This window comes from Nocardioides salarius (genome assembly GCF_016907435.1).
GTDB classification, from domain to species: Bacteria; Actinomycetota; Actinomycetes; order Propionibacteriales; family Nocardioidaceae; genus Nocardioides; species Nocardioides salarius.
In genome coordinates this window covers 4,407,192-4,462,663 of sequence record NZ_JAFBBZ010000001.1, presented here as the reverse complement: position 1 = coordinate 4,462,663, position 55,472 = coordinate 4,407,192, and the positions used below count along the sequence as shown (strand labels likewise).

At 72.2% G+C, this 55,472-nt stretch carries 57 protein-coding genes (2 of these 57 cut by a window edge); 15 read left to right on the top strand and 42 right to left on the bottom strand.

Annotated elements, in window-relative coordinates; translation table 11 throughout:
* From JOE61_RS21375 to JOE61_RS21355, 5 genes are all read right to left on the bottom strand, one after another.
* A protein-coding gene (locus JOE61_RS21375) for a long-chain fatty acid--CoA ligase (RefSeq protein WP_193668879.1) crosses the window boundary here: on the bottom strand, positions 1 to 1,651 show its 5' portion. It extends 2 nt beyond the left edge of the window; 1,651 of the gene's 1,653 nt are visible here — the first part of the coding sequence; its start codon is at positions 1,649 to 1,651; its stop codon straddles the left edge of the window (only 1 of its three bases is visible, at position 1).
* A gap of 70 nt (positions 1,652 to 1,721) precedes the next feature.
* Entirely contained in the window at positions 1,722 to 3,482 is a 1,761-nt protein-coding gene (locus JOE61_RS21370; protein WP_307823151.1) for a Mur ligase family protein, read from the bottom strand.
* Between the two features lie 26 nt (positions 3,483 to 3,508).
* Entirely contained in the window at positions 3,509 to 4,279 is a 771-nt protein-coding gene (fabI, locus tag JOE61_RS21365; protein ID WP_193668880.1) for an enoyl-ACP reductase FabI, read from the bottom strand.
* Between the two features lie 51 nt (positions 4,280 to 4,330).
* Positions 4,331 to 5,089, bottom strand: coding sequence for a 3-oxoacyl-ACP reductase FabG (fabG, locus tag JOE61_RS21360; RefSeq protein ID WP_204797337.1), 759 nt, complete (start codon positions 5,087 to 5,089; stop codon positions 4,331 to 4,333).
* 74 nt (positions 5,090 to 5,163) lie between these two features.
* Positions 5,164 to 5,376, bottom strand: coding sequence for a dodecin (locus tag JOE61_RS21355; RefSeq protein ID WP_193668881.1), 213 nt, complete (start codon positions 5,374 to 5,376; stop codon positions 5,164 to 5,166).
* 36 nt (positions 5,377 to 5,412) lie between these two features.
* Between JOE61_RS21355 and JOE61_RS21350 the strand changes: the two genes are divergently transcribed.
* Both JOE61_RS21350 and JOE61_RS21345 read left to right on the top strand, forming a co-directional pair.
* Positions 5,413 to 5,748: a DUF3099 domain-containing protein gene (locus JOE61_RS21350; protein WP_193668882.1), complete on the top strand. Its 336-nt coding sequence runs from the start codon at positions 5,413 to 5,415 to the stop codon at positions 5,746 to 5,748.
* Positions 5,745 to 5,957 carry an acetone carboxylase gene (locus JOE61_RS21345; protein WP_193668883.1) on the top strand — a complete coding sequence of 71 codons (213 nt, stop codon included), beginning with the start codon at positions 5,745 to 5,747 and terminating at the stop codon, positions 5,955 to 5,957. The genes JOE61_RS21350 and JOE61_RS21345 overlap by 4 nt, the downstream gene beginning before the upstream one ends.
* A gap of 34 nt (positions 5,958 to 5,991) precedes the next feature.
* Here the strand turns inward: JOE61_RS21345 and moaA are convergent, their stop codons facing one another.
* Positions 5,992 to 6,990 carry a GTP 3',8-cyclase MoaA gene (moaA, locus tag JOE61_RS21340; RefSeq protein ID WP_227491663.1) on the bottom strand — a complete coding sequence of 333 codons (999 nt, stop codon included), beginning with the start codon at positions 6,988 to 6,990 and terminating at the stop codon, positions 5,992 to 5,994.
* A 70-nt stretch (positions 6,991 to 7,060) separates the two neighbouring features.
* Here moaA and JOE61_RS21335 point away from each other — a divergent pair, with 70 nt between their 5' ends.
* Entirely contained in the window at positions 7,061 to 7,879 is an 819-nt protein-coding gene (locus JOE61_RS21335; protein WP_193668885.1) for an SURF1 family cytochrome oxidase biogenesis protein, read from the top strand.
* Here JOE61_RS21335 and JOE61_RS21330 read toward each other — a convergent pair.
* From JOE61_RS21330 to abc-f, 3 genes are read right to left on the bottom strand one after another with little or no spacing between them, the layout of a single operon-like run.
* Positions 7,837 to 9,708: an ABC transporter ATP-binding protein gene (locus JOE61_RS21330; RefSeq protein ID WP_227491723.1), complete on the bottom strand. Its 1,872-nt coding sequence runs from the start codon at positions 9,706 to 9,708 to the stop codon at positions 7,837 to 7,839. The genes JOE61_RS21335 and JOE61_RS21330 overlap by 43 nt on opposite strands.
* 28 nt (positions 9,709 to 9,736) lie before the next feature.
* Positions 9,737 to 10,537, bottom strand: coding sequence for an enoyl-CoA hydratase/isomerase family protein (locus JOE61_RS21325; protein WP_193668886.1), 801 nt, complete (start codon positions 10,535 to 10,537; stop codon positions 9,737 to 9,739).
* 43 nt (positions 10,538 to 10,580) lie between these two features.
* A complete protein-coding gene (abc-f, locus tag JOE61_RS21320; RefSeq protein WP_193668887.1) occupies positions 10,581 to 12,179 on the bottom strand; it encodes a ribosomal protection-like ABC-F family protein in 1,599 nt (532 codons plus the stop codon).
* 79 nt (positions 12,180 to 12,258) lie between these two features.
* Between abc-f and ypfJ the strand changes: the two genes are divergently transcribed.
* Positions 12,259 to 13,218 (top strand): KPN_02809 family neutral zinc metallopeptidase, encoded by a 960-nt coding sequence (gene ypfJ / locus JOE61_RS21315; RefSeq protein ID WP_193668888.1) that lies wholly within the window; start codon positions 12,259 to 12,261, stop codon positions 13,216 to 13,218.
* A gap of 172 nt (positions 13,219 to 13,390) precedes the next feature.
* On the opposite strand, the gene JOE61_RS21310 is transcribed toward ypfJ, so the two are convergent.
* From JOE61_RS21310 to JOE61_RS21280, 7 genes are all read right to left on the bottom strand, one after another.
* Positions 13,391 to 14,308: a phosphotransferase gene (locus JOE61_RS21310; protein WP_307823150.1), complete on the bottom strand. Its 918-nt coding sequence runs from the start codon at positions 14,306 to 14,308 to the stop codon at positions 13,391 to 13,393.
* A 10-nt stretch (positions 14,309 to 14,318) separates the two neighbouring features.
* Positions 14,319 to 15,905 carry an ABC transporter permease gene (locus JOE61_RS21305; protein WP_193668889.1) on the bottom strand — a complete coding sequence of 529 codons (1,587 nt, stop codon included), beginning with the start codon at positions 15,903 to 15,905 and terminating at the stop codon, positions 14,319 to 14,321.
* Positions 15,902 to 16,792 carry an ABC transporter ATP-binding protein gene (locus tag JOE61_RS21300; protein ID WP_193668890.1) on the bottom strand — a complete coding sequence of 297 codons (891 nt, stop codon included), beginning with the start codon at positions 16,790 to 16,792 and terminating at the stop codon, positions 15,902 to 15,904. The genes JOE61_RS21305 and JOE61_RS21300 overlap by 4 nt, the downstream gene beginning before the upstream one ends.
* A gap of 55 nt (positions 16,793 to 16,847) precedes the next feature.
* Positions 16,848 to 17,462: an acVLRF1 family peptidyl-tRNA hydrolase gene (locus tag JOE61_RS21295; protein ID WP_193668891.1), complete on the bottom strand. Its 615-nt coding sequence runs from the start codon at positions 17,460 to 17,462 to the stop codon at positions 16,848 to 16,850.
* A 132-nt stretch (positions 17,463 to 17,594) separates the two neighbouring features.
* Entirely contained in the window at positions 17,595 to 19,031 is a 1,437-nt protein-coding gene (locus JOE61_RS21290; RefSeq protein ID WP_193668892.1) for a CotH kinase family protein, read from the bottom strand.
* Positions 19,028 to 19,882 (bottom strand): polyphosphate polymerase domain-containing protein, encoded by an 855-nt coding sequence (locus JOE61_RS21285; protein WP_193668893.1) that lies wholly within the window; start codon positions 19,880 to 19,882, stop codon positions 19,028 to 19,030. Before JOE61_RS21285 ends, JOE61_RS21290 begins: the two co-directional genes overlap by 4 nt.
* Complete coding sequence (locus JOE61_RS21280; protein ID WP_193668894.1) at positions 19,879 to 20,490, bottom strand: DUF4956 domain-containing protein; 612 nt, start codon at positions 20,488 to 20,490, stop codon at positions 19,879 to 19,881. The genes JOE61_RS21285 and JOE61_RS21280 overlap by 4 nt, the downstream gene beginning before the upstream one ends.
* Positions 20,491 to 20,700: 210 nt before the next feature.
* Here JOE61_RS21280 and JOE61_RS21275 point away from each other — a divergent pair, with 210 nt between their 5' ends.
* Complete coding sequence (locus JOE61_RS21275) at positions 20,701 to 21,378, top strand: 4a-hydroxytetrahydrobiopterin dehydratase (protein ID WP_193668895.1); 678 nt, start codon at positions 20,701 to 20,703, stop codon at positions 21,376 to 21,378.
* Positions 21,379 to 21,434: 56 nt separating this feature from the next.
* On the opposite strand, the gene JOE61_RS21270 is transcribed toward JOE61_RS21275, so the two are convergent.
* The 13 genes from JOE61_RS21270 to JOE61_RS21210 form a co-directional block, all read right to left on the bottom strand.
* A complete protein-coding gene (locus JOE61_RS21270; protein ID WP_193668896.1) occupies positions 21,435 to 21,869 on the bottom strand; it encodes a VOC family protein in 435 nt (144 codons plus the stop codon).
* Positions 21,870 to 21,873: 4 nt separating this feature from the next.
* Positions 21,874 to 22,257, bottom strand: coding sequence for a VOC family protein (locus JOE61_RS21265; protein WP_193668897.1), 384 nt, complete (start codon positions 22,255 to 22,257; stop codon positions 21,874 to 21,876).
* Between the two features lie 87 nt (positions 22,258 to 22,344).
* On the bottom strand, positions 22,345 to 22,872 hold the full coding sequence (locus JOE61_RS21260) for an ASCH domain-containing protein (protein ID WP_193668898.1): 528 nt from the start codon (positions 22,870 to 22,872) through the stop codon (positions 22,345 to 22,347).
* Positions 22,873 to 22,893: 21 nt separating this feature from the next.
* Positions 22,894 to 23,259: a metal-sulfur cluster assembly factor gene (locus JOE61_RS21255; protein ID WP_227491726.1), complete on the bottom strand. Its 366-nt coding sequence runs from the start codon at positions 23,257 to 23,259 to the stop codon at positions 22,894 to 22,896.
* Positions 23,260 to 23,308: 49 nt separating this feature from the next.
* Complete coding sequence (sufU, locus tag JOE61_RS21250; RefSeq protein WP_193668900.1) at positions 23,309 to 23,761, bottom strand: Fe-S cluster assembly sulfur transfer protein SufU; 453 nt, start codon at positions 23,759 to 23,761, stop codon at positions 23,309 to 23,311.
* 21 nt (positions 23,762 to 23,782) lie between these two features.
* The gene (locus tag JOE61_RS21245) at positions 23,783 to 25,048 is read right to left on the bottom strand and encodes a cysteine desulfurase (RefSeq protein WP_193668901.1); all 1,266 of its coding nucleotides are present in this window, start codon (positions 25,046 to 25,048) and stop codon (positions 23,783 to 23,785) included.
* 64 nt (positions 25,049 to 25,112) lie between these two features.
* Positions 25,113 to 25,871 (bottom strand): Fe-S cluster assembly ATPase SufC, encoded by a 759-nt coding sequence (gene sufC / locus JOE61_RS21240; protein WP_193668902.1) that lies wholly within the window; start codon positions 25,869 to 25,871, stop codon positions 25,113 to 25,115.
* A 32-nt stretch (positions 25,872 to 25,903) separates the two neighbouring features.
* On the bottom strand, positions 25,904 to 26,239 hold the full coding sequence (locus JOE61_RS21235; RefSeq protein WP_193668903.1) for a non-heme iron oxygenase ferredoxin subunit: 336 nt from the start codon (positions 26,237 to 26,239) through the stop codon (positions 25,904 to 25,906).
* Positions 26,236 to 27,429 (bottom strand): Fe-S cluster assembly protein SufD, encoded by a 1,194-nt coding sequence (gene sufD, locus JOE61_RS21230; protein WP_193668904.1) that lies wholly within the window; start codon positions 27,427 to 27,429, stop codon positions 26,236 to 26,238. Before sufD ends, JOE61_RS21235 begins: the two co-directional genes overlap by 4 nt.
* Positions 27,430 to 27,480: 51 nt before the next feature.
* The gene (gene sufB / locus JOE61_RS21225; protein ID WP_193668905.1) at positions 27,481 to 28,899 is read right to left on the bottom strand and encodes a Fe-S cluster assembly protein SufB; all 1,419 of its coding nucleotides are present in this window, start codon (positions 28,897 to 28,899) and stop codon (positions 27,481 to 27,483) included.
* The gene (locus JOE61_RS21220) at positions 28,896 to 29,621 is read right to left on the bottom strand and encodes a helix-turn-helix transcriptional regulator (protein ID WP_372440102.1); all 726 of its coding nucleotides are present in this window, start codon (positions 29,619 to 29,621) and stop codon (positions 28,896 to 28,898) included. Before JOE61_RS21220 ends, sufB begins: the two co-directional genes overlap by 4 nt.
* 57 nt (positions 29,622 to 29,678) lie before the next feature.
* Positions 29,679 to 30,077 (bottom strand): hypothetical protein, encoded by a 399-nt coding sequence (locus tag JOE61_RS21215; RefSeq protein ID WP_193668907.1) that lies wholly within the window; start codon positions 30,075 to 30,077, stop codon positions 29,679 to 29,681.
* Positions 30,070 to 30,438: a hypothetical protein gene (locus tag JOE61_RS21210; protein WP_193668908.1), complete on the bottom strand. Its 369-nt coding sequence runs from the start codon at positions 30,436 to 30,438 to the stop codon at positions 30,070 to 30,072. Before JOE61_RS21210 ends, JOE61_RS21215 begins: the two co-directional genes overlap by 8 nt.
* A 56-nt stretch (positions 30,439 to 30,494) precedes the next feature.
* Between JOE61_RS21210 and JOE61_RS21205 the strand changes: the two genes are divergently transcribed.
* Genes JOE61_RS21205 through JOE61_RS21195 form a run of 3 tightly spaced genes read left to right on the top strand, consistent with a single transcriptional unit; the run spans position 30,495 to position 33,111 of the window.
* Positions 30,495 to 31,460, top strand: a complete 966-nt coding sequence (locus JOE61_RS21205) for an ABC transporter ATP-binding protein (protein WP_443678578.1) — start codon at positions 30,495 to 30,497, stop codon at positions 31,458 to 31,460.
* Positions 31,457 to 32,242 (top strand): ABC transporter permease, encoded by a 786-nt coding sequence (locus JOE61_RS21200; RefSeq protein ID WP_193668909.1) that lies wholly within the window; start codon positions 31,457 to 31,459, stop codon positions 32,240 to 32,242. The genes JOE61_RS21205 and JOE61_RS21200 overlap by 4 nt, the downstream gene beginning before the upstream one ends.
* Before the next feature lie 14 nt (positions 32,243 to 32,256).
* Positions 32,257 to 33,111, top strand: coding sequence for a COX15/CtaA family protein (locus JOE61_RS21195; RefSeq protein WP_307823148.1), 855 nt, complete (start codon positions 32,257 to 32,259; stop codon positions 33,109 to 33,111).
* 428 nt (positions 33,112 to 33,539) lie between these two features.
* Here JOE61_RS21195 and JOE61_RS21190 read toward each other — a convergent pair whose 3' ends face one another.
* On the bottom strand, positions 33,540 to 34,469 hold the full coding sequence (locus JOE61_RS21190; RefSeq protein WP_193668950.1) for a heme o synthase: 930 nt from the start codon (positions 34,467 to 34,469) through the stop codon (positions 33,540 to 33,542).
* A 125-nt stretch (positions 34,470 to 34,594) separates the two neighbouring features.
* Between JOE61_RS21190 and tkt the strand changes: the two genes are divergently transcribed.
* The 5 genes from tkt to JOE61_RS21165 all read left to right on the top strand — a co-directional run bounded on the left by tkt (position 34,595) and on the right by JOE61_RS21165 (position 40,675).
* Positions 34,595 to 36,751: a transketolase gene (gene tkt, locus JOE61_RS21185; RefSeq protein ID WP_193668911.1), complete on the top strand. Its 2,157-nt coding sequence runs from the start codon at positions 34,595 to 34,597 to the stop codon at positions 36,749 to 36,751.
* A 52-nt stretch (positions 36,752 to 36,803) separates the two neighbouring features.
* On the top strand, positions 36,804 to 37,910 hold the full coding sequence (gene tal, locus JOE61_RS21180; RefSeq protein WP_193668912.1) for a transaldolase: 1,107 nt from the start codon (positions 36,804 to 36,806) through the stop codon (positions 37,908 to 37,910).
* Positions 37,907 to 39,583, top strand: a complete 1,677-nt coding sequence (pgi, locus tag JOE61_RS21175) for a glucose-6-phosphate isomerase (RefSeq protein ID WP_193668913.1) — start codon at positions 37,907 to 37,909, stop codon at positions 39,581 to 39,583. The genes tal and pgi overlap by 4 nt, the downstream gene beginning before the upstream one ends.
* Complete coding sequence (gene pgl, locus JOE61_RS21170; protein ID WP_193668914.1) at positions 39,580 to 40,314, top strand: 6-phosphogluconolactonase; 735 nt, start codon at positions 39,580 to 39,582, stop codon at positions 40,312 to 40,314. Before pgi ends, pgl begins: the two co-directional genes overlap by 4 nt.
* 97 nt (positions 40,315 to 40,411) lie before the next feature.
* A complete protein-coding gene (locus JOE61_RS21165) occupies positions 40,412 to 40,675 on the top strand; it encodes a hypothetical protein (RefSeq protein ID WP_193668915.1) in 264 nt (87 codons plus the stop codon).
* Here JOE61_RS21165 and JOE61_RS21160 read toward each other — a convergent pair.
* Positions 40,659 to 42,076, bottom strand: a protein-coding gene (locus JOE61_RS21160) for an IS3 family transposase (RefSeq protein WP_372440070.1) whose coding sequence is annotated in 2 segments (ribosomal slippage) — positions 40,659 to 41,836 and positions 41,836 to 42,076 — 1,419 coding nt in all. Because the reading frame shifts where the segments join, the coding sequence is not laid out codon by codon here. The two genes, JOE61_RS21165 and JOE61_RS21160, sit on opposite strands and share 17 nt — an antisense overlap.
* 86 nt (positions 42,077 to 42,162) lie before the next feature.
* Between JOE61_RS21160 and JOE61_RS21150 the strand changes: the two genes are divergently transcribed.
* Positions 42,163 to 42,906, top strand: a complete 744-nt coding sequence (locus JOE61_RS21150) for a putative endonuclease domain-containing protein (protein ID WP_193670674.1) — start codon at positions 42,163 to 42,165, stop codon at positions 42,904 to 42,906.
* A 76-nt stretch (positions 42,907 to 42,982) separates the two neighbouring features.
* Here JOE61_RS21150 and JOE61_RS21145 read toward each other — a convergent pair whose 3' ends face one another.
* The 11 genes from JOE61_RS21145 to uvrA form a co-directional block, all read right to left on the bottom strand.
* Positions 42,983 to 43,342: an RNA polymerase-binding protein RbpA gene (locus JOE61_RS21145; RefSeq protein ID WP_193670673.1), complete on the bottom strand. Its 360-nt coding sequence runs from the start codon at positions 43,340 to 43,342 to the stop codon at positions 42,983 to 42,985.
* Positions 43,343 to 43,380: 38 nt separating this feature from the next.
* Entirely contained in the window at positions 43,381 to 43,611 is a 231-nt protein-coding gene (gene secG, locus JOE61_RS21140; protein WP_179616650.1) for a preprotein translocase subunit SecG, read from the bottom strand.
* A gap of 31 nt (positions 43,612 to 43,642) precedes the next feature.
* Positions 43,643 to 44,452, bottom strand: coding sequence for a triose-phosphate isomerase (gene tpiA, locus JOE61_RS21135; RefSeq protein ID WP_204797336.1), 810 nt, complete (start codon positions 44,450 to 44,452; stop codon positions 43,643 to 43,645).
* A 4-nt stretch (positions 44,453 to 44,456) separates the two neighbouring features.
* The gene (locus tag JOE61_RS21130; protein WP_193670672.1) at positions 44,457 to 45,683 is read right to left on the bottom strand and encodes a phosphoglycerate kinase; all 1,227 of its coding nucleotides are present in this window, start codon (positions 45,681 to 45,683) and stop codon (positions 44,457 to 44,459) included.
* Between the two features lie 2 nt (positions 45,684 to 45,685).
* Positions 45,686 to 46,684: a type I glyceraldehyde-3-phosphate dehydrogenase gene (gap, locus tag JOE61_RS21125; RefSeq protein WP_193670671.1), complete on the bottom strand. Its 999-nt coding sequence runs from the start codon at positions 46,682 to 46,684 to the stop codon at positions 45,686 to 45,688.
* Positions 46,685 to 46,818: 134 nt separating this feature from the next.
* Positions 46,819 to 47,805, bottom strand: coding sequence for a DNA-binding protein WhiA (whiA, locus tag JOE61_RS21120; protein ID WP_193670670.1), 987 nt, complete (start codon positions 47,803 to 47,805; stop codon positions 46,819 to 46,821).
* A 19-nt stretch (positions 47,806 to 47,824) separates the two neighbouring features.
* Entirely contained in the window at positions 47,825 to 48,841 is a 1,017-nt protein-coding gene (locus JOE61_RS21115) for a gluconeogenesis factor YvcK family protein (protein ID WP_193670669.1), read from the bottom strand.
* Entirely contained in the window at positions 48,841 to 49,719 is an 879-nt protein-coding gene (gene rapZ, locus JOE61_RS21110; RefSeq protein ID WP_193670668.1) for an RNase adapter RapZ, read from the bottom strand. Before rapZ ends, JOE61_RS21115 begins: the two co-directional genes overlap by 1 nt.
* On the bottom strand, positions 49,716 to 51,728 hold the full coding sequence (uvrC, locus tag JOE61_RS21105; RefSeq protein ID WP_193670667.1) for an excinuclease ABC subunit UvrC: 2,013 nt from the start codon (positions 51,726 to 51,728) through the stop codon (positions 49,716 to 49,718). Before uvrC ends, rapZ begins: the two co-directional genes overlap by 4 nt.
* Before the next feature lie 43 nt (positions 51,729 to 51,771).
* Entirely contained in the window at positions 51,772 to 52,209 is a 438-nt protein-coding gene (locus JOE61_RS21100; RefSeq protein ID WP_193670666.1) for a Rieske (2Fe-2S) protein, read from the bottom strand.
* Between the two features lie 22 nt (positions 52,210 to 52,231).
* Positions 52,232 to 55,291: an excinuclease ABC subunit UvrA gene (gene uvrA, locus JOE61_RS21095; protein WP_193670665.1), complete on the bottom strand. Its 3,060-nt coding sequence runs from the start codon at positions 55,289 to 55,291 to the stop codon at positions 52,232 to 52,234.
* A 173-nt stretch (positions 55,292 to 55,464) separates the two neighbouring features.
* On the opposite strand from uvrA, the gene JOE61_RS21090 reads away from it, so the two are divergent.
* Positions 55,465 to 55,472, top strand: the 5' end (the start) of a protein-coding gene (locus JOE61_RS21090; protein ID WP_193670664.1) for an MBL fold metallo-hydrolase. 673 nt of this gene lie beyond the right edge of the window; 8 of the gene's 681 nt are visible here — the first part of the coding sequence; it begins with the start codon at positions 55,465 to 55,467; its stop codon lies off the right edge, out of view.

Below are 55,472 nucleotides of genomic sequence, written 5' to 3'. Positions count from 1 at the left end.
ACTGCTCGACGCGGAGCTCGCCGTCGGCGAAGCGGCGGCGCAGCACCTTCTTGTCGAACTTGCCCACCGAGGTGCGGGGCACCTCGTCGATGAAGGTCCACGCGTCGGGCAGCTGCCACTTGGCGAAGTCGCGGGCCAGGTGCTCGCGCAGCTCGTCGGCGGTGACGCTGGCCCCGTCGCGCACGACCACGGAGGCCAGCGGCCGCTCCTGCCACTTCTCGTCGGGGATGGCGACCACGGCCGCCTCCAGCACCGCGTCGTGCGACATCAGGGCGTTCTCGAGGTCGACCGACGAGATCCACTCCCCGCCCGACTTGATGACGTCCTTGGCGCGGTCGGTCAGCGAGATGTAGCCGAGCTCGTCGAGGTGGCCCACGTCGCCGGTGCGCAGCCAGCCGTCGTGGAACTTGGCCTGCGCCTCCTCGCGCTCGCTCTCCTCGGGACGGTAGTACGACGCGGTCACCCACGGTCCGCGCACCTCGAGCTCGCCGACGCTCGCGCCGTCGGCGGGCAGCACCGACTGGTCGTCGGCCACGATGCGCGCCGAGACGCCGCACAGCAGCCGGCCCTGGGTGCCCCGGTAGCGCCACTGCTCCTCCTCCGAGCAGCCCAGCGGCGGCAGCCCCAGCGACGCGACCGGCGAGGTCTCGGTCATCCCCCACGCCTGGCGCACCACGATGCCGTGGCGCTCCTGCAGCGCCTGCTGCAGCGAGACCGGGACGGCGGAGCCCCCGCACAGCACGAGCCGCAGCGAGTCGAGCCGGGTGCCCGGGTTCGCGTCGAGGTGCTGGAGCACGTCGTTCCACACCGTCGGCACCCCGCCCGAGAGGGTCGGGCGGCTCTCGGTCACGAAGCGCACCAGTGGCTCGGCCTGCAGCCAGCGGTCGGGCATGCACAGCGAGGCGCCGCTCATCATCGCCGAGTAGGGCAGGCCCCAGGCGTTGGCGTGGAACATCGGCACGATCGGCAGCACCCGGTCCTCGAAGGAGAGCCCGCCGGTGTTGCCGCCGCACACCGCCATCGAGTGCAGGTACGCCGAGCGGTGGCTGTAGACGACTCCCTTGGGGTTGCCGGTGGTGCCGGAGGTGTAGCACATGGCCGCCGCGTCGCGCTCGTCGATCTCGGGCCAGTCGAAGGTCGGCTCGGCGGCCGCGAGCAGCTCCTCGTAGAGGTGCACCTGCTTGCCGCTCGCGCGCAGCGCGTCGAGGTCGGCCGTGGCGGCCTCGGGGCCGGCGACCACGACGTGCTCGACCGTGGTCATCTCCTCCAGCCGGGGCGCCAGCAGCCCGACGAGCGAGTCGTCGACGATCACCACGTGGTCCTCGGCGTGGTTGGCGACGTAGACCAGCTGCTCGGGGAAGAGCCGGATGTTGAGGGTGTGGAGCACCGCGCCCATCGAGGGCACCGCGAGGTAGGCCTCGAGGTGCTCGACGTTGTTCCACTGGAAGGTCGCGACCCGCTGGTCGCCGTCGACGCCCAGGCCGCGCAGCGCCGAGGCCAGCCGGGAGGTGCGCTCGCCGAGCTCGGCGTAGGAGCGGGTGCGGCTGCCGTCGGCGGTCGCGGTGACGACCTCGCCGTCGGGGTGCACCGCGACGACGTGGCGGCGGATGGCGTCGATGGTCAGCTGGTCGTCCTGCATGGTGCTGCGCATGGCGGGCCTCCGAGAGGTCTACGGGTGGTGATCGGTGTGCTGTGCGTCACGATCCTGCCACCCGCTTGGCTCACCCCGCGCGTGCGGCCCGCACCTTGGCGGCCAGCACCTCCGCGCTGTCGGGCACGCCCCCGGCCTCGGCGATCCACTCGTAGACGCCCTCACGGTCGGCGTGGCACATCAGGCCGACGACCTCGCCGGGCAGCGCCTGGCCCACCAGCGCCGAGAGCACGCCCACCTCGGTGGGGTACGCCGGCACGGCGGTGACCCCGACCCGCTCGGCGCCGGCGCGCATCAGGCCCTCGAGCTCCTCGGCGGTGCGCCCGCGGAAGTACTTCTCCTTGTGCCCGATCGCCACGACGTCGGCGTCGCGCGCCGCGATCTCGCCGAGCTTCTCGATGAGCTCCTCGGAGCGGTCGCCGACGACGCCCAGGCCCAGCAGCACCCGGGCGCCCTCGGGGCGGACGCCGTGCATGATCTCGAACATCGCCTCGAGCCCGGCCTCGTTGTGGGCCAGGTCCATCACCACGGTGACCTCCCCGTCGGAGACCGGCACGGTGAAGCAGTTCATCCGGCCGGGGTTGTGCTCGGCGTCGGGCAGGAACGAGCGCAGCCCGGCCACCACGACGTCGCGCGGGATCCCCACGGCCAGCGCGGCGGACGCCGCGGCGAGGGCGTTCTCGACGTTGTAGTGGCTGAGCCCGGCCAGGGTCATCGGCACGTCGACCAGCTCGAGGAGCGGGTCGGGGTCGGCATCGGGCTCCAGCACGCACAGCCAGCCGTCGATGACCGTGGTGGCGCGCCCGCCGTCGCCGAGCACGTCGCGCACGGCCGGGGAGTCGGGGTCGCGGGAGAAGACCCAGACCTGCGACTTGACCACCCAGCGCATCGAGAGCACGCGCGGGTCGTCGGCGTTGAGCACCGCCCAGCCCTCGGGTGCGGTGATGCGCGGCACGACCGCCTTGACCTCGGCCAGCTGGTCGAGGGTGTCGATGCCGTGCAGGCCCAGGTGGTCGGCCGAGACGTTGGTAACCACGGAGACGTCGTTGTGGGTCAGACCAATGCCCTTGAGCAGGATCCCGCCGCGCGCGGTCTCGGTGACGGCGAGCTCGACGTCCTCGTGGGCCAGGACGCGACCGGCGCCGCTGGGGCCCGAGTAGTCGCCGGCCTCGACCAGCACGCCGTCGACGTACACGCCATCGGTGTTGGACCAGCCGACGACCTTGCCCCACTCGCGGCCGATGTGGGCGACCATCCGCGAGGTGGTGGTCTTGCCGTTGGTGCCGGTCACCGCGACCACGGGCACTCCCGGCTCCAGGGTCGTCGGTCCGTCGCCCGGCTCGCTGGTGGCCACCGTCTCGGCCGCGACCGAGACGGCGGCCGAGAGCCGGTCGGCGCTGACGCCGTCGTCGCCGGGCACCAGGGTGTCGAGCACCGAGGCCACCGCGCGACCCATCGCACGGGCGCGCTCGCGATGCGCCCACGGGTAGGCGACCACGACCTGGTGGGCGTCGTTGGTGGGACGCACCCGCACGGCCAGCGAGGAGGTGCCCGACTCCTGGGCCACGGCCCGCACCAGCCGCGCGACGGCGCGCAGGGCGAAGCGCTGGCGGAAGCCCGACTCCGGCTCGCCGGGGCGGGCACCCTCCAGGCCGATCCGCTCGGCGAGCACCAGCGCGACGTCGACCGGTGCGGTGGCCAGAGCCCCGATGTCGAGGGTCAGCTTCACCGCAGCCCTGGGGAAGTAGAGGTTGGGGCCCTCCAGCACGCGCAGCTCGACCAGAGCATGGGTGGTGGGGGCGACGTCCTGACCTGCTCCGGGTGCGCTCACCGGCGCGACGCTACCGGCTCGGGCGCTCAGGCGCCCATCGCGTGGAAGCCGCCGTCGACGTGGACGATCTCACCGGTGGTGGCGGGGAAGAAGTCCGAGAGCAGCGCGCAGACCGCCTTGGCCGTCGGGCCCTGGTCGGTGTTGTCCCAGCCCAGGGGGGAACGGGTCGCCCACATCGAGTCGAGCTCCTCGAAGCCCGGGATCGCCTTGGCCGCCAGCGTCTTCAGCGGCCCGGCGGAGACCAGGTTGACCCGGATGCCCTCGGGGCCCAGGTCGCGGGCCAGGTAGCGCGAGGTCGACTCCAGCGCCGCCTTGGCCACGCCCATCCAGTCGTAGGCGGGCCAGGCCACGGTGGCGTCGAAGGTCAGCCCGACCACCGAGCCTCCCTCGGTCATCAGCGGGCGGCAGGCGGTGGTCAGCGACTTCAACGAGTACGCCGAGACCTGCACGGCCTGGGCCACGTCGGGCCAGGGCCCCTCGAGGAACTTGCCGCCCAGCAGCGTCTCGGGGTTGCCGAACGCGATCGAGTGCACCACCCCGTCGAGCCCGTCGACGTGCTCACCGACCAGCTCGGGCAGTCGCGCCAGGTGCTCCTCGTCGGTGACGTCGAGCTCGATGACCGGCGGCTCCACCGGGAGCCGCTTCGCGATCCGCTTGGTGATGCCCAGCGCGCGCCCGAAGTTGGAGATCAGCACGGTGGCGCCCTGCTCCTGGGCGATCTTCGCGGTCGCGAAGCCGATGGAGGAGTCCATCGTCACCCCGGCCACCAGGATCCGCTTGCCGTCGAGAATGCCCATCGTCTGCTCCTTGCGTGACTTCAGTGAGGTGGGACCGGTGAGAGGTGGGTGTCAGTGGCCCATGCCGAGGCCGCCGTCGACAGGGATCACGGCCCCGGTGACGTACGCCGCCGCCGGACCGGCCAGCCAGGTCACGGTGCCGGCGACCTCCTCGGCGGCACCGAGACGCCCCAGCGGGATCCGCGCGGCGTACTCGGCCTGCTGCTCGGCCGGCAGGGAGGCGGTCATGTCGGTCTCGATGAACCCGGGGGCGACCACGTTGGTGGTGATCGAGCGCGACCCGAGCTCGCGCGCCAGCGACCGGGCGACGCCGATGAGCCCGGCCTTCGAGGCGGCGTAGTTGACCTGTCCCGGCGAGCCCAGCGTGGCCACGACCGAGGAGATCAGGATGATCCGGCCGCGGCGCAGCCGGAGCATGCCCTTGGCGGCGCGCTTGGCCAGCCGGAAGGAGCCGGTGAGGTTGGTGTCGATGACCGAGGTCCAGTCGTCCTCGCTCATCCGCAGCAGCAGCGTGTCGGAGGTGATGCCGGCGTTGGCGACCAGCACCTCGACCGGGCCGTGGGCGGCCTCCACCTCGGCGAACGCGGCGTCGACCGCGGCGGCGTCGGTGACGTCGCAGCGCACGTCGAGGGCACCCTCGGGGGCCCCACCGCTGCGGGTCGTGACGGCCACCTTGTCGCCCTGGGCGAGGAAGGCCTCCGCGATCGCGCGGCCGATGCCGCGGTTGCCCCCCGTGACCAGCACCGACCGGGGCTCGGAGGTCGGCTCGGACGACGGCTGGGACGGGGACGTCTGCGTGCTCTGGCTCACGCTCGACGACGCTAGTGATTACCCGCGCGTACCCGAAACCACCCGCGGGTCGTCACGTCGTCGACGCGCGTGGCTCAGTCGTCCTCGAGGCGGAAGCCGACCTTGAGCCCGACCTGGAAGTGCTCGACCGAGCCGTCCTTGACCTGGCCGCGCACCTGGGTGACCTCGAACCAGTCGAGGTGGCGCAGGGTGCGGGCGGCGCGCTCGACGCCGTTGCGGATGGCGGCGTCGATGCCCTCGGGCGAGGTGCCGACGATCTCGGAGATGCGGTAGGTGCGATTAGTCATACGTGGAGCCTAGACCTGCCGACGTAGGCTCGAGACATGGCCAGGCAGCGAGCACGCGACGACGAGGCGGTCCGCATCACCACGGCCGGCGTGAGCCACGAGGAGGACCTCCGCAAGCGCCAGAAGCGCTACCTGCTCTCGATGACGCTGCGCTCGGCCTGCTTCGTGGGCGCCGGCGTCGCGGGCCTGGCCGGCATCTCGTGGCTGTGGCCGATCCTCATCGTGGGCGCACTGGTGCTGCCCTACATCGCGGTCGTGCTGGCCAACGCCCAGGCGAGCCGCTCCGACGGGTTCCAGCTGCGCTCCGGCGCGTACGGCGCCCCCGAGCTGGAGGCCGCGGGCACGCACCGCGCCGGGCTGGGCGGGCGATGAGCGAGGTCGACAGCTGCTCCGCGAAGGGCTGCACCGCCCCGGCCGTGCACGCGCTGCTGTGGCGCAACCCCAAGATCCACACCCCCGAGCGGCGCAAGGCCTGGCTGGCCTGCCCCGAGCACCGTGAGTCGCTCGGCACCTTCCTGGGCTCGCGCGGCTTCCTGATCGAGGTCGTCGAGCACCAGCCGGGCGCCGACCACACGGTCTGACGCTCCGGCGGATCGGTCGGGCCGGCCGGCCGGCTCAGCCGCCGATGGCCGACATCGGACGGTCGGGCTGCAGGAACGTCGGGTCGTCGATGCCGTGCCCGGCGGCCTTGCCGCGCATCGCCACGACCCAGCGCTGGGCGAGCTCCTCGTCGCCGACGCCGTCGCGCAGCGCGGCGCGCAGGTCGGACTCGGAGCGCGCGAACAGGCAGTTGCGCACCTGGCCGTCGGCGGTCAGGCGCACCCGGTCGCAGTCGCCGCAGAAGGGACGGGTGACCGAGGCGATGACCCCGACCGTGCCCGGGCCGCCGTCGACGGTGAAGAGCTCGGCCGGAGCGCTGCCCCGGGGCTCCTCGGCGGGGGTCAGCGTGTGCACGGCCGACAGGCTCGCGAAGATCTCCTCGGCCGTGACCATCCCCTCGCGGCTCCAGCCGTGCTGGGCGTCGAGCGGCATCTGCTCGATGAAGCGCAGCTCGTAGCCGCGCTCGAGGCACCACGACAGCAGCTCGGGCGCCTGGTCGTCGTTCTCGCCGCGCAGCAGCACCGCGTTGACCTTGACCGGGCCGAGGCCGGCGGCCTGCGCGGCCTCGAGGCCCGCCACCACGTCGTGGAAGCGGTCGCGGCGGGTGATGCGGTGGAAGGTGTCGGCGCGCGCGGTGTCGAGGCTGACGTTGACGCGGTCGAGTCCGGCGTCCTTGAGGGCGGCGGCGTTGCGTGAGAGCCCCAGCGCGTTGGTGGTGACCGAGATGTCGAGGTGCTCACCCAGCTCGCGGGTGCGGCGCACGATGTCGACCAGGCCCCGGCGCACCAGCGGCTCGCCCCCGGTGAAGCGGACCTCCTCGATGCCCAGGCGCTCGACGCCGATCCGGATCAGGCGCACCACCTCGTCGTCGGTGAGCACGGAGTCGTCGGGCAGCCAGTCGAGACCCTCGGCGGGCATGCAGTAGCTGCAGCGCAGGTTGCAGCGGTCGGTCAGCGACACCCGCAGGTCGGTGGCCACCCGGCCGTACCGGTCCTCGAGAAGAAGTGGCGTCATGTGAGGAAGCATACGGGCGGGGCGGGCACCAGCACGGGGCTCGCCGCGCCCTGGCGGATAACCTCGAGGCGTGCGCTCGTTCAGGTTCATGCTCTCGCGTCGCTGGCTGCTCTTCGCGCTGGCCGTCGTCGTGCTCGCCGCCGGGTCGTGGTGGCTGGGGCAGTGGCAGTTCGACCGGCTCGAGCAGCGCAAGGCCGACAACGCCGTGGTGCGTGCCAACGAGGAGCAGGCGCCGGTGCCCGTCGAGCAGGTCCTCTCCCCCGGCGGCGACGTCGACGAGGACGACGAGTGGCGGGTCGTGACCGCCACCGGCACCTACTCCCCCGAGGACACCGTCATCGTGCGCTACCGCACCCGCGAGGGCGCCTCGGGCGTCGACGTGGTGGTGCCGCTGGTGACAGGCAGCGGCACGACGCTGCTGGTGGACCGCGGCTGGCTGGCCACCCGGGCCGCCGGCACCACCCGGCCCGACGACGTGCCCGAGCCGCCGGCCGGCGAGGTCGAGATCTCCGGGTGGGTGCGCGCCGACGGCAGCGGCGACTCCACCACCGTCAGCGACCTGTCGACCCGAGCGGTGAGCAGCGAGCGCATCGGCGAGGCGATCGACCGCGAGGTCTACGGCGGGTTCGTCGACCTGCGCTCGGAGGACCCGGAACCGGCCACCGCGCTCGAGCCGGTGGAGCTGCCCGAGCTCGACAACGGCCCGCACTTCTTCTACGGCCTGCAGTGGTGGTTCTTCGGCCTGCTGGCCGTCGGCGGCTTCCTCTACCTGGCCTGGGACGAGCGCCGTGGCCCCCGCCGGCGGCGTACGTCGTCGCGCGAGGACGCCGACGACGAGACGCCGGCTCAGCCCCGCGCGGACACGTCGTCGACGAACTGGGTGCGGTAGAGGTCGGCGTAGAGGCCGCCCTCGGCGAGCAGCTCGCTGTGCGTGCCGGACTGCACGATGCGCCCCTCGTCGAGGACCAGGATCTGGTCGGCGTTGCGCACCGTGCTCAGCCGGTGGGCGATGACCAGCGAGGTGCGGCCCTCGAGGGCGGCGTCGAGGGCCCGCTGCACGGCGGCCTCGGACTCGCTGTCGAGGTGGGCGGTGGCCTCGTCGAGCACCACGATGCCCGGCGACTTCAGCAGCAGCCGCGCGATCGCGAGACGCTGGCGCTCGCCGCCGGAGAGCCGGTAGCCGCGGTCGCCCACGACGGTGTCGAGGCCGTCGGGCAGGCGCCGCACCGTGTCGGCGATCTGGGCGGCCTCGAGGCTCGACCAGATGTCGCGGTCGTCGGCGGAGGGCCGGGCGTAGAGCATGTTGGCGCGGATGGTGTCGTGGAAGAGGTGCGCGTCCTGGGTCACGTAGCCCACGGCGTCCTCGAGGGACTGCAGGCTGACGTCGCGCACGTCGTGCCCGCCGACCCGCACGCTGCCGGAGGTGACGTCGTAGAGCCGGGCGACCAGGTGGGTCACGGTCGTCTTGCCGGCGCCGGAGGGGCCCACCAGGGCCACCATCCGGCCCACGTCGGCGGTGAACGAGACGTCGTGGAGCACGGGGACGCCGCCGCCGGTCTCGGGGCGCGCCACGCCCTCCAGCGAGGGCAGCGACAGGTCGTCGGCGCCGGGGTAGGCGAAGCCGACCCGGTCGAACTCCAGGCGGGCCGCGCTGCGCGGCAGCTCGACCGCGTCGTCGCGCTCGACGATCAGCGAGGGCAGGTCGAGCACCTCGAAGACCCGCTCGAAGCTGACCATCGCGGTCATCACGTCGATGCGCACGTTGGAGAGCCCCTGCAGGGGGCCGAGCAGCCGCAGCAGCAGCGTCGCGAGGGCGAGCAGGGTGCCGATGGTCAGCGCGTCGCTGACCACCAGCTGGCCGCCGACGCCGTAGACCAGTGCGGTGGCCAGGGCGGGGACGAGCACCATGGCGGCGCCGAAGATGCGGGTGATCAGGCTGATCCGCACCCCGAGGTCGCGCACCTTGGCGGCCTTGGTGGCGAAGAGGACGTCCTCGTCGTCGCGGCGCCCGAAGAGCTTGAGCAGCATCGCGCCGCCGACGTTGAAGCGCTCGGTCATGTTGTTGCCGAGGTCGGCGTTGCCGTCCATCTGCTCGCGCGTCAGCCCGGCCAGGCGGTTGCTGACGAACCGGGAGGCCAGGAAGAGCAGCGGGAAGAGCCCCACGCACAGCAGCGTCACCTGCCAGCTCAGGGCCAGCATGGTGATGCCGACGACGACCACCGCGATGGAGTTGGACACGGTGCTCGACAGGGTCGAGGTGAAGGCGCGCTGCGCGCCGATCACGTCGTTGTTGAGCCGGCTGACCAGCGCCCCTGTCTGGGTGCGGGTGAAGAAGGCCATCGACTGGCGCTGCACGTGGGCGAAGACCTGGGAGCGCAGGTCGTAGATGAGGCCCTCACCGATCCGGGAGGACAGCCAGCCGGCCAGCACGCTGAGCACCGCGTTGAAGACGGCGAACCCGGCCATCGCCAGGGCCAGCCAGGTGACCAGCCCCCGGTCGCCGGCCAGGATGCCGTTGTCGACGATCTGCTGGACCAGCAACGGGGTCACCACGACCAGCGAGGCGTCGATGACGGTCAGCACCAGGAAGACCGAGATCAGTGCCCGGTGGGGACGGGCGAAGCCGACCACCCGCCGCACGGTCTGGCGCGACAGCCGGTTGTTCACCACGCTGCGGTCCGAGCGCAGGTGGCGCCAGGCCATCCCGGCCCCCATCATCCCCGACACGTCGTGCTCCTCACTGCTGCTACTGCTCGTGGGTGGCGCCCGCGACCTCGCGGAAGCGGCGGCCCTGGGCCTCGCGCTCGAGGCGGCGCTGCTCGTCCAGCGGCTGTGCCGCCGCGCTCTGGAGCAGCGCCTTGGTCTCACGCACCGCCCCGGCCATCGGGGCGGTGAGGGACTCGACGAGGTGCGCGACGGTGGCAGCGAGCTGGTCGGTCGGGACCGCGGTCAGGGCGATGCCGATGCGCACCGCCTCCTCGGCGCCGACCATGCGTGCCGTGGCACAGATCTCCAGTGCCCTCGCGTAGCCAACCGCCTCGACCAGGGGTTTTGTTCCCGTGAGGTCGGCGACCAGGCCCAGGGCCGCCTCCTTCATGCACAGCTGGGCGTCGTCGGTCAGCACCCGCAGGTCGCAGGCCAGCGCCAGCTGGAAGCCGGCGCCCACCGCGTAGCCCTGGACCGCGGCGATCGAGACGAACGACGGGTCGCGCAGCCAGGTGAAGCCGCGCTGGTAGTCGTCGATCGTCGCCGACATCTCCTCCTCGCTGCGGCGCAGCAGGTCGGCCACGGACTCCACGCCCTCGGCGGAGGACGCCGGGTCGAGCATCGCCCGGTCGAGACCGGCGGAGAAGGTGGTGCCGGCGCCGCGCACGACGACCACCCGCACCTCGTCGTCGGCCACCAGGCGCTCGCCGACCGTGGCCAGGGCGCGCCACATCGCCGGGGTCTGGGCGTTGCGGACCTCGGGGCGGTCGAGGGTGACGGTGGCGACCGCGCCCTCGACGTGGACCTGCAGACCGACGGCGGCGAGCTCTTCGGGTGTCATGCCCGGAGTCTAGGAACCGGCACCGACACCGGACCCGGCGCCCTCAGGCCAGCGAGACCAGGTCGGCGTACCCCTCGTTCCAGAGGTCCTCGTCGCCGTCGGGCAGCAGCAGCACCCGGTCGGGCTCGAGGGCCAGGACGGCGCCCTCGTCGTGGGTGACCAGGATGATGGCGCCCTCGTAGGTGCGGATCGCGGCCAGCACCTCCTCGCGGGAGGCGGGGTCGAGGTTGTTGGTGGGCTCGTCGAGCAGCAGCACGTTGGCGCTGGAGACCACCAGGGAGGCCAGCGCCAGGCGGGTCTTCTCCCCACCGGAGAGCACCGCGGCGCTCTTGTGCGCGTCGTCGCCGGAGAAGAGGAAGGAGCCCAGCACCGAGCGGGCCTCGACGTCGGTCAGCTGCGGCGCCGCGGACTGCATGTTCTCCAGGACCGTGCGCGAGGTGTCGAGCGTCTCGTGCTCCTGGGCGTAGTAGCCCACCTTCAGCCCGTGGCCGGGGATGACCTCGCCGGTGTCGGGCTGGTCGACCCCGGCCAGGATCCGCAGCATGGTGGTCTTGCCGGCGCCGTTGAGACCCAGGATGACGACGCGCGAGCCCTTGTCGATGGCCAGGTCGACACCGGTGAACACCTCGAGGGAGCCGTAGGTCTTCGACAGCTCGCGGGCGGTGATCGGGGTCTTGCCGCAGGCGGCGGGGGCCGGGAACTTGATCCGGGCGACCTTGTCGACGGCCCGCTCGCCCTCGAGGCTGGACATCATCTTCTCGGCCCGCTTGAGCATCGACTGCGCCGCCTGCGCCTTCGAGGCCTTGGCGCGCATCTTGTTGGCCTGGTCGGTGAGCGTCTTGGCCTTGTTCTCGGCGTTCATCCGCTCGCGCCGACGACGCACCTCGTCGGTCTCGCGCTGGGTGAGGTAGTTCTTCCAGCTCATGTTGTAGATGTCCATGGCGGTGCGGTTGGCGTCGAGGTGCATCACCTTGTTGACGGTGGCCTCGAGGAGCTCGTTGTCGTGGCTGATCACGATGAACCCGCCCTTGTGGGCCTTGAGGAACTCCCGCAGCCACACGATCGAGTCGGCGTCGAGGTGGTTGGTCGGCTCGTCGAGGATCAGGATCTCGGCGCCGGAGAACAGGATGCGGGCCAGCTCGACCCGGCGGCGCTGGCCACCCGACAGCGTCTTGAGCGGCTGGCCGAGGAGCCGGTCGGCGATGCCGAGGCTGGCCGCGATGGTGGCCGCCTCGGACTCCGCGGCGTACCCGCCACCGGCGTGCATCTCGTCGTCGGCACGGCTGTAGCGGCGCATCGCCTTCTCGGCGACGGCCATGTCGTCGGAGCCCATCTGCTCCTCGGCCGCCCGCAGGCGACGCACGACGTCGTCGAGACCGCGGGCGGAGAGGATCCGGTCGCGGGCCAGGACCTCGGGGTCGCCGGTGCGCGGGTCCTGCGGCAGGTAGCCGATGTCACCGCTGCGGGTCACCGATCCGCCGGCGGGCAGCGCCTCGCCGGAGAGGATCTTGGTGAGGGTGGTCTTGCCGGCGCCGTTGCGACCGACCAGGCCGACCTTGTCGCCCGCGGCCACGCGGAAGCTCACGTCCTCCATCAGGAGACGCGCGCCGGCACGGACTTCGAGCTGATGAGCGGTGATCATAGGAGTCCAATCGTAGGAGTCGGTAGCCTCAGCCACCGATTCGCCGGCACCCGGCGCAGGCCGCCCCAGGAGGCACGACGTGAGGTTCAACCCCAAGGCCCACCTCGACACCCGGCGCACACGTGACGTGGGTCGCAGCAGCGGAGGGGGCCGCTCCCGTGGCGGCTTCCCGGGCTCCGGCAGCCGTGGCGGCTCCTCGCTGCCCGTCCCGGGTGGGGTCGTCGGCGGGGGTGGCGTGGTCGCGGCAGTCATCGTGGTCGGCATCTTCGTGGTCACCCAGCTGATGGGCGGCGGCTCCGGGCTCGACCTCGGCTCCGGGGGCAGCCTCGACGCGAGCCGCTTCGAGGACTCCGAGCGGTACGCCGCCTGCGAGACCGGCGAGGACGCCAACGAGTCGGTCGACTGCGCACGGGTCGCGGTCGAGAACAGCCTCTACGACTACTGGGGCGACACGCTCGCCGACGACTTCCGCCCCGCTGACTCGCTGGTGACCTTCTCCGGGCAGGTCGGCACCGGCTGCGGCGCGGCCAGCTCGGCCGTCGGCCCGTTCTACTGCCCCGCCGACGACACCATCTACCTCGACAGCGGCTTTTTCGACGAGGTGCTCGAGCGCCAGCTCGGTGGGCCCGACGGTGGGTTCGTGGAGGCCTACGTCCTGGCCCACGAGTACGGCCACCACGTCCAGAACGTGCTGGGCACGATGGGCCGGGTCCGCACCCAGCAGGGCGCCTCCTCCGACGCGGTGCGCCTGGAGCTGCAGGCCGACTGCTACGCCGGGATGTGGACGCGGGGCGCCACCGCGACCGAGGACTCCTCGGGCACCGCGCTCATCAGCGAGCTCACCGACGAGGACGTCCGGCTGGCGCTCGAGGCCGCGGCCAGCGTCGGCGACGACCGCATCCAGCAGCAGACCCGGGGCCAGGTCGACGAGGAGTCCTGGACCCACGGCTCCGCCGCGCAGCGCCAGCGCTGGTTCCGGGTCGGCCTCGACGGCGGCGACCTCACCGACTGCGACACCTTCGCGGCCGACAGCCTGTGACGTCGTAGGTCGAGCGGCGACGAGCGCCGTCGGCGGGCGCCGTTGGTCGAGCAGCGAGGAGCGCCAGCGACGAGCGACGCCGAGACCCCGTGACGACCGCGCCCGCCGTACGCCATGGACTCACCGGATTTCGAGACGGTTGCTGCGCAACCTCCTCAATCAACGGCGCCGGTCAGGCGTCGAGCAGCGCCTCGATCAGGGGGAACTGGCGCTGCAGGGCCCGCAGGTGCGGGGCGACGGCGGGGTGGCGGAACTTGCCGGCGAGCGCCCCCTCTCCCCTGGCCACCCGCGACAGCGCCCACTCGGCGCGGCTCAGCGCGGTGTAGACCGCGGTGACCCGGGCGCCCAGCGCGGCCTCCTCGGGCGTGGCCACGCCGTCGGGCAGCCCCAGCAGGTAGGCGTCGAGCAGCGGCTCGAAGTCCTCGCGCGCGGCCAGCAGGTAGTAGCCGAGGTCGGCGCCCACCGCGGCGGTGCCCAGGCACGACCAGTCGATGGCCACCACGTCGTCGCCCTCCCGCCCCGGCAGGTTGCCCGGTGTGGGGTCACCGTGCTGCAGCACCTGCGGCAGCGCGTCGCAGCGGTCGAGGAAGGTGTCGCGGCGCGTCCACAGGTGCTCGGCCACGTCGGCGACGGTGGTGCGGGACAGGGTCGGCCAGCCGCCCCGGTGCGCCGTACGCCGCAACCGGTCGCGCAGCTGGTCGCGGGCCAGCCAGGCGACGTCGGGCACCGGCGTGCCGGCGAAGCGGCCCAGGGCGTGCGCCGCGAAGAGCCCGTTGACGGCGGCGTCCTCGACCCAGTCCTCCGTCAAGGTGATGCCCTCGACGTCCTCCTGGGCCACCGAGCGCACCGGTGGCCTGAGCCCGCGGGTGCGCGCCAGGATGCCGGAGGTGACCACGTCGGCGGCGCGGCGCCAGTAGGCGAAGTGGTGGGGGTCGCCGAGCTCGGCGGGGTCGTGCTCACCGGGTGCGGCCAGGCGCTTCACGGCCACGGGCTGTGTACCGAGGCTGGTGCGCCACACGCCGATCGTGGACATGCCGGCCCCGCCGGGGAGCGGATGCCAGCCCGGGTCGGGCTGCCACGTCGGGGCCACGAGCCCGACGCTAGCCGATGTCGCGGCGCCGGAAGGCCAACTGGCCCGCCGCGCCGACGGCGAGTGCGACGCCCAGCAGCGCCGCCGACGCCGCCAGCGAGGCGTCCTCGGCCGGCACCAGGGGCAGGTGGTCGAAGGGCGAGAGCCAGCGCACCCACTGCGGCAGGTCGAGGAGGTCGCCGAAGAACATGACCACGACGGCCACGACCAGCGGCGCCCACGCGAGCGAGGCGAGCCGTGGAGCCAGCGCGTGGACCAGGCGCGCGACCGCCGCGAGCAGCAGCACCGCGGGCGCGTGCTGCAGCTGCGGCAGCACGAACGACACCGCCTGCACCGGGTCGGCGGTGACGAACGCGTACCCGGCGCCGATGCCCAGCCCCGCCACGACGAGCACCAGCAGCGTGGCGAGCACGGTGACGAGCGTCCAGGACAGCAGCCAGCGCCCGCGAGCCAGTGGTGCCGAGAGCACGAGCTCGGCCAGGCCCGACTCCTCCTCGCTGCGTGGCCGCAGCATCGACGAGGTCGCGAAGCCGGCGGTGAGCAGCGCGAGCATCAGCAGCATCGTGGCGAAGAACCCGTCGACGAGGTCGGGCACGCCCTGGGTCATCATCTCGAGCCCGAGGTCGGAGTCGCCGACCAGGTCCTCGACCTCCGTCCCCAGGGCGCCGTACGCGACGCCGGTCAGGAAGAGCCCGACGCTCCAGCCGATGATGCCGCCCCGCTGGAGCCGCCAGGCGAGGCCGACCGTCCCCGACAACGCCGACCCGGCCCGAGCGGGCCCGGGACGGCTGGCCACCAGACCGGCTCCGATGTCACGGCGTACGAGCAGGGCGCCGGCCAGCGCGAGGTTGGCCGCCCCAGCGGCGAGCAGCAGCAGCACCGGCCACCAGCGCAGCCCGGAGAAGGGGTGCATCGCCTGGTACCAGCCGATCGGCGAGAGCCAGGACAGCGCAGGCACCGAGACGTCGCCGACGGCCCGCAGTGCGTACGCCGCCGCGATCACCGCACCGGCGATCCCGCGGGCCGCGCGGGTGCTGGACACCAGCTGGGCGGCGACGAGGGTCGTGCCGGTGAAGCACAGGCCGCACAGCACCAGGCCGACGCCCAGCGCCGCCGAGTCGGCCACCTCGAGCGGGTAGGTGGCCAGCGAGAGGGTGACCAGCGCACCGGAGAAGACGGAGACGACGAGTGCGCTCAGCACGGCCGCGGCCGGGGGCGCGAAGCGGCCCACCACCGCTGAGCGGACCAGGTCGTCGCGTCCCGACTCCTCCTCGGCACGGGTGTGCCGGGTGACGACGACCATGACGACCAGGCCCAGGAGCACGGCGCCGAAGGCGCTGGCCTGCCAGGTGACCTGGCCCCCGACGGTGTCGAGCGAGCGGGCGGGGCCGGCCAGCGCGATCATCGCCTGGTTGCGCTCCATGGCCGCGGCCATCCGGGCCAGCTCGCCCTCACCGGGGTAGAGCCGGTCGATCGACCACGCCTGGGCCCAGTAGAGGACGGCGAGCGCCACCCCCCAGCCGAGCACCAGCCAGCGGTCGCCCTTCAATGCCTTGGCCCACAGGGTCAGGGTGCCGGTGAAGAGACCGCTGGTCACCGCCGCTCCCCGTAGTGACGCATGAAGAGCTGCTCGAGCGTCGGCGGCTGGGAGACCAGGCCCGTCACGCCGGCCTCGAGGAGGAGCCGCAGTGCGGGCTCGACGGCCTCGGGGTCGACCTCGAAGCTGACCTCGCCACCGTCGGAGCGCAGGTCGTGGACGCCGGCGAGGCCGTCGAGACCGGGGGCTGGTCCGCGCAGCTGGGCGGTGACGGCGGTGCGGCTGAGGTGGCGCATCTCGGCGAGGCTGCCGCTCTCGACGAGCCGGCCCTCGTTGATGATGCTCACGCGCTCGCACATCTGCTCCACCTCGCCGAGCACGTGGCTGGAGAGCAGCACGCTCCCCCCGCCCGCGCGGTAGGTGTTGACGCAGTCACGGAACTCGGCCTCCATCAGGGGGTCGAGCCCCGAGGTGGGCTCGTCGAGCAGCAGCAGCTCGACGTCGGCGGCCAGGGCGGCGACGAGCGCCACCTTCTGGCGGTTGCCCTTGCTGTAGCTGCGGCCCTTCTTGGTGGGGTCGAGGGCGAACCTCTCGACCAGCTCGTCGCGACGCGCGGGGTCGAGCCCCCCGCGCAGCCGGCCGAGGAGGTCGATGCACTCGCCGCCGGTGAGGTTGGCCCACAGGCTCACGTCGCCCGGCACGTAGGCCAGGCGGCGGTGCAGGTCGGCGGCCTGGCGCCACGGGTCGCCGCCGAGCAGCCGCACCGTGCCCGAGTCGGCGCGCAGCAGCCCGAGCAGCACCCGGATGGTGGTGGACTTGCCCGAGCCGTTGGGCCCCAGGAAGCCGTGCACCTCCCCCGCGCGCACCTGCAGGTCGAGCCCGTCGAGGGCCCGCACCCGCCCGAAGGTCTTGACCAGCTCGTGGACCTCGATGACGTCGGACGACACCTGTCCACCGTAGCCCCGTCCAGCCCCCGGCGCTGGCAGGCGAGCCAGTGGCGCCTCAGGCGTTGTGCACCTCGACGCGCAGCGACAGCGCGTCGGCGACGCCCTGCTCGAGCACGCCGCGGCGCGGGTCGGGCAGCGCCAGCCAGGGTTCGACGGTGCCCAGCCCCGCGAGACGCCGATCGGCGAGGACCTCGTCGACGGCGGTGCGGTCACCACCCACGACGACGGGCCCGGCGAGGCCGTCGAGGATGCGGGCGGCGTGGTCGGCGGCCGCCTCGTACGCCTGGCGGGCCTGGTTGTCGCGACGGCGGGCGAAGCGCTGCTGGCTCTGGCCGCCGGCCTTCGTGCGGCCCTGGACATGGCGCTGACCGGTCTTGGACGCCCCCATCGTGGCCCCGCTCATCCGCGCCACGGCGAAGCCGCCCTTGCGCACCAGCAGCACCCCCCAGTCGTCGGGCGCCGCGCTCGCGGCAGCGCCGGCCAGACCGGCCGCCTCCGCCGGACCGTCGTACGCCGCCCCGAGCGGCAGGCGGGCGGTGAACCGCGACCCGTCTGCGGCGGTCCCGCTCAGGACGCCGTCGACCACCGACAGGGCGGTGTCGCCGTGCCGGGTCTCGAAGTTGGCGACCCACCGCTCGACGCGGGCTGCGGGGACCAGGACGTCAGGCATGCGCCGACCGTACCTTCGCCACCGGCTCCGGCGACGAGGTCTGTCGAGGGGGGGCGCGCCGACGACCTGCCCCCGGAACCGTGGAGCCCCGGATGAACCTGGTTCGTCCGGGGCCCCACACTCTGCTGCGCTCTACGCCTGGCCGTCGAAGTAGGACGCGACCTGCTCGGCCTCCAGCTCGATCGTCGCTGCGTCGACCAGGTCGTCGGCCTGCTCACCCAGCACCGACACCCAGGCGTCGAGCACCTCCTGGGCCGTGCCGCTGTCGAACAGCTCGGCCTGCAGGTCCGCCACCGCGGCGTCGTACAGGTCGGCGAGCTCGGGGGTGGCGAGGAACCGCTCGGCCAGCACGTTGCCGCCCATGCCGCCCATGCCGCCCATGCCGCCCTGGCCGCCCTGGCCGCCCTGGCCGCCGCCGGGTACGCCGCCGGCCTCGGGCAGCTCGCCCTCGGCCGGGGGCTCCATGCCTTCGGGCGGCTCGGGGCGCTCCCCGTCCACCGGAGGCTCCATCCCAGCGGGAGGCTCCATGCCCTCGGGCCGCTCGCCCGGCGCTCCAGCTCCGCCTGGCACTCCTCCGCCACCCTGCCCGCCGCCGTTGGTGGCGCCGAAGGCGAGGTTGTGGTCCCACGCCACGACGGTCATCTGCTCCGCCTCGGCGTCCCAACGCAGGAACGAGTTGTTGCCCGGGCCGGCGATGTCGTCGAAGTTGCCGACCAGGTCCTCGAAGGCCAGGTACGTCGCGAACGCGTCGACGTCCAGCCGCTCGGCCAGGCCGTCGGCGAACTCCTCGTCCGACGACTCCTCGAGCCACTGCAGGAAGTCGGTGAGCGGCTCGTGGTCGTCGGTGCCGGCCTCGATGTCGAAGACCTCGTCGTAGGCCTCGGGGTCGTCGCCGCGGTAGGAGTAGTCGCCGCCGGCCTCCGCCTTGTAGAGCGTGCCGTCGGTGCCGAACGTGGCCTCGTCCCACCTGTTGTCGAGGTCCTGGACCATCAGCCGCAGCGTGGACCCGCTGTCGTTGGCCGAGAAGGAGATGCTCACGGCCTCCTCGCTGGCCAGGCCCGCCTCGTCGAGCAGCGCGAGGGCGACGGCCTCGTTGAGCGAGGTCTCGGTGGTGCTGGAGCGGATGACGAAGCTCTCCCACCCGTCGAGGCTCTGGCCGTCGACGAACTTGTCGAGGTCGATGAGCCACGGCAGGTCGGCGGGGTCGGAGTCCGCGTCGACGTCGCGCAGCGAGCTGTTGCCCTTGAGCCGGATCCCGGCGTCGCTGATGGTCTGGCCGTCGATGGTGACGTCGGCCGTGAGCCAGTCCTTCTCATCGCTCTCCTGGTACGTCGCCAGCATCGCGGCGAACTCGTCGTCATCCACGTCGATGGAGACCTCGTGCACCGAGCTGGCGTCCCAGACCGTGCCCTCGACGCTGGCCGAGGTGGCCGCCGAGCCGGTGGCCGACGTGGCGGTGCTGCAGGCGCCCAGGCTGCCGATGCCCAGCGCGAGCGCGGCGAGGCCGGCGGCGCCGCGACGTCGCAGGCCGCCGGTGCGGGTGGGGGTGGGGGTGCGGACGCTGTTCATGCGGGCTCCTGGGTCTGGCTGTAGGTGAGGTGCGGCTCGAGGTGCCGGGCGCGCACCCGGTTCCAGCGGTGCGCCGGCAGGTCGGGGTGCAGCAGCGCCAGGCCGGTGCCGTACTTGGAGATCCGCACCGGGCGGTGCCCCTGGCTCCACAGCCGCCGGTCGACGCCGCTCCTGGCCCCGGGACTCTTGGTCTCCACGACCGCGAGGCCGGGCACCCGAGCCGTGCCGCCTCCCCCGGGGAGCGACCAGACGAGGTCGAGGTCGATGGTGACGCGAGCACCGCTCGTGGGGAGCCAGAGCGTGGTGCGCGTGTAGCCGGTGCGCAACGTCGGCACCAGGGCGGTGACGTCGACGTGGGCGAGACCGGCACCGTCGAGCTCGTCGCCCACGAAGGCGTCGTCCTCGGCCGAGAGGCCGCACGGCACGACCGCTGCCGCGGAGCCACCGCGGGGGATCCGGGACTTGACGGTGGACCCGCGCGTCCCCCGGGTCTTGACCTCGGTGAACGCGGCCCCGGAGTCGAGGTAGTGCCTGGCGCGGACCTTGAACCGGTGCCGGCGTCCCCTGGCGGCTCGCCAGTAGGCCTCGAGCTCGGGCGTGTCGAGGTACGTCGAGTCGTAGCGGTGACGGCGCAGGCCGTCGATCTCCAGCACCCTCAGGTCGGGGTCGAGCGCCTGCAGGGCCGCCACCACCTCTGGCAGCGCAGCCACCGGGACGACGTACTTGCGGTCGGTGCGTGTCATCAGGGCGGCGTCGGTGGTCAGCTCGGCCAGGGACGTCGCCTCGAGCAGGTCGATGCGGGCCAGCGGGTCGCACGCGGGTACGGCGCGCTCGGACGTGGTGGCGGTCATGCCCCGACCGCCGTGGGGGCTACGGAGGAGGTGCTGCGGGACAGGGCCTCCGGGAGGGGAGGCTGCTCGGCGCTGCGCCAGCGGACGTCGACCAGCGTGGTGTCGTTGACCAGGTCGACCTTGTGGACGGCCACCTTGCGGACCTCGCCGCCGACGCTCTCGCCCAGCACCGCCGCCAGGACGGCCTCGTCGGTGTAGGCACCGTCGAGGAGCACCAGCTGCTGGTGGTCGCGGGTGAGGAGCCGCGGGCTGTCGGCCACGGCGATGACGGCCACCAGGACCGCCATCAGCAGCACGGTGAGCGGCACCTCGAGCGAGCCCAGTCCGCCAAGGAGACCCAGGGCCAGGGCCGCGAAGTAGTAGGCCACCTCGTGCTGGCCCAGCTCCAGCGAGCGGAGCCGGATGATGGACAGCACCCCGAAGAGCCCCAGGCCCAGCCCCAGGGTGGCGTCGCTGTTGACCAGGGCCGTGGCCACGGCCAGGACACCGACATTGACCCCGAGGAACGCGACCAGCAGGTCGCGGCGACGGTGGCGCGGGTAGTAGACGGCGAGGCAGAGCAGGCTGATCGAGACCAGGTCGGCGAGCGGGAGATAGAGGGAGTTCATGGGCGGTCCTTACGTCGTTCACGTCGGGTTGACTCCCCGGACACTGGCCCGTCGACCGGGCAGGCACCTGGGGCCAGCCTGCGAGGTGGCTGTGAACGTCGACGGTGGCGCCCGGCACCGCCGATGGGCGAGAGGCTCGGGGCGTGGCGTCGCGGGCCCGGACGTTGCACCATCAGGTGCAGGAGACGCGATCGACGAGGAGCGATGACGATGACCGACCCCCAGCAGCGCTTGAGCGCCGCGGACGTGCGCGCGGCGGACCTCGCCGACTGGCGCCAGGTCCTCGGCAGGATCAAGGCGCGGTTCCGCACGCGGGACTTCGCGACCGGTCTCGACCTGGTCAACCGGGTCGGGGCCCTGGCCGAGGCCGCCGACCACCACCCCGACGTCACCCTGACCTACACCGACGTCGTCGTCACCCTGGTCAGCCACGACATCGCAGGACTCACGAGCCGGGACGTCGCCCTGGCCCGCGAGATCAGCCGGGCAGCGGCCGACCTGGACGTGCGTGCCGACGTCGCGGGGCTCACGCAGGCGGAGCTGGGCCTCGACACCTCAGCCGGCGCCGAGCTGGCGCCGTTCTACGCCGCCCTCCTCGGGGGCGAGGTCGTCCAGGGCGAGGCGGTCGACCCGAGCGGGCAGACGCCGACGGTGTGGTGGCAGGAGCCCGAGGGTGCCGGCGACGACGAGCACGCCCTGCCTCCCCAGCCCTTCGAGCAGCGCTGGCACCTCGACGTCTGGGTCCCCCACGACGACGCCGAGGCGCGCCTGCGGGCCGTGCTCGACGCGGGCGGACGCCTGGTCAGCGACAGCGCGGCACCGGCGTACTGGGTCGTCGAGGACGCCGACGGCAACCGGTCGTGCATCTGCACCCCCGAGGGCCGCTGACGCCGCCACCGGCCTCGCCCCGGAGGTGCCGACGGAGCACCCAGCCCGACCGGCAGCTAGTCGAGGCAGAACTCGTTGCCCTCGACGTCCTGCATCACCAGGCACGACTCGTCGTGTCCGTCGGCCGGCACCAGCCGCACCCGACGTGCACCGAGCGCCTGGAGACGCGCGCACTCGGCCTCGAGGGCGTCGACGCGCGCCTGGCCGACCAGCCCGGTGCCGACCCGCACGTCGAGGTGCAACCGGTTCTTGACGGTCTTGCCCTCGGGGACGCGCTGGAAGAACAACCGCGGGCCGACGCCGGCGGGGTCCTCGCAGGCGAACGCCGACCCCTGTCGCTCCGGCGGCAGCGCCGCGTCGAAGTCGGCCCAGGTGGCGAAGCGCGGCGGTGGCGGCGGGACGACGTAGCCCAGCACCTCGCACCAGAAGCGGGCGACGCGCTCGGGTTCTGCGCAGTCGAAGGTCACCTGGACCTGTTTGACGCCGGTCATCGGATCAGGCGCTCTCCCACAGACCGATGACGTTGCCCTCGGTGTCGCTGAAGTAGGCGGTGAAGCCCATGTCCCCGACGGGCTGCTTGTCGGTCAACCGGGTGCCACCCGCGCTCTCGACGGCACCCAGCGCGTCGTCGACGCTCGCCACGTCGATGACCACGTTGGGACCCTTGCTGGGGATCTCGTCGCCGCGCTTGAACATGCCCCCGTTGATGAAGCCCGGCTCGGTGGGCCCGGTCTCGGGGTCGCTGGGCCCGGTCATCACCATGGTGTAGTCCATCTCGGGCATCGGCACCAGCTGCCAGCCGAAGACGTCGCGGTAGAACCCGCTGGCCCTGTTCCCGTCGTCGAACGGGATCTCGAAGTGCATCACCTTGCCGCTCATGCTGGCCCCCTGGGTCGTCGTCGGACCCTCCAGCACACTCCTGCCCACGGCCACCGTCAAGAGGGACGCGGACAAGAACCAGGGCGCTCAGTCGCCGGCGTAGACGACCCGGAAGCGCTCGAGGACCAGCAGCATGCTGGGGTCGAACCCGGCCGTGGCGTGCTCGGCGAAGAACCGCTCGTGCTCGGCGCGCCAGTGCTCCAGGCTGCGGTCGCCCTCGCCCTCGAGGTGGGCGTGCTCGGCGCTGACCTCGTCGAAGGGCACGACCCGCACGTCGGTGGTCTCGACGAGGGCGCGCGGGTGCCCCTCGCCGTCGAGCACGATGCCGAGCGTGCCCGCCTCGGGCAGCGGCTCGCCCTCCACCTCGTAGTCGGCGTGCGCGCTCGCCGTCGCGGTCTTCGTGCCCTCCAGCACCAGCGCCAGCAGCGCGTCGGCCTCCTCCGCGGTGGCGCCGAAGGACCACGCCGGGGGCGGCACGACCTCGAGCGTCGTCGGGCCGAAGTACGACGGCGCGGTGTTGAGCTTGGCGTGGAAGCGGGCAAGGTCCCAGAACGACTCGACCGGCCCGCGCCCGAAGTGGGCGGAGCCGGTCGTGTCGGTGCTCGGGTCGGTCATGCACCCCAGCGTAGAGGGGCCTCAGACATTGAAGCCCAGGGCGCGCAGCTGCTCGCGGCCGTCGGGGGTGATCTTGTCGGGGCCCCAGGGCGGCATCCAGACCCAGTTGATGGCCACGTCGTTGACCAGGCCCTCGAGGGCCTGCTCGGTCTGGTCGGTGATGACGTCGGTCAGCGGGCAGGCCGCCGAGGTCAGGGTCATGTCGATGACCAGGTTGGTGTCCTCGTCGACGTGCAGGCCGTAGACCAGGCCCAGGTCGACGACGTTGATGCCGAGCTCGGGGTCGACGACGTCCTTCATCGCCTCCTCGACGTCCTCGATGCTCACCGAGGCGCCGGGGGCGGCAGTGCCGGTCGGGCCGGTGCCGGCCTGCGGGACCTCGGGCAGGTCGCCGTGGTCGACGGTCGAGTCGGCAGCGGTGTCAGGTGCAGTGGTCTCAGCCACGGGATTCCTCCAGGGATCGGGCGGTGGCGTCCTTCCAGGCCATCCACGACAGTAGCGCGCACTTGACGCGCGCAGGGAACTTGGCGACGCCGGCGAAGGCGATGCCGTCCTCCAGCACCTCCTCGTCGGGCTCCACGGTGCCCTTGCCCTGCATCAGGGCCAGGAACTCCTCGTGGATGCTCATCGCCTCGTCGACCGGCTTGCCGATGACGAGATCGGCCATCACCGAGGTGGAGGCCTGGGAGATCGAGCAGCCCACGGAGTCGTAGGACACGTCCTGCACGACGCCGTCGGCGAGGTGGACCCGCAGGGTGATCTCGTCACCGCAGGTCGGGTTCACGTGGTGGACCTCGGCCTCGAAGGGCTCACGCAGGCCCTTGTGGTGCGGGTTCTTGTAGTGGTCCAGGATGATCTCCTGGTACAGCGAGTCGAGCTCGGCGCTCATGGTGCTCCTCCCCTCTGGTGCTCAGTCGAGCTTGAAGTACGAACGGGTGTAGTTCAGCGCGTCCACGAACGCATCGATCTCGGCCGGGGTCGTGTAGAGGTACGACGACATCCGGGTCGAGCTCTGCACCCCGAAGCGGGCGTGCGCCGGACGGGCGCAGTGGTGCCCGGCCCGCACCGCGACCCCGCGCACGTCGAGGACCTGTGAGACGTCGTGCGGGTGCAGGCCCTCGATCTCGAACGAGACCGCTCCCCCGCGCTGGGTGGCGTCGAGCGGGCCCAGCACGCGCAGTCCCTTCACGCTCTGCATGCCCTCGAGGGCGTAGCGCGTGATGGCCTGCTCGTGGGCGTGGATCGCCTCCATGCCCACGGCGCCGAGGTAGTCGACGGCCGCGCCGAGGCCCACGGCCTCGACGATCGGGGGCGTGCCGGCCTCGAACTTGTGCGGGATGCCGGCGTACGTCGACCCCTCCATCCGCACGGTCTCGATCATCTCGCCGCCACCGAGGAACGGCGGCAGCTGCTCGAGCACCTCACGGCTGCCCCACAGCACGCCGATGCCGGTGGGCCCGACGACCTTGTGGCCGGTGAAGGCGACCAGGTCGGGCCGCTCGGCCTCGGGCATGGCTGCCAGGTCGATCGGCAGCTGGGGCGCGGCCTGCGAGGCGTCGACGACCACCAGGGCGCCCACCGCGTGGGCGCGCCGGGTGATCTCGGCGATCGGGTTGATCGTGCCGAGCATGTTGGAGACCCAGGTCAGGGTCACCACCTTGGTGCGCTCGGTGATCAGCTCGTCGACCTGGGACAGGTCGAGGTGGCCCTCGTCGGTGAAGGTGAACCACTTCAGCTCAGCGCCGCTGCGCTCGGCCAGCATCTGCCACGGCACGATGTTGGAGTGGTGCTCCATCTCCGTGGTGACCACGACGTCGCCCTCGCCCACGCGGCGCGGACCGGCCCACAGCAGCGTGTTGGCGACCAGGTTGAGCGCCTCGGAGGCGTTCTTGGTGAAGATCACCTCGTCGCGGCTGGGGGCGCCGATGAAGGCCGCCACCTTGTCGCGGCCGGCCTCGAACGCCTCGGACGCCTCGGCGCCGAGCTGGTGCATCGCCCGGGCCACGTTGGCGTTGTGGTGCTCGAGGTGGTCGACCATCGCGTCGATCACGCACTGCGGCTTCTGCGAGGTGTTCGCGCTGTCGAGGTAGACCAGCGGGCGACCGTCGGCGAGGGTGCGCTCGAGGATCGGGAAGTCCTTGCGGATCACCTCGAGGTCGGGCAGGAGGCCCTTCATCTGGTCATCTCCTCAGGTCGGTCGGCGCTGGTCGTGGTGCGGGTCGCTGCTGGGCCGGGGTCGCTCAGACCTTGGCGGGCAGGTACTTGTCGTAGCCCTCGGATTCGAGCTGCTCGGCGAGCTCGGGGCCGCCCTGCTCGGCGACCTTCCCGTCGACGAAGACGTGGACGTAGTCGGGCTCGATGTAGCGCAGGATGCGGGTGTAGTGGGTGATCAGCAGGACACCCTTGCCCTCGCCCTCGCGGAAGCGGTTCACGCCGTCGGAGACGACCTTGAGCGCGTCGATGTCGAGGCCGGAGTCGGTCTCGTCGAGGATCGCGACCTTGGGGTCGAGCAGCTCGAGCTGCGCGATCTCGTGGCGCTTCTTCTCGCCACCGGAGAAGCCCTCGTTGACCGAGCGCTGGGTGAAGGTGGCGTCGAGGTTCATCCGCGACATGGCGGCGTTGACGTCCTTGACCCAGGTGCGCAGCTTGGGGGCCTCGCCGTCGACCGCGGTCTTGGCGGTGCGCATGAAGTTGGAGACCGAGACGCCGGGCACCTCGACGGGGTACTGCATGGCCAGGAAGAGCCCGGCGCGGGCGCGCTCGTCGACCGACATGGCCAGCACGTCCTCGCCGTCGAGGGTCACGGTGCCGCCGGTGACGTCGTACTTGGGGTGCCCGGCGATCGAGTAGGCCAGGGTGGACTTGCCCGAGCCGTTGGGGCCCATGATCGCGTGCGTCTCGCCGTCCTTGATGGTCAGCGTCACGCCCTTGAGGATCTCCTTGGGGCCGTCGTCGGTGCTGACGGAGACCTTGAGGTCCTTGATCTCGAGGGTGCTCATGTGTGTCTCTCTTTCTGGGTGGAGAAGAAGTCTCAGGAGGGGGTCACGCCGTTGAGCGTGCTGGCCACGTCGACGTACACGTCGCCGTCACGGACCTCCACGGGGAAGGTCGAGACGGGCTCGGTGGCCGGGAGGCCGGTGGGCTTGCCGCTGCGCAGGTCGAAGCACGAGCCGTGCAGCCAGCACTCGATGACGCCACCGGCCACCTCGCCCTCGCTGAGGGCGACAGCGGCGTGGGAGCACAGGTCCTGCAGCGCGAAGACGTCGTCGCCGTCTCGGGCCACGACCACGGTGACGTCGCCGACCTGGACCGCGAGGCCCTCGTCGGCGGGCACCTCGTCGAGGCTGCAGGCGCGCTCGAGGCTCATGCGGTGGCCGGGCGGTAGCCCTTGAGCACGTTCTTGGCGAGCTCGTCCTCGACCGTGGCGGTGATCTGCTCCTCGAGGGAGGGCACCCCCACCTTGCGGATCAGGTCGTTGAAGAAGCCGTGCAGCACCAGGCGGCGGGCCTCCTCGTCGGAGACGCCGCGGCTGCGCAGGTAGAACAGCTGCTCGTCGTCGAAGCGCGCGGTGGCCGAGGCGTGCCCGGCACCCTCGATCTCGCCGGTCTCGATCTCGAGGTTGGGCACCGAGTCGGCCTGGCAGCCGTCGGTGAGCACCAGGTTGCGGTTCTCCTCGTAGGTCTCGATGCCCTCGGCCACGGGACGGATCAGCACGTTGCCGATCCACACCGTGTGCGCACCCTGGCCCTGCAGCGCGCCCTTGTAGAGGACGTTCGACTTGGTCTTGGGGGCGTTGTGGTCGGCGAAGAGCCGGTGCTCGAGGTGCTGGCCCTCGTCGGCGAAGTAGAGGCCGAAGAGCTCGGCCTCGCCACCGGGGGCGTCGTACTCGACGTTGGCGTGCAGACGCACCACGTCGCCACCGAAGCTGATGGAGGTGTGGCGCACCGAGGCGTCGCGGCCCACGCGGATCGCGTCGCGACCCAGGTGCACGGCGTCGTCGTCCCAGTCCTGCAGGGTCAGCACGTTGACCTGGGCACCGTCGCCGACGACCACCGAGGTGGTCGCGCTGTAGCGCGCCGAGCCGGTGTGCACCAGCACGACGGTGGCCTTGCTGTGCGCACCGAAGCGCAGCACGTGGTGGCCCCACACGACGTCGTCGACCGACTCGCCGTGCAGGCGCAGCACCACGGGCTCGTCGACCTCGAGGTCGGCGGGCACGTCGAGCAGCACCGCCGAGGCCGCGTTGGCCACCGCGAGGGCGGAGGGCCGGTCGTTGGGGGCCAGCTCACCGATCTCGCGCGCCGTGGCGGCGTCGATCTCGCTGAGCGTGACCCCCGCGGGGATCTCGGTGGTCCAGGTCAGCGCCGACGAGGAGGCCTGGCCGTCGAGGAGGCCGCGCAGCCGCTTGAGCGGGGTGAAGCGCCACACCTCCTCGCGCCCGGTCGGCACGGGGTGGTCGGCCAGGTCGTAGGAGGGCGGCGGGTTCAGGTGGGAGTTCACCCGGTCGACCTCGAGGGCGGAGGCCACGCTCTCGCGGGCGGCGTCAGTCACGGTCACAGTCAGTGATTGCTTTCTTGGTGCGGTGGTGGGCAGGGACGACGGCGGCGATCAGCCGACCGCGCCCTCCATCTGCAGCTCGATGAGGCGGTTGAGCTCGAGGGCGTACTCCATCGGGAGCTCCTTGGCGATCGGCTCGACGAAGCCGCGCACGATCATCGCCATCGCCTCGTCCTCCTCCATGCCTCGCGACATGAGGTAGAAGAGCTGGTCGTCGGAGACCTTCGAGACGCTCGCCTCGTGGCCCATCGACACGTCGTCCTCGCGGATGTCGACGTAGGGGTAGGTGTCGGAGCGGCTGATCTGGTCGACCAGGAGCGCGTCGCAGAGCACGTTGGACTTCGAGCCGTGCGCGCCCTCGTTGACCTGGATCAGGCCGCGGTACGACGTGCGCCCACCGCCGCGGGCCACCGACTTGCTCAGGATCGAGCTGGAGGTGTGCGGGGCGGCGTGCACCATCTTGGCGCCGGCGTCCTGGTGCTGGCCCTCGCCGGCGAAGGCGATGGACAGGGTCTCGCCCTTGGCGTGCTCGCCCATCAGGTAGATGGCCGGGTACTTCATCGTCACCTTCGAGCCGATGTTGCCGTCGACCCACTCCATCGTCGCGCCGGCCTCGCAGGTCGCGCGCTTGGTGACGAGGTTGTAGACGTTGTTCGACCAGTTCTGAATGGTCGTGTAGCGGCAGCGCCCGCCCTTCTTCACGATGATCTCCACGACCGCGGAGTGCAGCGAGTCGGAGGAGTAGATCGGCGCGGTGCAGCCCTCGACGTAGTGCACGTAGGCGCCCTCGTCGACGATGATCAGGGTCCGCTCGAACTGGCCCATGTTCTCGGTGTTGATCCGGAAGTAGGCCTGCAGCGGGATGTCGACGTGCACGCCCGGCGGCACGTAGATGAACGAGCCGCCCGACCACACCGAGGTGTTCAGCGCGGAGAACTTGTTGTCACCGACGGGGATGACGGTGCCGAAGTACTCCTGGAACAGCTCGGGCTGCTCCTTGAGCGCGGTGTCGGTGTCGAGGAAGAGCACGCCCTGCTCCTCGAGGTCCTCGCGGATCGAGTGGTAGACGACCTCCGACTCGTACTGCGCCGCGACGCCGGAGACCAGGCGCTGCTTCTCGGCCTCGGGGATGCCGAGCTTGTCGTAGGTGTTCTTGATGTCCTCGGGCAGGTCGTCCCAGGTGGCGGCCTGCTTCTCCGAGGAGCGCACGAAGTACTTGATGTTGTCGAAGTCGATGCCCGACAGGTCCGAGCCCCAGGTGGGCATGGGCTTGCGGTCGAAGAGCTTGAGGCCCTTCAGGCGCAGGTCGAGCATCCACTGCGGCTCGGACTTCTTGGCCGAGATGTCGCGCACCACGGCCTCGTTCAGCCCACGGGTGGCGTTGGCGCCGGCGTCGTCGGAGTCGGCCCAGCCGAACTCGTAGCGACCGATGCCCTGCAGCTCGGGGTTGAGCTCTTCGATGGAGGTCATGAGGTGACCGACTCCTTCTCGTTGCGGGTCGTGGGACGGTTCGTGCGCCGAGTCGTGCTGCCCGGCAGGTCGGGGATGCAGGTGGTGCAGACGCCGTCGCCGTGGGCGATGGTCGCCAGTCGCTGCACGTGGTGGTCGAGCACGCGGCTGATCGCCTCGGTCTCGGCCTCGCACAGCTGGGGGAACTCGTGGGCCACGTGGGAGACCGGACAGTGCTGCTGGCACAGCTGCTCCCCCACGCTCGACGCCCCCGGACCGTGCCCGGGCAGCTCGCGCACCGAGGCGGCGTACCCCTCCTCGGTGAAGAGCTGCGCGAGCACCTCGGCCTTGCTGAGCTCGGGGTGCTCGGCCGCGGTCCTCTCGAAGCGCTCTTCTATGAACGCCACGCGCCGGTTGGCGAATTCCCGGACGGCGGCGCCGCCCCCGGTCTCGGCCAGGAAGCGCAGCGCCTGCACGGCGAGGTCGTCGTACTGCTGGTCGAACCCGTCGCGCCCGCGCTCGGTGAGCGCGAACTCCTTGGCGGGGCGCCCTCGTCCGCGGGCCGCGCTCGAGCGGGGCTCGCGGGCCTCCACGCTGCCGTCCTCGACCAGGGAGTCGAGGTGGCGGCGTACGGCGGCCGGCGTCAGGTCGAGCCGCTCGGCCAGCGCCGCGGCGGTGGAGGGGCCGTCGACCATGATCGAGCGCGCGACGCGCTGGCGCGTCGGCTCGTCAGTCGTCCGGATGAATTCCACAACATCAGTGTGCCGTTATTGCTCCGGGCCCTTCAAGCAAGGCCACCCTTACCCCGCGGCGGAGGGTGACGTGCGTCTCAGCCACGCCAGGCCGAGGAAGGGCAGCACCAGGGGCAGGAAGGCGTAGCCCTGGCCGAAGTGCGACCAGACCGTCTTGTCGGGGAACAGGTCGCTCGCCGTGTAGGAGAGCACCCCGACCACGACCACCCCCACCGCCTCGACCGAGCAGGCGACGAGGCCGACGCGCCGCGCACGCGGCGTGCTGCGCAGCAGGCTGGCGGTGGCGACGAGGTAGAGCACGGCGGCCAGGAGCGAGAGCGAGTAGGCCAGCGGCGCCTCCTCGGGCCGCCCGAGCAGCTGCACGGCCGAGCGGCCGGTCGCGGCGACGCCCAGGACGCCGTACACGGCCACGAGCACGCGCCCGGGGCCGCTGGCGAGCTCAGGCACCCGCGCCGGCCCACAGCGAGTCGAGGCGCACCTGCATGGCGGCCACGGTCAGCAGTGCGACCAGCAGCACCAGCGTGCCCCACCGGCTGCGCTCGACCAGCGCCAGCGCCGCGCCCACCGGCACCACGAGCACGGCGGTGAGCAGGTAGGCCACGAACGTGGGCCCGTCGACGTCGGCCTCGGTGCCGGCCAGGGCCACCAGGCCCACCACGGCCTGCACCAGGAGCACCACCAGCAGCAGTCCGAGCAGCAGGAAGTAGGGGTCGCCCGGCGGGGACTCGTCACGCACGAGCATCACGACGGTGGCCACCACGGCGACCCCGGTCAGCACCAGCACCAGAGCCATGAGCCACACGTTCACGCCGCTCAGCCTAGGGGTGCACCAGGCGACTCCCGCGCCCTCCCTACACTTCTGGGGTGCCACCGAACCCCGCGCGTCACGCCGACGCCCCTGCCGTGGCGATCGAGGGACTGGCGATGCGGTACGCCGGCAAGACGGCCGTCGACGACCTGTCGCTGCAGGTCGCGCGCGGATCGATCACCGCGGTCCTGGGCCCCAACGGCGCCGGCAAGACCACGACGCTCGAGACCTGCGAGGGCTACCGGCGGCCCCAGGAGGGGCGGGTGCGGGTGCTGGGCCTCGACCCCGTCCGCGAGCGCCGCGAGCTGCTGCCGCGCATCGGCGTGATGCTGCAGGGCGGCGGTGCCTGGAGCGGGGTGCGGGCCGAGGAGATGCTGCGCCACGTCGCGGCGTTGCACGCCCACCCCGTCGACCACGACCTGCTGGTCGAGCGGCTCGGCCTGGCCGAGTGCGGCCGGACCCCCTACCGCCGGCTCTCCGGCGGCCAGCAGCAGCGCCTCGGCCTCGCGATGGCGCTGGTCGGGCGCCCCGAGATCGTCTTCGTCGACGAGCCGACCGCAGGCATGGACCCGCAGGCGCGGCGTACGACGTGGGAGCTGCTGGAGGAGCTGCGCGGCGACGGGGTGACCGTCGTGCTCACCACGCACTACATGGACGAGGCCGAGCGCCTGGCCGACACCGTGCACATCATCGACCACGGCCGGCTGATCGCGTCGGGCTCGCCGCTCGAGCTGACCCGGGGCGGGAGCGTCTCGACGATCCGGCTGGTCGTGACCCGCCCGTTCCCGCCGGGTGCGCCCGAGTCGCTGACCGCCGCGCTCGGCCCCGGCACCAGCGTGACCCTGCTCGACTCGCTGAGCCTGCTGGTCACCGGCCCCGCCGACGCCTCCACCCTGGCCCGCGTCTCGCGGTGGTGCGAGGAGCAGGGCGTGCTGCCCGAGTCGCTGACCCTGGGCACCCGCAGCCTCGAGGACGTCTTCCTGCAGCTGACCGGTCGCGAGCTCGAGGAGCACGCCTCGTGAGCGCGGTCGCGAACGGCACCTTCACCCCGCGCCCCGGCGGCGCGCCGCTGCACCGGCAGGTGGTGGCCCAGGCCCGGATGGAGGCCCGGTTGATGCTGCGCAACGGCGAGCAGCTGCTGCTCGCCGTGGTGATCCCGGTCATCGTGCTCGTCGGCGCCGTCGCCGGCTCCGCCCGCGTCGGCCTCGACCTCGACGGTCGTCCCGTCGACGTCTTCACCCCGGGCGTGCTCGCCCTCGCGGTGATGTCGACGGCGTTCACGTCGTTGGCCATCGCCACCGGCTTCGAGCGTCGCTACGGGGTCATCAAGCGTCTCGGCTCCTCTCCCCTGCCCCGCACCGGCCTGCTGGCCGGCAAGGTGCTGGCGCTGCTGCTGGTCGAGCTGCTGCAGCTCGTCGTCGTCGGCGGCGTGGCCCTGCTGCTCGGCTGGTCGCCCGCGGCCTCGGCCGCTGCCGTGGCCGGAGCCGTGGCCACCGCGGCGCTCGGCACCGCCGCCTTCGCGGCGCTGGGCCTCTTCGTCGCGGGGGTGCTGCGCGCCGAGGCCACGCTGGCCGCGGCCAACCTCGTCTACCTCCTGCTGCTCGCCGGCGGCGCGGTCGTGCTGCCCGCGACGGCGTACGGCGGCTTCGGCGAGGTGGTGCGCTGGCTGCCCTCGGGGGCGCTGGGCGGCGGGATGCGGGACGCCCTGATCGACGGCCAGGTGGCGCTGCTGCCCCTGGCGGTGCTCGCGGGCTGGGCGGCCCTGGGCACCGTGCTGACCGCCCGCACCTTCAAGTGGGAGTGAGGACCGTGCCAGACGTGCACACCATCCGCCTGCGGCAGGCACGCTGGGCCGGCTGGGCCTCGGTGGTCGCCAACATCGGCATCGTGGTGACCGGCGGCGCGGTGCGCCTGACCGGCTCGGGGCTCGGCTGCCCGACCTGGCCGCGGTGCACCGACGAGTCGTTCCGGCCGCACGGCGAGCTCGAGTTCCACTCCGCGATCGAGTTCGGCAACCGGCTGCTGACCTTCGTGCTGGTCGCCGTGGCCGTGCTGCTCTTCGTGGCGGCGCTGCGCACCCGCCGACGCGACCTGGTGCGCCTCTCCGTGGTGCTCGGGCTCGGTATCCCGGCGCAGGCCGTCATCGGCGGCATCACCGTGCTGACCGAGCTGAACTCCTGGATCGTCTCGCTGCACCTGCTGCTGTCGCTGGGCCTGGTCGCGCTCTCCGTCCGCTTCCTGCAGGTCCTCGACCGACCGGTGCCTCCCGCCCGCGGACCCGCCGTGGCGCTGGCCTGGGGCGTGCTCGCCACCGCCTGGGTCGTCTTCTACCTCGGCACGATCGTCACCGGTGCCGGACCGCACGCCGGCGACGCCGCCACCGAGCGCAACGGCCTCGACCCGGCCCAGTGGAGCCAGCTGCACGCCGACGCGGTCTTCCTGCTGCTGGGCCTGACCGTCGGGCTCGTCGTGACCCTGCTCGTCCAGCGCGCCCCCCGCCCCGCGGTGCAGGCGGCGCTGGTCCTGCTCGGCATCGAGCTCGGGCAGGGCCTGATCGGCTTCGTGCAGTACTTCACCGACCTGCCGGTCCTGCTCGTCGGCCTGCACCTCCTCGGCGCCGCCATCCTCTCCGCCAGCGTCACCTGGACCCTCCTGCGCGTGCGCCACCCCTGAGCCTCGTAGGTCGAGCAGCGGGGCCACCGCCGTTGGTCGAGCAGCAAGGCCGCCGCCGTAGGTCGAGCAGCGAGGGCCGAAGGCTCGAGCGACGCCGAGACCCAGCGACCACCCGGCGTACGGCACGCGGGCACCTCACCCGGTCTCGGCGACGCTCCTCGCTGGCGCTCGTCACTGCTCGACCAACGACCACCGCCGCAGTGGTCACAAGCGACAGGCACTCAGCCCCTGGCAGCGTCGTCTGTGACCACTCCACACGCCGCGAGCACCCGTTGGTCGAGCAGCGAGGGCCGAAGGCTCGAGCGACGCCGAGACCCAGCGACCACCCGGCGTACGGCGAGCGGATCACTCACCCGGTCTCGACGACGCTCCTCGCTGGCGCTCGTCACTGCTCGACCGACGCCGCGGCCGCCGTACGCCGCGGCCGCTCAGCCGAGCAGCAGGGGGTCGAGGGCGACGGCGACGAAGAGGAGGGAGAGGTAGAGGTTGGAGGAGTGGAAGAGCCGCATCGGCTGGATGGTGGCCAGGTCGTCGGCGGACTTGGTGCGCCCCCACATGCGGTGCGCCTCCACCAGGAAGACCGCGCCCAGCACGGTCGCCACGACCGGGTAGACCGGACCGGTTCCGGCCACCGGCCACAGCAGCAGCGAGGTGGCGACCATCACCCACGAGTACAGGACGATCTGGCGCCCGACCTCGCGGGCCGGGGCGACGACGGGCAGCATCGGCACGTCGACGTTGGCGTAGTCCTCGCGGTAGCGCAGCGCCAGCGCCCAGGTGTGCGGCGGCGTCCAGAAGAAGACGACCATGAAGAGCACCACGGGGGTCCAGGCCAGCTCGCCGGTCACGGCCGTCCAGCCGATCAGGGCCGGGAAGCAGCCGGCGAGGCCGCCCCACACGATGTTCTGGGTGGTGCGCCGCTTGAGCACCATCGTGTAGCCGAAGACGTAGAAGGCCTCGGCGGCGACGGCGAGCAGCGCCGACAGCGGGTTGACCCACACGTAGAGCACCACGACCGAGGCCACGCCCAGCACCAGGCCGAAGACCATGGCGGCGCGGGCGCTGACGATGTGGCGCGGCAGCGCCCGTCGTCGGGTGCGCCGCATCTGCTCGTCGATGTCACGGTCGTAGACGCAGTTGAAGACCGACGCCGAGCCGGCCGAGAAGGTGCCGCCCACGACGGTGGCCAGCACCAGGCCCAGGGGCGGGACGCCGCGAGCGGCGAAGAACATCACCGGCACCGTGGTCAGCAGCAGCAGCTCGATGACCCGCGGCTTCGTCAGCCCCACGTACGCCGCCACCACGTCACGGAACCGGGCGGGGCCGGGACCTCCGCTCGCCGTCGCGTCGTCGTGCAGGGCGTCAGCGGCCGACTGGCCGGCGTGGGTCACGAAGGGTCCTCGATGTGCAGACGGGTGAGGTGAGGTGGTGCGGATGAGAGTCTACTGCCCGTCATCGGTAGGCTCGGAATCGCCTGGGCCCGATGTCTGTTGGACCCCGTGGCCCCCGAAATAGGACTTCAGTCAGCCCCGGAAGGAACCCCGTGACCTCTCCCGCCTCCCTCGAGTGGACCGACACCGACCAGCTCGCCGTGGACACTGCCCGCGTGCTGGCCATGGACTCCGTCGAGAAGGCCGGCAACGGGCACCCCGGCACGGCCATGAGCCTCGCGCCGGCGGCGTACCTGCTCTTCCAGAAGGTGATGCGGCACAACCCCGCCGACCCCGACTGGGCCGGTCGCGACCGGTTCGTGCTCTCCGCCGGCCACAGCTCCATCACCCTCTACACCCAGCTCTTCCTCGGAGGCTGGGGCCTGGAGATCGAGGACCTGCAGGCGTTGCGCCAGTGGGGCTCGAAGACCCCGGGTCACCCGGAGCACGGCCACACCCCCGGTGTGGAGACCACCACCGGCCCGCTCGGCCAGGGCGTCGCCAACGCCGTGGGCATGGCGATGGCCGCCCGCCGCGAGCGCGGCCTGCTCGACCCCGCGGCCGGCGACGGCGCCTCGGTCTTCGACCACCGCGTCTTCGCGATCTGCAGCGACGGCGACATCGAGGAGGGCGTCAGTGCCGAGGCCTCCGCCCTGGCCGCGGTGCAGAACCTCGGCAACCTCACGGTCATCTACGACGCCAACCAGATCTCGATCGAGGACGACACCGACATCGCCCTGAGCGAGGACGTGGCGGCGCGCTACGAGGCGTACGGCTGGCACGTGCAGACCGTCGACTGGACCAACGGCGGCAACGACTACGTCGAGGACGTCCAGGAGCTGCACGACGCGATCGCGGCCGCCGAGACCGTCACCGACAAGCCCAGCTTCATCGTGCTCAAGACGATCATCGCCTGGCCCGCCCCCAACGCGCGCAACACCGGGGCCTCGCACGGCTCGGCCCTGGGCGCCGAGGAGGTCGCGGCCACCAAGGAGCTGCTCGGCTTCGACCCCGAGCAGGTCTTCCAGCTCAAGGCGGGCGTCCTGGAGCACACCCGCGGCGCCGTCGAGCGCGGCAAGGCCGCCCAGGACGCCTGGGAGCAGGACTTCCGCGCCTGGGCCGAGGCCAACCCCGAGGGGGCGGCCGTCTTCGAGCGGATGCGCACCCGCAGCCTGCCCGACGGCTGGGACGCCGACCTGCCCTCCTTCCCCGCCGGCAAGGACGTCGCCACCCGCAAGGCCTCCGGCGCGGTCATCAACGCCATCGCGGCGAAGGTGCCGGAGATGTGGGGCGGCTCGGCCGACCTCGCCGGCTCCAACAACACCACCATCGAGGACGCCCCGTCCTTCATCCCCGCCGAGCGCTCCACGGACTCCTGGAAGGGCGACCCGTACGCCGGCCGCGTGCTGCACTTCGGCATCCGCGAGCACGCGATGGGCTCGATCATGAACGGCATCGCCCTGCACGGCGGCACCCGTGTCTTCGGCGGCACCTTCCTGACGTTCTCCGACTACATGCGCCCCGCCGTGCGCCTGGCGGCCCTGATGGGCCTGCCGGTCACCTACGTGTGGACCCACGACTCGATCGGGCTCGGCGAGGACGGACCGACCCACCAGCCGATCGAGCACCTGGCCGCGCTGCGTGCCATCCCCGGGCTCGACGTGGTCCGCCCCGGTGACGCCAACGAGGTCGCCGCCTGCTGGGCGCACATCATGCGCACCACCGACCGTCCGGCCGGTCTCGCGCTCTCGCGCCAGAACCTGCCGGTCTTCCCGCGTGGCGAGGACGGCTTCGCCGACACCTCCGAGGTGCACCGCGGCGGCTACGTGCTGGTCGACGCCGAGGGCGGCGAGCCCGACGTGATCCTCGTCGGCACCGGCTCCGAGCTGCAGCTGGCCGTCGAGGCCCGCGCCACGCTGGCCGAGCAGGGCGTGCGCGCCCGCGTCGTGTCCATGCCGTGCCGCGAGTGGTTCGACGCCCAGGAGGAGGCCTACCGCCAGCGCGTGCTGCCCGCCACCGTCAAGGCCCGCGTGGCCGTCGAGGCCGGCGTGGCGCTCGGCTGGCGCGAGGTCGTCGGCGACCAGGGCCGCATCGTCTCCATCGAGACCTACGGCGCCTCCGCCGAGTACGCACGCATCTACACCGAGTACGGCATCACGACCCAGGCCGTCGTCGACGCGGCCAAGGACTCCCTGTCCGCCGCCGGCTGAGCCGCACGCCGCCGTACCCCGCCCAGACAGCACCGCACACCAGGAGGAACACATGAGTGACCATCTGAAGGACCTGTCCGACGCCGGTGTCTCCATCTGGCTCGACGACCTCTCCCGCGAGCGCATCGAGACCGGCAACCTGGCCGAGCTGGTGGCCGCCAAGCACGTCGTCGGCGTGACCACCAACCCGACCATCTTCGCCGGCGCCATCGCCGACGGCGAGCGCTACGACGAGCAGGTACGACGCCTGGTCGCCGACGGCAAGGACGTCGACGAGGTGATCCTCGAGCTCACCACCGAGGACGTGCGCAACGCGTGCGACGTGCTCGAGCCGACCGCCCAGGCCACCAAGCACGACGGCAAGGTCTCGATCGAGGTCGAGCCCGACCTGGCCAACGACACCGAGGGCACCATGGCCTCGGCCCGGGCGCTGTGGAAGGCCGTGGACCGCTCCAACGTGCTGATCAAGATCCCGGCCACGCTCGAGGGGCTGCCGGCGATCACCACGGCGATCTCGGAGGGCATCAGCGTCAACGTGACCCTGATCTTCGGCATCACCCGCTACCAGGACGTGATGGAGGCCTACCTCGCCGGGCTCGAGCGGGCCCACGAGGCCGGCATCGACCTGTCCACCATCGACTCGGTCGCCTCCTTCTTCGTCTCGCGCGTCGACTCCGAGGTCGACAAGCGGCTGGAGGCGATCGGCACCGACGAGGCGCTCGAGCTGCGCGGCAAGGCCGCGGTCGCCAACGCGCGCCTGGCCTACGCGGCGTACGAGGAGGTCGTCGCCAGCGAGCGGTGGCAGCGCCTGGCCGCGGCCGGAGCCAACCCGCAGCGGCCGCTGTGGGCCTCCACCGGGGTCAAGAACCCCGACTACTCCGACACCATGTACGTCACCGGCCTCGTGGTCGCCGACACGGTCAACACGATGCCGGAGAAGACCCTCGAGGCCGTCGCCGACCACGCCGACGTGCAGGGCGACCAGGTCACCGGCACCGCCGACGAGGCCGGCGCGACCATCGAGCGGATCCGCGACGTGGGCGTCGACTGGAACGACGTCATCCTGGCTCTCGAGACCGAGGGCGTCGACAAGTTCAAGAAGTCGTGGACCGAGCTCGTCGAGACGGTGCAGGGCCAGATGGAGAAGGTCACGCGATGACCTCGGCGGCGTCCCACGACCCTCGATCGACGGACGCCTGGGGCCGGTTGGCGGCCCACGCCACCGGGTTCGACCCGGACCTGCGGGCGTGGTTCGCCGACGACCCCGACCGTGCGGCTCGCCTGACGCACACCGTGGGCGACCTGCACGTCGACCTGTCGAAGAACCTGCTCGACGACACGGTCCTCGACCAGCTGCTCGCGCTGGCCGAGCAGACCGGCGTGGAGGCACGCCGCGACGCGATGATGGCGGGCGAGCGGGTCAACGTGACCGAGGACCGCGCCGTCCTGCACACGGCGCTGCGCCTGCCCCGGGACGCCGAGCTGGTCGTCGACGGCCAGGACGTCGTCGCCGACGTGCACGAGGTCCTCGACCGGGTCTACGCCTTCGCCGAGAAGGTGCGCTCCGGCGAGTGGCGCGGGGCGACCGGCGAGCCGGTGCGGACCGTGGTCAACATCGGCATCGGCGGCTCCGACCTCGGTCCGGTGATGGCCTACGAGTCGCTGCGGCCCTACGCCCACGACCGGGTCGAGTGCCGCTTCATCAGCAACATCGACCCGAGCGACGCCGCGATGACGCTGGAGGGGCTGGACCCCGCGACGACGCTGTTCATCGTCTCCAGCAAGACCTTCGGCACCCTCGAGACGCTGACCAACGCCCGGCTGTGCCGGGCCTGGCTGCTCGACGGGCTCGGCCCGGACGTCGACCGTGCCGACGCCGTGGCCCGCCACTTCGTCGCGGTCTCGACGGCGCTCGACAAGGTCGCCGACTTCGGCATCGACCCGGCCAACGCCTTCGGCTTCTGGGACTGGGTCGGGGGCCGCTACTCGCTCGACTCGGCCATCGGCACCTCGCTGGTCATCGCCATCGGGCCCGAACGGTTCGCCGAGCTGCTGGCCGGCATGCACGCCGTCGACGAGCACTTCCGCACCGCCGAGCCCGCGGCCAACGTGCCGCTGCTGATGGGGCTGCTGAACATCTGGTACACGACCTTCATGGGTGCCGAGACCCACGCCGTGCTGCCCTACGCGCAGCTGCTGCACCGCTTCCCGGCGTACCTGCAGCAGCTGACGATGGAGTCGAACGGCAAGGGGGTGCGCTGGGACGGCACCGAGGTGACCACCGGCACCGGCGAGGTCTTCTGGGGTGAGCCCGGCACCAACGGCCAGCACGCGTTCTACCAGCTCATCCACCAGGGCACCCGGCTGGTGCCGGCCGACTTCATCGCGGTCGCCGAGCCCGCGCACCCGCTGCGTGACGGAGACCAGGACGTGCACGAGCTCCTCCTGGCCAACTTCTTCGCCCAGACCCGGGCGCTGGCCTTCGGCAAGACCGCCGACGAGGTGCGCGCCGAGGGCACCGACGAGTCCGTGGTGCCGGCCCGCGTCTTCGAGGGCAACCGGCCCACGACCTCGATCATGGCACCGGCGCTGACGCCGTCGGTGCTGGGCCAGCTGGTCGCGCTCTACGAGCACATCACCTTCACCCAGGGCGTGGTCTGGGGCATCGACAGCTTCGACCAGTGGGGCGTCGAGCTCGGCAAGCAGCTCGCCCAGGAGGTCGGTCCCGCCGTCGCCGGCGACGCCGACGCACTGGCCGACCAGGACGCCTCGACCCGCTCGCTCATCGAGTACTACCGCGCCCACCGGCGTACGACGGACGGAGCCCGATGACCACCGAACCGCTGATCGAGGTCCACGACGACGCGGCTGCCCTGGCCACCGCCGTGGCCGGCGAGCTGCTGGTGCGGATCGCCGACGCGCAGAGCGCCGGCCGGGTGCCCGCTGTCGTGCTGACGGGCGGTTCGATCGCCGACGCCGTGCACGCCGAGGTGGCGCGCCTGGGCACCTCGGGCGAGGTCGACTGGTCGCGCGTGGCGCTGTGGTGGGGCGACGAGCGGTTCGTGGCATCGGGTTCGGAGGACCGCAACGCGGGGCAGGCACGAGCGGCGTTCATCGACGCGCTGGGCGTGCCGGCCGAGCACGTGCACGAGGTGCCCTCCAGCGACGACGTCGCCTCGGCCGAGGAGGCCGCCGAGCGGTACGCCGCCGAGCTCGCCGAGCACGGCGCCGACGGCTTCGAGGTGCTGATGCTGGGCGTGGGCCCCGACGGCCACGTGGCCTCGCTCTTCCCCGGCTTCGACGAGCTCGAGGAGCAGGAGCGGGCGGTCGTGGCGGTGCACGACTCCCCCAAGCCCCCGTCCGACCGGGTCACCCTCACCTTCCCGACGCTGGGCCGGGCGCGCAGCACCTGGTTCCTGGTCAGCGGCGAGGCGAAGGCCGACGCCGTGGCCCGGGCCCTCTCCCCCGCCACCACCACCCCGGCCCAGACCCCGGCCAGCGTCCCGCGGGGCCAGGTGGAGACCACCTGGTTCCTCGACCGCCCCGCCGCCTCCCACCTCTAACCCGCGAGCCGGCTGGTTTGAACCGGCCGACTCGCGGTTGTCCACAGGTAGCGGGAGCGCCAGGTTGTGACGACGTACGGCGGGCAGCCTCCGGTCCATGGACATCAAGGACATGCTTGAGGCACGTGTGGTCGACCCGGCGCTCGGACTCCCCAGCGTGGAACCGTTCGCCGTCGCTCGCGCCACTGAAGCAGGACTGACCCGACGGCAGCTGGCCGACCTCGTCGACCACGGAGTCTTTCGCCGTGTCGTCAAGGGCGTGCTGGTTGCCGCATCGGCACCGGACGACGTCGCAACCCGGGGTGCCGCCCCGGAAGATGTCAAGCAGTCTGAGACACGTCTCGTCACGCGGTCTGTATGAGGGCCTCCGGTGATGGCTGGTTGATCCAGGCGGCCTGGGGGAGCTTCGGGGCCTGGGGTCGGCGGGTGCCGAACCGTTCGGGGTGAGCGGCGTGGGCTGCGTCCAGGGTGTGCTGCCGCTGGGCCCGGATCTCGGTTGCGGTGCCGTGGTGGACCGACGCGGGGGTGTGCAGCCCGATCCCGGAGTGACGGTGCTCGTGGTTGTAGTAGCCGAAGAAGTCCTCGCAGAACGCTCTCGCGTCGGCCAGCGAGCCGAACGCCTCGGGGAAGACCGGGGCGTACTTCAGGGTCTTGAACATGGCCTCGCTGAACGGGTTGTCGTTGCTGACCCGCGGCCGGGAATGGCTGCGGTCGACGCCGAGGTCGAGCAGCAGCTGGGCGACGGGTTTGGAGGTCATCGACGTCCCGCGGTCGGCATGGATCGCCTGAGGGATGCCGTGCACGCCCATCGCTTTCTCCAGCATCGTCTTGGCGATCTCGGAGTCCTCGACAGCCTGCACGGTCCAGGCCACGACGTAGCGGGAGTAGATGTCGAGCACGACGTAGAGCTGGAACCAGATCCCGCGCTGGGGGCCGCGGACCTTGGTGATGTCCCAGGACCAGACCTGCCCCGGCGCGGTGGCCAACAGCTCGGGCTTCGTCTTGGCAGGATGGGTGGCCTGCCGGCGCCGCTCGCCGGCCGCACCGTGGGCGCGCAGCAGCCGGTGCATCGTCGACATCGAGCACAGGTAGGTGCCCTCGTCCAGCAGCGTCGCCCAGGTCTGGGCCACCGACTTGTCGCAGAACCTCGGCGAGGTCAACACCTCCAGCACCTCGGCTTGCTCGGCCACGGTGAGCGCGTTCGGCGGCCTCGGACGCGACGGCTTCGGGCCGTGCAACCGAGGCTGCTTGGCGCGGTAGTGGCTGCCCCTGGGTCGTCCCAGCAGCTCACACGCCTTGGTCACCGAGGTCAGCTCGGCGAGCTCGTCGACGGCAGGGTTGATCACCGTCCGGGCGGCTTCGGCGTGCCCGTGCTCTCGGAGAGCGTCTCCAAGAGCGCGTGTGCTTTTCCCACGATGTCCAACGCGGCCCTCGTCCTGGCCAACTCGGCCTCGGCCTTTTCCGCACGGGCGCGCAACTGTTCGACCTCCCGATCCCGCTGCCGCTCGCGACGGTCCTTGGCCTGGGGGGCCAGCGCTGAGGCGGCGCCAGACTCGGCGGCCTTGCGCCACTCCACGATGTGGGAGGAGTACAACCCCTCCCGCCGCAGGATCGCACCGCGCTCGCCGCGGTCGGCGGCGTCGTAATCGGCCAGGATCTTCGCTTTGTACTCGGCGGTGAACGTGCGTCGCTTCGGACGGTCTGCTCTCGGGCTCACCACCCCATCATCGATCCGGGCAGCATCAGCCAACGTCATGGTCATCAGGTGTCTCGCTTCTCGCCCGTGCAGAGGGAAGGAACTCAGTAGCGGTGTCTCACCTCAGCCTGACGCACAGGGCCCTGCGCCTGGTGGCTCCACCGGACGCGGTGGTGACCGACCGGCATGCCGCCTGGTTGCACGGCGCCGAAGGCGCGCTGGCACCCGGCGAGCACCTCGCGCTCCAACCGCTGAGCGTCGTGCTGCCGCCCGGCAGAGGCCGCCTGCGCAACACGATCTCCGACGGCGGCGAGCGCGAGCTCGCACCTCGTGACATCACGTCAGTCCACGGGCTGAGGGTGACCACCGCCCTGCGCACGGCCCACGACCTGGGGCGCCGTCGTTGGCCGGACGAGGCGCTGGCGGGAGTGGACTCCCTCCACCGGGTGCCCGGGTTCGACCACGACGCCTTCGTCGCAGGCATCGAGCGCTATGCGGGGCGGCGCTGGATCCGGACTTTGCGGGCGGTCGGGCCGCTGGCAGACGGGCGCGCCGAGTCACCGGCGGAGTCCATCCTCCGGTTGCGCTGCCACGAGTGCCGCGTCCCGGTGGTGCCGCAGTACGAGCTGTGGCACGACGGTGTCCACGTCGCGCGCTTCGACATGGCGGTCCCCGAGCTCAAGGTCGCCTTCGAGTACGACGGCGAGGAGTGGCACTCGACCCCGGAACAGCGTGAGCGGGACCGCCGACGCCGCGAGGCTGCCGCGCGCCTGGGGTGGATCATCGTGGTCCTGCGGAAGGAGCACCTCTTCGGACAGGTCCGGTCCGCCGAGACGATGATCCGTGCGGGCTACGCCCAGTCCCGCGAGCGCGCGGGTCTGTCGCGGCACTGGTGACGCGAGTCGGCTCGTTCGAACCAGCCGACTCGCGAGTCGGCTCGTTCAGACCAGCCGGGTCGGGACCCCGTTCGCGTCAGAAGATCAGGTCGCCGGACTTGCGGCGGCTGCGCAGCAGCTTGAGGGCCTCGGTGAGGATCTCGGCGGCCTCCTCGTCGGAGCGCCGCTCCTTCACGTAGGCCAGGTGCGTCTTGTAGGGCTCGTTCTTGGGGGCCGCGGGCGGGTTCTCGGCGTCCATGCTGGCCGGCAGGCCGCACTTGGGGCAGTCCCACGACTCGGGGACCTTCGCCTCGATCGAGAAGGCCACCACCGAGCGGTGCTCGCGGCCGCAGAAGTAGGTCACGGTCTGGCGCGGCGCGGCCTGGCCACGCTCCGCCTCGCCCATCGGTCCGGCGCCGACGCGGCTGCCCCGGATCGCACTTCCTCCACCAGCCACGAGCTCTCCTTCAACGACGGTCGAACAGGACGGACGGGTCAGTAGGCGAGCAGGAGACCCATCGAGATGACGGTGGCGAACCAGATCACGCCGATGCCGACCGTGAGCCGGTCGAGGTTGCGCTCCGCGATCGAGGAGCCGCCGAGCGAGCTCGAGACGCCGCCACCGAACATGTCGGAGAGACCGCCGCCTCGACCCTTGTGCAGCAGCACGAGCAGGATCATCAGGGAGCTGGTGAGGACGAGGATGATGGTGAGGAACGTTTCCACGGTCGCGAAGCCTACGTCACGGGTCCGACGGTCACAGGACCGGCATGTCGTAGAACCGGCAGATCCCGCCGAACTCCTCGGCCTGCAGGCTCGCGCCGCCCACCAGGGCACCGTCGACGTCGTCCTTGGCCATGATCCCCGCGATGTTGGCGGCCTTGACCGAGCCGCCGTACAGCACCCGCACGCCGTCGGCGGCCTCGTCGCCCAGCGTCGAGCGGACGTGCTCGCGGATGGCCGCACACACCTCCTGCGCGTCCTCGGGCGTGGCGACCTCGCCGGTGCCGATGGCCCACACCGGCTCGTAGGCGACCACGAGGCCCGCGACCTGCTCGGCGCTGAAGCCCGCCAGGGAGCCCTGCACCTGGGCCAGGCAGTACGCCACGTGCTCGCCGGCCCGGCGGGTCTCGAGGCCCTCGCCGACGCAGACGATCGGGGTCATCCCGGCCTCGAGCGCGCGGTGCGCCTTGGCGCTGACCAGCTCGTCGCTCTCGCCGTGGTGCTCGCGGCGCTCGGAGTGGCCCACCACGACGTAGGAGCAGCCGAGCTTGGCGAGCATGCCGGCGGAGATCTCGCCCGTGTAGGCGCCCGACTCGTGCACGGAGACGTCCTGGGCGCCGTAGCGCACCGGCAGCCGGTCACCGTCGACCAGGGTCTGCACGGAGCGCAGGTCGGTGAACGGCGGCACCACGACGACCTCGGCCTTGGCGTGGTCGTGCTTCTTGTCCTTGAGCACCCAGGCGAGCTTCTGGACCAGCACCACCGCCTCCTGGTGGTTCAGGTTCATCTTCCAGTTGCCGGCCATCAGCGGGGTGCGCCCGGCGGCGGGGGTGGTGCGAGCCATGTGGTCAGTCCTCCAGGACGTCGATGCCGGGGAGGTCCTTGCCCTCGAGGTACTCGAGGGAGGCCCCACCGCCGGTGGAGATGTGGCCGAACGCGTCCTCGTCGAAGCCGAGCGCGCGCACGGCCGCGGCCGAGTCGCCGCCACCGACGACCGAGAGGCCGTCGATGCCGGTCAGCGCCTGCGCGACCGCACGGGTGCCGTCGGAGAACGCGGGGACCTCGAAGACGCCCATCGGCCCGTTCCAGAAGACGGTCCGGGCGTCGGCCAGGGCCGCGGCGAAGTCGGCGCCGGCGGCCGGACCGATGTCGAGGCCCAGGCAGTCGGCCGGGATCTGGGTGGCCGGGACCACGCGCGGCTCGGGCTCGCGCTCGCCCGAGGGGAACGCGCTGTCGACGACGACGTCGCCGGGCAGCAGGATCTGCACGCCCGAGGCCTCGGCGCGCTCGAGGTAGGCCCGGCAGGTGTCGAGCTGGTCCTCCTCGAGCAGGCTCTGACCGACCTCGTGGCCCTGGGCCTTGAGGAAGGTGAAGACCATCCCGCCGCCGATGAGCAGCTTGTCGGCCTTGCCGAGCAGGTTGTCGATGACGCCGAGCTTGTCGGAGACCTTCGAGCCGCCCAGGACGACCACGTAGGGCCGCTCGGGCGTCTGCGTCAGCCGGCGCAGCACCTCGATCTCGGTGGCCACCAGACCGCCCATGGCGTGCGGGAGGCGCTTGGCCACGTCGTACACCGAGGCCTGCTTGCGGTGCACGACGCCGAAGCCGTCGGAGACGAAGACGTCGGCGAGCTCGGCGAGCCGGGCCGCGAAGTCCTCGCGCTCGGCGTCGTCCTTGCTCGTCTCGGCGGCGTTGAAGCGCACGTTCTCCAGCAGCGCGACCTGACCGTCCTCGAGGCCGGCCACGCTCTCGTGGGCCGACTCCCCCACGGTGTCGCGGGCGAAGGCCACGTCACGGCCCAGCAGCTCGCCCAGGCGGGCGGCCACCGGCGCGAGCGAGTACGCCGGGTCGGGGGCGCCCTGGGGACGTCCGAGGTGGGCGGTGACCACCACCCGCGCCCCGGCCTCGGCCAGGGCGCGGACGGTGGGCACGCTCGCGCGGATGCGCCCGTCGTCGGTGATCACCCGCGCGTCGGCGGGCCCGTCGAGCGGGACGTTGAGGTCAGAGCGGACCAGCACCCGCTTGCCCTCGACCCCCTGCGCCAGGAGCTGGGCGAGGTCAGTGTGCGAAGCCACCGTCAGAGCGTCTCGCCGACGTAGCCGATGAGGTCGACCAGACGGTTGGAGTAGCCCCACTCGTTGTCGTACCACCCGACGACCTTGACCTGGTTGCCGATGACCTTGGTCAGCGGCGCGTCGAAGATGCACGACGCCGGGTCGGTGACGATGTCGGAGGAGACGATCGGGTCGGTCGAGTAGCGCAGGAAGCGACCGTCGGCGGCCTTCTGCACCACAGCGTTGACCTCCTCGACGGTGGTCTCGCGACCGGCCTCGAAGGTCAGGTCGGTGGCCGAGCCGGTGGGCACGGGCACGCGCAGGGCGTAGCCGTCGAGCTTGCCCTTGAGCTCGGGCAGGACCAGGCCGATCGCCTTGGCGGCGCCGGTCGAGGTGGGCACCACGTTGAGGGCGGCGGCGCGGGCGCGGCGCGGGTCCTTGTGGATGTTGTCCTGCAGGTTCTGGTCCGCGGTGTAGGCGTGCACCGTGGTCATCAGGCCCTTGACGATGCCGAACTCGTCGTTGAGGGCCTTGGCCATCGGCGCGAGGCAGTTGGTGGTGCACGACGCGTTGGAGATCACGGTGTGCTGCGCCGGGTCGTAGAGCTCGTGGTTGACGCCCATCACGACGGTGATGTCCTCGTTGGAGGCGGGCGCGGAGATGATGACCTTCTTGGCGCCGCCCGCGTCGACGTGGGCACGGGCCTTCGTCGCGTCGGTGAAGAAGCCGGTCGACTCGACGACCACGTCGACCCCGAGGTCGCTCCAGCGCAGGTTGGCCGGGTCACGCTCGGCGAAGGTCTTCACGACCTGGTCGCCGACGCGGATCTCGTCCTCGGTGGCCGAGACGTCGGCGTCGAGACGGCCCAGGATCGAGTCGAACTTGAGCAGGTGGGCCAGCGAGGCGTTGTCGGTCAGGTCGTTGACCCCGACGATCTCGATGTCCGCACCGGAGGCGCGGACGGCACGGAAGAAGTTGCGGCCGATCCGGCCGAACCCGTTGATACCTACTCGAACGGTCACTGCTGCTCCTGCTCTGTGGCTGACGGCCCGCTCCCGGAACCGGGGCGGCGTGCGTCACGACCCTATCGCCACCAGCGCCGGGGTCGCAGCCCCGTCCCGGGGTACGACCGGGTAACCGCGACCGGGGTCGCGGCTCAGACGTCCTCGGCCATCATCTCCGGGGTCAGCGACGACTCCGTGTCGGGGATGCCCAGGTCCTCGGCGCGCTTGTCGGCCATCGCCAGCAGCCGGCGGATCCGCCCGGCGATCGCGTCCTTGGTGAGCACCGGCTCGTGGAGCTGGCCGAGCTCCTCGAGCGAGGCCTGCTTGTGCTCCAGGCGCAGGGTGCCGGCCATCCGCAGGTGGTCGGGCACCTCCTCGCCCAGGATCTCCATGGCCCGCTCGACCCGCGCGCCCGCGGCGACGGCGGCGCGCGCCGAGCGACGCAGGTTGGCGTCGTCGAAGTTGGCCAGGCGGTTGGCCGTGGCCCGCACCTCGCGGCGCATCCGGCGCTCCTCCCAGGCCATCAGCGACTCGTGGGCGCCGAGGCGGGTCAGCAGCTGGCCGATCGCGTCGCCGTCACGGATGACCACCCGGTCGACGCCGCGCACCTCGCGCGCCTTGGCCTGGATGCCCAGCCGCCGCGCCACGCCGACGAGCGCCAGCGCGGCCTCGGAGCCGGGGCAGGTGACCTCGAGCGAGGACGAGCGGCCCGGCTCGGTCAGCGAGCCGTGCGCGAGGAAGGCACCACGCCAGGCGGCCACCGAGTCGCAGCCGCCGCCGGCCACCACCGCGGGCGGCAGCCCGCGCACCGGGCGGCCGCGCTGGTCGAGCAGCCCGGTCTGGCGGGCCAGCGACTCGCCGTCCTTGACCACGCGCACGATGTAGCGGCTGCCCTTGCGGATGCCGTTGCCCTGCACCATCACCACGTCGGACTGCGCGCCGTACACCTCGGAGACGTCGCGGCGCAGCCGCCGGGCCGCGGCGCCGGTGTCGAGCTCGGCCTCCACGACGATCCGGCCGCTGACGATGTGCAGCCCGCCGGCGAAGCGCAGCATCGAGGCCACCTCGGCCTTGCGGCAGCAGGTCTTCGTGATCTGGGTGGAGGCGAGCTCCGCCTTCACCTGTGCCGTCATCGCCATGCGTTGAATCCTGCCACGATCACGGGCGGGCCACGAGGTCGGCGTCGCCCGGCGCCCCTGCGCCCAGCACGATGCTCTCGTACGCCGCTGCCAGCTTGACCGGGTCGTGGCGCGGACCACCGTCGGCGGAGGCGACGTCGGCGACCACCAGCCGCGCCCCGGCGGCCTCGACGACCTCGAGCAGGTGCGCCCGCTCCTCGGCACCGATGCGGGTGTCGGCCAGCACGGTGTGCACGGCGAGCTCGGGCGCGTGCTCGACCAGGACCGCCAGGTGGTCGGCCGGGCCGAACCCCCCGGTCTCGCCCGGCTGCTCCTCCAGGTTGAGCACCACCACCACGCGGGCGTCGGTGGAGACCAGCGCGTGGCGCAGGTCGGGGACCAGGAGGTGCGGGATGACCGAGCTGAACCAGGAGCCGGGGCCCAGCACCACCCAGTCGGCGTCGGCGACGGCCTGTAGGGCCTCGGGGCAGGGGCGCGGCGCCGCCGGCTCGAGGTCGACGCGGGTGATCACCCCGCCGGTCGTGGCGACCTCGACCTGTCCGCGCACCAGGGTCAGGGCGTCGTCGTCGGCCGGGTCGAGGCCGCGCACCTGGGCGGTGATGTCGAGCGGGGTCAGGGCCATCGGCAGCACCCTGCCGGCCGACCCGAGCAGCCGCCCGACCAGGTCGAGGGCCTGCACGTGGTCGCCCAGCTGCTCCCACAGGGCCACGATCAGCAGGTTGCCCACGACGTGGCCGTTCATCTCGCCCTCGCCGGCGAAGCGGTGCTGCAGCACCCGTTCCCAGGTCCCGCCCCACTCGTCGAGGCCGCAGAGGGCGGCCAGCGCCATGCGCAGGTCGCCGGGCGGGAGCACCCCGAACTCACCGCGCAGGCGGCCGGAGGAGCCGCCGTTGTCGGCGACCGTGACCACCGCGGTCAGGTCGTCGACGACGACCTCGTCGACCAGCCTGCGCAGGGCGCGCAGCGAGGCGTGCAGGCCGTGCCCGCCGCCCAGCGCGACCACCGACTGCGCCCGGTCGGCGGGTGCCGGCGCCATCACTCGCGGCCCAGGTCACGGTGGGTGGCCGTGGCCTGGAGGCCGAGCTCGACCAGCCGGCGGGTGACCTCCTCGGTCATCGCGACGCTGCGGTGCTTGCCGCCCGTGCACCCGATCGCCACCCGCATGAAGCGCTTGCCCTCGCGCAGGTAGCCCTCGGCCACCCCGGTCAGCACCGGCAGGTAGCCGTCGAGGAACTCCGCGGCCCCCGGCTGCGAGAGCACGTACTCCGAGACCTCCTGGTCGCGGCCCGTGTGCGGGCGCAGCTCGGGGATCCAGTGCGGGTTGGGCAGGAAGCGCATGTCGGCCAGGTAGTCGGCGTCGACGGGGATGCCGTACTTGAAGCCGAAGCTGACCACGCGGATGCGCAGGTCGGTGGAGTCCGGCGACCCGAACGCCTCGCGGATGCGCCCGGTCAGCTGGTGCACGTTGAGGGCGGTGGTGTCGATGACCAGGTCGGCCTCGCCGCGCAGGTCGGCGAGCACGACCCGCTCGCGCTCGAGCCCGTCGAGGAGCCGGCCGCTGCCCTGCAGCGGGTGCGGGCGGCGCGCGGCCTCCTGGCGGCGTACGAGCACGTCGTCGGTGGCCTCGAGGAAGACGAGCGTGGCGCGGCGCCCGGTGGCCTTCTGGGCCAGGTTGGCCTGCAGGGAGCCGAAGAACGAGCCCGAGCGCACGTCGACGACCACCGCGATCGGCTGCCCGGCGCCCTGGCTCTCGTCGACGAGGCGCACCACGTCGCGCAGCAGGCTCGGCGGCAGGTTGTCGACGACGTAGTAGCCGAGGTCCTCGAGCTCCTTGGCCGCGGTGCTGCGCCCCGCGCCGGTCATCCCGGTCACCACCACCAGCGGTCCGGTGGGGGGCTGCTGCTGCTCGCTCATGCTTCCTCGATCTCTCCCGTGGCGGTGTTCACCGAAACGATCACCGGAGCAGTCTCCCCGGCCTCGCCCTCGGGCGTGACCGCGGCCTTGATCGAGGCGGCCGTGCGGGCCCCGATGCCCGGCACCTCGGCGATCTCCTCGGCAGTGGCCGCCCGCAGCTTCTTCAAGGACCCGAAGTGGACCAGCAGCGTCTTGCGCCGCACCTCGCCCAGGCCCGGGACGTCGTCGAGGACGCTCTCGACCATCGACTTGGAACGCCGGCTGCGGTGGTGGGTGATGGCGAAGCGGTGCGCCTCGTCGCGGATGCGCTGGAGCAGGTAGAGGCCCTCGGAGGAGCGGGCCAGGATCACCGGGTCCTCCTGGCCGGGCACCCACACCTCCTCGAGTCGCTTGGCCAGCCCGCAGACCGGCACGTCGTCGATGCCGAGCTCGTCGAGGGCGCGCTGGGCGGCGGCCACCTGCGGCGGGCCGCCGTCGACCACCACCAGGCCCGGGGAGTAGGCGAACTTGCGGGGCCGGCCGGTCTCGGGGTCGACCAGCATCGGGCCGTCCTGGCCCTCGACGGTCTCGGAGCGCGCCTGCTCGTCGAGCAGCCGTCGGAAGCGCCGGGTGATCACCTCGTGCATCGAGGCGACGTCGTTCTGCCCGTCGACGCCCTTGATGACGAACTTGCGGTACTCACCCTTGCGGGCCAGGCCGTCCTCGAAGACCACCATCGAGGCCACCACCTCGGTGCCCTGCAGGTTGGAGACGTCGTAGCACTCGATGCGCAGCGGCACGTCGTCGAGCTCGAGGGCCTCCTGGATCTCCTCCAGGGCCCGGTTGCGGGTGGTCAGGTCGCTGGCGCGCTTGGTCTTGTGCAGGGCCAGCGCCTGGGCGGCGTTGGAGGCCACCGTCTCCTGCAGGGTCCGCTTGTCGCCGCGCTGGGGCACCCGGATCTGCACCCGCCCCCCGCGCAGCTCGCTGAGCAGCTCCTCGAACGTCGCGTGGTCGGGCGGCAGCGCCGGCACCAGGATCTCGCGCGGGATCGACTCGGAGTCACCGGCGTAGAGCTGGAGCAGGAAGTGCTCGACCAGCTCGGCGGTGCCGCCCTCCTCGACCCGGTCGGCGACCCAGCCGCGCTGGCCGCGGATCCGGCCCCCGCGCACGTAGAAGATCTGCACCGCCACCTCGAGCGGGTCCTCGGCCAGCGCGATCACGTCGGCGTCGGCGCCGTCGCCCAGCACCACCGCCTGCTTCTCCAGGGCGCGCTGCATGGCGCCGAGGTCGTCACGCAGGCGGGCCGCCTTCTCGAAGTCCATCGCCTCGGAGGCGGCGTACATCTGCTTCTCGATGCGGCGCAGGAACGGCCGGGTCTGCCCGCTCATGAAGTCGCAGAAGTCGTCGACGATCGCGCGGTGCTCCTCGGCGCTGACCTGGCCCACGCACGGCGCCGAGCACTTGTCGATGTAGCCGAGCAGGCAGGGGCGGCCGATCTGGGCGGAGCGCTTGAAGACCCCGTTGCTGCACGAGCGCATCGGGAAGACCCGCAGCAGGATGTCGACGGTCTCGCGGATCGCCCACGCGTGGCTGTAGGGACCGAAGTAGCGGGTGCCGCGGCGCTTGGCGCCGCGCCCGACCATCACGCGGGGGAACTCCTCCCCCACGGTGACCGCCAGCCACGGGTAGGACTTGTCGTCGCGGTACTTGACGTTGAAGCGCGGGTCGTACTCCTTGATCCAGGAGTACTCCAGCTGCAGGGCCTCGACCTCGGTGTTGACCACCGTCCACTCCACGCTGGCGGCCGTGGTGACCATCGTCGCGGTGCGCTGGTGCAGGTGGGCGATGTCCTGGAAGTACGACGACAGCCGGGCCCGCAGGTTCTTGGCCTTGCCGACGTAGACCACGCGCCCCTTGGCGTCGCGGAAGCGGTAGACGCCCGGACCGGTCGGGATCGAGCCGGGCTCGGGACGGTAGGACAACGGGCCGCGGGTGCTGCGCCGCTCTGGCCGGGCTGGTCGGTCTGGCACCGCACCAGCCTACGAGTCGCCGGGGACACCCCCGGGCCCGGCGTCAGGCGAGGGTGATCGAGTCGCCCTCGACGGTGAGCGGCAGCTCGGCCAGAGCGCTGTTGGCGGGCCCCGAGAGGGGCTCGCCGGTCGCCACGTCGAAGACCGAGCCGTGGCAGGGGCAGCGGATGCCCTCGGCGGTGACGCTCTCGAGCGCGCAGCCCTGGTGGGTGCAGACGTTGGACCAGGCCTTGAACTCGCCCTCGCTGGGCTGGGTGACGACGACCTTCTCCTCGGCCAGGATCACCCCGCCGCCCACGGGCACGTCGGCGGTCGTGGTCAGCGGCTCCCCCGGGGCCACCTCGGGCGTGGGGTCCGAGGCCGTGGACCCGCCCTCGTCGCCGCCGCAGGCGGCCAGCAGCGGCAGGCCCAGCCCGACCCCCGCGGCACCCCCCAGGGCGTGACGACGGCTGACGGGGGTCGCGGACGGGCGCTCGTTCATGGCCACACCCTAGCCAGGTGCCTCAACGAGCAGGCTTCTTCGCCGCCGCCTTGCCGGTGCTCTTCCCGGCCGGCTTCTTCGCGGCCTTCGGGGGCGTACGCCGCGTGGTCGCGGCGCGCTCGTTGGCCGCGCGGGCCGCGGCCTGGCGTCGCGTGGCGCGCACGGGCGCGGGCGCCTCGTCGGCGCCCAGCATGCCGCTGGGCTGCTCGGCCTCCTTGCCCTCGAGCAGCGGGGCCAGGTAGCGGCCCGTGTGGCTCTCGGGCACCGCGGCCACCTGCTCGGGGGTGCCCTCGGCGACCACCAGGCCGCCGCGCGAGCCGCCCTCGGGGCCCATGTCGACCAGCCAGTCGGCGGTCTTGATGACGTCGAGGTTGTGCTCGATGACCAGCACCGTGTTGCCGGAGTCGACCAGGCGTCCCAGCACCAGCAGCAGCTTGCGGATGTCCTCGAAGTGCAGGCCGGTGGTGGGCTCGTCGAGCACGTAGACCGTGCGCCCGGTGGAGCGCTTCTGCAGCTCGGCGGAGAGCTTGACGCGCTGCGCCTCACCGCCCGACAGCGTGGTGGCGGGCTGGCCGAGCCGCACGTAGCCCAGCCCCACCTCGACCAGGGTGGTCAGGTGGCGCGAGATCGCCGGGACGGCCGCGAAGAAGTCGACGGCCTCCTCGATCGGCATGTCGAGGACCTCGGCGATGGTCTTGCCCTTGTAGTGCACCTCGAGCGTCTCGCGGTTGTAGCGCGCGCCGTGGCAGACCTCGCACGGGACGTAGACGTCGGGCAGGAAGTTCATCTCGATCTTCAGCGTGCCGTCGCCCGAGCACGCCTCGCAGCGACCGCCCTTGACGTTGAAGGAGAAGCGGCCCTGCAGGTAGCCGCGCATCTTGGCCTCGGGCGTGGCGGCGAAGAGCTTGCGCACGTGGTCGAAGACGCCGGTGTAGGTCGCGGGGTTCGAGCGCGGCGTGCGCCCGATCGGCGACTGGTCGACGTGGATGACCTTGTCGACGTGCTCGGTGCCGGTGATGGCGCGGTGCCGGCCCGGCAGCGTGCGGGCGTTGTAGATCTGCTTGGCCAGCGAGGTGTAGAGGATGTCGTTGACCAGCGTGGACTTGCCGGACCCGGAGACCCCGGTCACGGCGACGAAGAGCCCGAGCGGGAACGACACGTCGACGTCGGCGAGGTTGTGCTCGCGCGCACCCAGGACCTTGAGCTCGCGGCCCACGGTGCGCGGGCGGCGTACGGCCGGCACGGGGATCTCGCGGCGACCCGAGAGGTACTGCCCGGTCATCGAGTCGGGGTGGTCGTAGAGGTCCTGCACGGTGCCGCTGTGCACGACCTGGCCGCCGTGCTCGCCGGCCCCCGGCCCGATGTCGACGACCCAGTCGGCGACCTTGATGGTGTCCTCGTCGTGCTCGACGACGATCAGGGTGTTGCCGAGGTCCTTGAGCCGCAGCAGGGTCTCGATCAGCCGCTGGTTGTCGCGCTGGTGCAGGCCGATCGAGGGCTCGTCGAGCACGTAGAGGACGCCGACGAGGCCGGCGCCGATCTGGGTGGCCAGGCGGATGCGCTGGGCCTCGCCGCCCGACAGCGACCCCGAGGGCCGGTCGAGGGAGAGGTAGTCGAGGCCCACGTCGAGCAGGAACTGCAGCCGCTCGTGGATCTCCTTGAGCACCCGCTCGCCGATCTGGCGCTCGCGGGTGGTCATGTCGAGCTCGCTGAGGAACTGCGAGGCCTCGTTGATCGGCAGCGCGCAGACCTCGGCGATGCCGGCGCGCCGGGGCTCGCCGTCGGCGACCGAGGTCAGCGTCACCGAGCGCGAGACCGACTTGAGCCGCGAGCCGTCGCAGGTGGGGCAGGGCACCTCGCGCATGAAGCTCTCGAAGCGCTCGCGGCTGGTGTCGGACTCCGCCTCGCGGTGCCGGCGCTCGACGTAGGAGCGCACGCCCTCGAAGGCGGCGTCGTAGGCGCGCTCGCGGCCGTAGCGGTTGCGGGTCACGACGTGGACCTTGCGCGCGTGCCCGTCGAGGATCGCCTTGCGCGCCGAGGCGGGCAGCTCCTCCCAGGGGGTGTTCAGGTCGAAGCCGAGCTCGCCGCCCAGCGCACCGAGCAGGCGCAGGAAGTAGTCGGAGACGTGGGCGTGGCTCCACGGCTGGATGGCGCCCTCGCCGAGGGTCGCCGCCGGGTTCGGCACGACAAGCTCGCCGTCGACCTCCATCCGGGTGCCCAGGCCGGTGCAGGCCGGGCAGGCGCCGAACGGCGAGTTGAAGGAGAACGAGCGCGGCTCGAGCTCGTCGACGTCGATCGGGTGCTCGTTGGGGCAGGCCATCTTCTCGCTGAAGCGCAGCTCGCGGTGCTCGTCGTCGGCCGGCAGGTCGACGAAGTCGAAGACCACGAGCCCCCCGGCGAGCCCGAGAGCGGTCTCGACGGAGTCGGTCAGGCGGCGCTTGCTGGACTCCTTGACCGAGAGCCGGTCGACGACCACCTCGATCGTGTGCTTCTTCTGCTTGTCCAGCGTCGGCGGCGCGTCGAGCGTGTGCGTCTCGCCGTTGACCCGGGCCCGCGAGAAGCCCTGGGTCTGCAGCTGGGAGAACATGTCGACGTACTCGCCCTTGCGACCGCGGATGACGGGCGCGAGCACCTGGAAGCGCCGGCCCTCCTCGAGCGCGAGCACCCGGTCGACGATCTGCTGGGGCGTCTGCCGCTCGATCGGCGCCCCGCAGGTGGGGCAGTGCGGGCGCCCGGCGCGGGCGTAGAGCAGGCGCAGGTAGTCGTAGACCTCGGTGATGGTGCCGACCGTGGAGCGCGGGTTCTTCGAGGTCGACTTCTGGTCGATGGAGACGGCGGGCGAGAGCCCCTCGATGAAGTCGACGTCGGGCTTGTCCATCTGGCCCAGGAACTGCCGGGCGTAGGCCGACAGCGACTCGACGTAGCGGCGCTGGCCCTCGGCGAAGATGGTGTCGAAGGCGAGCGAGGACTTGCCCGAGCCGGAGAGGCCCGTGAAGACGATGAGGGAGTCCCGGGGCAGGTCGATCGAGACGTCCTTGAGGTTGTGCTCCCGGGCGCCCCGGATGATGAGCTGGTCCTGCACGAAGTCTCCCTGGTCGATCGAACACGCGTTCGTGATAGTACGGCGGCAGCCCCGACGGCGCACGTCCTCGCCCACGGTGCCACCCGCCAGCGACAACGGTGCCAGCGCGAGGGCCCCCGACCCACACCCACCCGGTGCGCCGTTGGTCACGCCCCGCGCGGCATGCTGGGGACATGACCTA

Bases quoted from the DNA above. Each gene is read 5' to 3' on its own strand.
- fabI (WP_193668880.1), bottom strand. From the start codon at position 4,279: ATGGGCATTCTCGACGGCAAGCGGATCCTGGTGGCCGGGGTGACGATG.
- JOE61_RS21355 (WP_193668881.1), bottom strand. From the start codon at position 5,376: ATGACTAATCGCACCTACCGCATCTCCGAGATCGTCGGCACCTCGCCC.
- JOE61_RS21350 (WP_193668882.1), top strand. From the start codon at position 5,413: ATGGCCAGGCAGCGAGCACGCGACGACGAGGCGGTCCGCATCACCACG.
- JOE61_RS21345 (WP_193668883.1), top strand. From the start codon at position 5,745: ATGAGCGAGGTCGACAGCTGCTCCGCGAAGGGCTGCACCGCCCCGGCC.
- moaA (WP_227491663.1), bottom strand. From the start codon at position 6,990: ATGACGCCACTTCTTCTCGAGGACCGGTACGGCCGGGTGGCCACCGAC.
- JOE61_RS21330 (WP_227491723.1), bottom strand. From the start codon at position 9,708: ATGATGGGGGCCGGGATGGCCTGGCGCCACCTGCGCTCGGACCGCAGC.
- JOE61_RS21325 (WP_193668886.1), bottom strand. From the start codon at position 10,537: ATGACACCCGAAGAGCTCGCCGCCGTCGGTCTGCAGGTCCACGTCGAG.
- abc-f (WP_193668887.1), bottom strand. From the start codon at position 12,179: ATGATCACCGCTCATCAGCTCGAAGTCCGTGCCGGCGCGCGTCTCCTG.
- JOE61_RS21295 (WP_193668891.1), bottom strand. From the start codon at position 17,462: ATGCCTGACGTCCTGGTCCCCGCAGCCCGCGTCGAGCGGTGGGTCGCC.
- JOE61_RS21290 (WP_193668892.1), bottom strand. From the start codon at position 19,031: ATGAACAGCGTCCGCACCCCCACCCCCACCCGCACCGGCGGCCTGCGA.
- JOE61_RS21285 (WP_193668893.1), bottom strand. From the start codon at position 19,882: ATGACCGCCACCACGTCCGAGCGCGCCGTACCCGCGTGCGACCCGCTG.
- JOE61_RS21280 (WP_193668894.1), bottom strand. From the start codon at position 20,490: ATGAACTCCCTCTATCTCCCGCTCGCCGACCTGGTCTCGATCAGCCTG.
- JOE61_RS21275 (WP_193668895.1), top strand. From the start codon at position 20,701: ATGACCGACCCCCAGCAGCGCTTGAGCGCCGCGGACGTGCGCGCGGCG.
- JOE61_RS21270 (WP_193668896.1), bottom strand. From the start codon at position 21,869: ATGACCGGCGTCAAACAGGTCCAGGTGACCTTCGACTGCGCAGAACCC.
- JOE61_RS21265 (WP_193668897.1), bottom strand. From the start codon at position 22,257: ATGAGCGGCAAGGTGATGCACTTCGAGATCCCGTTCGACGACGGGAAC.
- JOE61_RS21260 (WP_193668898.1), bottom strand. From the start codon at position 22,872: ATGACCGACCCGAGCACCGACACGACCGGCTCCGCCCACTTCGGGCGC.
- sufU (WP_193668900.1), bottom strand. From the start codon at position 23,761: ATGAGCGCCGAGCTCGACTCGCTGTACCAGGAGATCATCCTGGACCAC.
- JOE61_RS21245 (WP_193668901.1), bottom strand. From the start codon at position 25,048: ATGAAGGGCCTCCTGCCCGACCTCGAGGTGATCCGCAAGGACTTCCCG.
- sufC (WP_193668902.1), bottom strand. From the start codon at position 25,871: ATGAGCACCCTCGAGATCAAGGACCTCAAGGTCTCCGTCAGCACCGAC.
- JOE61_RS21235 (WP_193668903.1), bottom strand. From the start codon at position 26,239: ATGAGCCTCGAGCGCGCCTGCAGCCTCGACGAGGTGCCCGCCGACGAG.
- sufB (WP_193668905.1), bottom strand. From the start codon at position 28,899: ATGACCTCCATCGAAGAGCTCAACCCCGAGCTGCAGGGCATCGGTCGC.
- tkt (WP_193668911.1), top strand. From the start codon at position 34,595: ATGTCTGTTGGACCCCGTGGCCCCCGAAATAGGACTTCAGTCAGCCCC.
- tal (WP_193668912.1), top strand. From the start codon at position 36,804: ATGAGTGACCATCTGAAGGACCTGTCCGACGCCGGTGTCTCCATCTGG.
- pgi (WP_193668913.1), top strand. From the start codon at position 37,907: ATGACCTCGGCGGCGTCCCACGACCCTCGATCGACGGACGCCTGGGGC.
- pgl (WP_193668914.1), top strand. From the start codon at position 39,580: ATGACCACCGAACCGCTGATCGAGGTCCACGACGACGCGGCTGCCCTG.
- JOE61_RS21165 (WP_193668915.1), top strand. From the start codon at position 40,412: ATGGACATCAAGGACATGCTTGAGGCACGTGTGGTCGACCCGGCGCTC.
- tpiA (WP_204797336.1), bottom strand. From the start codon at position 44,452: ATGGCTCGCACCACCCCCGCCGCCGGGCGCACCCCGCTGATGGCCGGC.
- whiA (WP_193670670.1), bottom strand. From the start codon at position 47,805: ATGGCGATGACGGCACAGGTGAAGGCGGAGCTCGCCTCCACCCAGATC.
- JOE61_RS21115 (WP_193670669.1), bottom strand. From the start codon at position 48,841: ATGGCGCCGGCACCCGCCGACCGGGCGCAGTCGGTGGTCGCGCTGGGC.
- rapZ (WP_193670668.1), bottom strand. From the start codon at position 49,719: ATGAGCGAGCAGCAGCAGCCCCCCACCGGACCGCTGGTGGTGGTGACC.
- JOE61_RS21100 (WP_193670666.1), bottom strand. From the start codon at position 52,209: ATGAACGAGCGCCCGTCCGCGACCCCCGTCAGCCGTCGTCACGCCCTG.